Source organism: Pseudoalteromonas sp. BZA4, assembly GCF_040104395.1.
In the GTDB taxonomy this organism is placed as follows: Bacteria; Pseudomonadota; Gammaproteobacteria; order Enterobacterales; family Alteromonadaceae; genus Pseudoalteromonas.
Map to the genome: position 1 here is coordinate 57,672 of NZ_JBECOT010000006.1, position 57,671 is coordinate 115,342.

A 57,671-nucleotide genomic window follows, 5' to 3' on the forward strand; every position below is an offset into this window, starting at 1 on the left:
GGCATGAGCGAAACCGCTAAAATAAAAACAGCGCCAAATATATCGTCAATCTGGATCATTCCAGTTATTGCCTTATTAATCGGCGCATGGATGTTGTACCAGTATCAAGCAAATAAAGGCACCACCATCTTCATCAAAATGCCTCATGCAGAAGGTATTGTAGCCGGTAAAACAGAAATAAAAGTACGTAGCGTGAAAATTGGCCAAATCGACCATGTTCGTTTATCAGATAAACAAAATAGCGTTATCGCACGGGCGCAAATCGATAAACATTACGACGATTTACTCACAGATGATGCGAAAATTTGGGTTGTAAAACCACGGATTGACGATACCGGCATAAGCGGCATGAGTACCCTACTCTCTGGTGTGTATTTAGAATTTGCACCGGGTGAAAGTAAAAAGCTGGCCGAAAGATTTGAGCTACAAGATGAACCGGCTCTAATTGGTAAAGATGTAAAAGGTGGGCGCTTCACCCTATTAAGTTATAACGCAGAAGTGCTTGATGTGAGTACCGGTATTTACTTTAAAGATTACAAAATTGGCCAAATAGAAACCGCCACCTTTGATTGGAAGAATCAAGCGATGAAATATGGCATTTTTATCAATGAGCCATACCAAAACTTGATCACCTTAAACTCTATTTTCTGGGTAAACTCAGGCATCGAAATAGACCTCTCTGCAGATGGTATTAATGTTAATACAGGCTCCTTAAGTAAATTGCTCAAAGGCGGTATTTCTGTTGGTATTCCTGAGCAACAAGCGCCCGGTGAAGTTGCCAGTAACGGCCATAGCTTTTCTTTAAGTAATAGCTACAAAGCCGCCTTAGAAGAACGCTTTTACGATTTTGACTACTACTTAATCGACTTTGAGCAATCAATTCGCGGCTTACGCGCTGGCGCTCCTGTAGAATACCGAGGTATGCGTATCGGTAGTGTGGTTGAAGCACCTGCAAGTGTCATAATAGATGGTAAGCCCGCACACTTTAGAACCGATAATACCGCAGTACCTGCGCTGATAAAAATTGAATATGGGCGCCTTTACCACGACAGTGCAGCAGCACGCGAGTTTTGGTACTCGAGTTTAGATGGTTGGATCAAAAATGGTCTTCGTGCTTCTTTAAAGCCGGGTAACTTACTCACTGGCGCCGTGTACGTTGACTTAGATATTTACGATAATGCAGAGCCTGCCGAATTAAAGACAATAGCCGAGTACACTGTATTCCCGAGTGTATCAAGCGGTATTACAGTCATAGCCGACCAAGTCTCTGATGTATTAAATAAAGTAAATAACCTTAAAATTGAAGATAGCTTGGCACAAATGCAGACCACCTTTGCCGAGTACCAAGCGCTTGCTCATGACATGAGAGAGTTACTAAATAAGCAAGATACACAAGACTTACCGGGTGATATTAATCGCAACTTTGCAGAAATGACTAAGAGCATGCAACAGTTCGATAAAACCATGAAACAATTTGAAAAAACCATGGCAAGTTATGAGCAAGGTTCAACATTCCACCAGCAGTTGCAAACGACTTTATCTGAATTTAAACGTTTAAGTGAAGAGCTACAGCCATTCACACGAGGTTTAAACCAACAACCTAATATGTTGATCTTTGATAAAGAGCTACCAGCAGACCCAACGCCGAGGAAACAATAATGAACTATAAACTCTGTGCTTCAGTGGCATCAGTGCTGTTACTTTCGGCCTGCAGTCAAACGTCATTCTCGACCATTGAGTATTATCAATTTTCGCAGCCAATTACTGCGATGCAACGCTTAGCAGAAAATACGCAAGCTCAGCTCAGAATTAACACCGTACAGCTACGTGGTGCGCTTAATAATCGTGGCATTGCTATGGTTCTCGACAACAACCGAGTCAATGCTGCTAACTACCATTTATGGAGCGAATCACCTGATTTAATGTTAACCGCCAGTGCCCATCAACAGCTTTACACTGACCTTGATAATTGGATGGTAATAAAAGGCTTGCCAGTGATCACCGATTTAGATCAGCAAAGCTTTTATGAATTAGAGTATGAGCTACATCACTTCAACGGCGATGAACAAGGCAATGCCAACATTGCCGGGCTTTGGCGTTTGTACTATACAAACCCTGAATCTGGCCGAAAGTTAAAGGCGGTCAATTATTTTAATGAGCTTACACCACTTCAAGACAGTGATTACGAAGGGCTTGTCGCAACACTTGAGTCAACGTGGCTAAAGGTCAACAAACAGGTTGCAAACGAAGTATCAAAGCTTGCTCTTTAATAAGAGTTTTAGAGGCTGATTGTCATCATTAATGATGACATCGCCTATAAACTCAAAACCAAGTTTCTGTAACACCTTCTGTGAACCAATATTTGTTTGCGAGGTTATTGCAGCAAGCACACCAAGCTCTAATACGTGTTTTTTTGCCATCAATAACCGAGCAGCAGCTGTAATAATACCCTTGCCTTCATATTTAGCTAACAATGCAAATCCTAAATCGGGGATAGCTAACGCATCGCGCTGAAAGAGCCCCACCATTCCAACCGGTGTATCATCAGCTAAACAAACAATATAACTGCCAAAGCCCAATTGCTGGTGGCTATTTATAAACGTTTGTTGAATATAATGCTCAGCTTGTACGGGCGTATTAATATTTTTATTACCAATGTGCTCTAAAAATGTTGCTTGGTTTAAAAGCTCAACGATAAAAGTCGCATCATCAGGCTGCCCGGCACGTAAATATATATCTAACATTTATTAAAACACCTTACTAACGACATCATTGCTAAAATTAAGGCAGTCAAGAACACGCTCTTTTTGTACTTTAGATAACTCGTCTATATCGAAGTAGCCGAACTCTGTGTGCTCATCGCTCAACATTATCTCAGCGTCCTCAGCCATATGAGCACGAAAAATAAACGCATGAGAGTTAAACGCTGTGTGATAATAAACACCACTTAAATAAGCTATTTCTACGTCACAATTAAGTTCTTCTTGGCATTCGCGAAGTAACGCTTGATGAATGGTTTCACCTTTATCTAAAGCGCCGCCAGGTAACCCCCAACTTTTTTGACCGTAATCAGCTTTTAGTAATAACACTTGCCCTTGGTTGTTGGTGATAACCGCATGGCTACTGAGTCTGTAAGTATCTGAAAATGCCATAATCCCTTTGCTCATTTAATAAAAAGTGACGTTATTGATGAGTGTAAAATAATTATCATCGCAATAAAAATTGTTATTGACTAAATTAATATTCAGGATTATTTTTCTTGCGATGTTTTGGGCAAAACAAAAGCAGTATACCCTCTATACTGTCTGGCGCCAGCCAACGCAGGCACTTTCCCTAATGGGTCCATAAAAGTGTGTTCGCGTAAAGCAGTTACTTGAGTCGATAGACTTCTGATTTCTGTAAGCAATCTCGCATTGCTTAACTTTGTGAAAAATATAATGCAAGAACCTTCTGCGTTAAGTTTACTGCCGCCAGTATTGGTGGTGGTTTTGGCCGTATTTTTACGCCGCCCTATTTTATCTTTACTAATTGGATCTTTGTTTGGTTTAGCCATGCTAGGCCCAACCGCTGTGTTAGCCAATTTTGCTGATATTTCATTAAAAGTAATGCAAGACGAAACCATTGCTTGGCTAATTTTAGTCTGTGGTGGGTTTGGTGCATTAATCGCTTTATTAGTGAGAACCGGAGGTGCAAGTGCCTTCGCCGAATTAGCGTTAAAATTTGCAAAAGGCCAGCGCTCATCGTTGGTGATGACCTTTGTGCTAGGTGTGATTATTTTTATTGATGATTACTTAAATGCATTAACCGTCGGTGAAACCATGAAGCGTATCACCGATAAGTTTAAAATTAGCCGTGAAATGCTCGCTTATGTTGTTGACTCAACTGCTGCGCCTATCTGTGTGCTTGTACCACTCTCTACATGGGCCGTTTTTTTTGGCGGCTTGTTAGTTGATAATAATGTTGCACCAGAAGGCCAAGGTATTGCCGTCTACATTCAAGCAATCCCTTATATGTTATACGCTTGGTTTGCAGTCATTGTGGTATTACTGGTTAGCTTAAATGTGATCCCTGCTTTTGGTCTGATGAAAAAAGCACAACTACGTGCCATGAATAATCAAATCGAAATCTCGAATAGCCAATACACAGATATTCAAACAGCAGATGAATACGCAGTGAAAGCAGCGGAAGAAAACTTTGAAACAGCAGCATCAAACGGCAAACTCTATAACTTTTTAGTGCCGATAGTTTTACTTGTTGCGTTTACTGTTTACTTTGACATTGACGTATATAAAGGGTTGCTTGCAACCTTTGCCGTTGTTTTACCTTTTTACATGTTACAAAAGTTAATGACATTGTCAGAACTCGTTGAGCGTATGCTCGATGGTTTTAAAAGTATGATCCCCGCTATTGGGACTGTGGTTGCTGCATTTATATTTAAAGATGTGTGTGACCAATTAATGCTTCCGCAATATGTCATTAATACATTAAGCCCTTATATGACAGCACAGTACTTACCTGCCGTGGTGTTTTTAGCAATGGCAGTCCTTGCTTTTGCAACGGGTTCAAGCTGGGGTATTTTCGCAGTAACGATTCCTATAGTAATGCCACTGGCTTACGCAATTGATGCCAATATTCCTTTAGTGATTGGTGCTTTGTTGTCGGCGTCATCGTTTGGTAGTCAAGCCTGCTTTTATTCTGACTCCACGGTACTTGCTGCACAAGGCTCAGGGTGTGATTTAGTCAGCCATGCTATCACGCAACTGCCTTATACCTTACTTGCTGCAACAGCTGCATTTATAGGATTTTTGATTATCGCATAAATTAAAAAGCCCAAGCAATTGCTTGGGCTTTTGTTTATCAACTATTAGGTTACTTTTGGAATTTAATGCCTTTGTAATAACCCTCTAAGTTTTCAACTTTTGTTTGGTCTTTCAGATCAGCAAATGGCTTATCTGCAAACTTACTACCACGCATTTGAATATTTAAACGTGCAGCTTCACTATTGAGCATGGTTTTCTTGTAGTAATCTTTAAGATCAGCCAAGGTTACTTTTTCAACTTCTGCGATAAGTTTTTCTTTAGAATCGAAGTTAAAGTTTTCACGGTACCAATCAGAAATAAGCGGTGACATTTCATCACTTAAATTCTTAGGTTGCTCTTTTAAAGACACAAGCGTTGCATTTTTAAGCTGTGCAAATGTTTCTTCTTTCATGTTATCAAGCTCAACAGCGTATTGCTTTTTGAACTCATCAAAACGCGCTTGCATTTCTTTAGGACCTTTAACCGGTGTTTGAATATAAAGACCCAAAGCAGAGTAGTCTTCGATAGGACGTGCTAGTGCACCAACCGCATAAGCTAACTGCTCTTCTGTACGTAACTTATCAAACGCTACGGTTCTAAAGTGGCTTTGTAAAATTTGTGCCTGTGCTTTTTGCTTATAACCTGGGGTTGGGTGAACAACCATATCAATAATTGCTACATCCGCTACATCAATATCTTTTTGCAGTACAATACGTTCACCAGGCTGAGGTAACCAGGCTTTGCTTCTGGCAAACTCAGTCGCTTGATGACCTTTAGGTAGTATAGCGGTTAGCTTACTCGCAATAGATTCAACATCGTTTTGGTTATAGTTACCAAAAGTGAATACGCGTAGATCATTGGCAGCAAGTGTAGATTGTTTAATAGCCGCGAAATCAGCAAGGGTTAGTGTATCTGCCGCTGCAATCAAGGTTTCGGTGTCAAATTTACCACTACGTGTAAGCTTAGAGTACTCACCGAATGCTTGATAGAATGGGAACTGCTTTTGTTGATTGAGTAAATCACGCTTAAAACGATCGATTGCTTGGGCAAAACCTTCTTCAGACACATCTAACGTTAGATTTTCAAGGGCCTGAGCTAAAAGAACATCTTGTTTATCAGTGAAACCACTTAGCGATAACACAAGGCCGTTACTTGGCTGTAGCCCTAAACTCATACCAGCAACAGCTGCTTCTGTGCTTAGTTTGCTTTGTTGTAAGTTATAAAGATCAGCCCAAATTGAGTAAAGAACTTGTGATTTTACATTCACAAGGGCATCCGGCGTATTAATGTAAACTTCAACAAGGCCTTTTGGCTGTTCAGCAAACTGCTGACTTGCTTGACGCCAAACTTTTACACCCTGCTTATCAAATACTAGTTCAGGGTGCGCCTGTTGTTTAAACTCAGCTGTTTTAATTGCAAAGCTTTCAGGTAATAAGCGGTTAACTGTTGGCAATGCTAAAGCGTATTCGCTCGGTTTGCTCCAACTTGCAACTTCTGCTTCGCTGATGTCTTCTATACGATATTTACCATCGTAAAAATGTAGCTGTGAATCTGTTTCTTCTTGCTTTGAAATATACCAAATACGTAGTGTATCTTCGTTTAATTGTGAAAGCACATTTTGCACCGCGTCTGCATCAAACTTAGCATAATAATAAGGTGCATTAATTGCGTTGTTCACAGGGAACTTTTGCATACTATCAGTTAAGTTACTTACATAACCAAACTCATCACCTTTTTCAAGGAATTGAAATTCATTGTTTAACGATGTACGAATTTCATTAAAGTATTTACTATCAACACCCTGCTCTTTAATAAGCGCAATGTACTGCATAACCATAGCGACAATTTCTTCGCGGTTTTGCATGCCAGCATCAGTCAATTCAATATTAACCGTTAAGCTGCCGTAGTTACCATATTGTGTTGGAGCATCAGAAGCAGATAAACGTGACACCCAGCCTTTATCACGCAAGATTTGCGCAGGACTACCTTGCATTTCGTTACTTAAAAGGTATGAAACAAAACGATTTGGTTTAACCGCAAACTGTGAACTGTTATCAGCAATTGTGAACTCTAACTGTAGTTGTTTTACATCTTCATTTGGTGAGTAGTAAACACGCTTTCCGCCAGCAACAGAAAAGTCTAACTTATCAGTCACCGTTGGTTTTTCGATTTTTTTATTTTCAATATCAGCAAAATACTGTTTAGCTTTTGCTTCCATTTCAGCCAGAGGACGATTTGAGATCATCGCCACTTTCATAATGTTCGATGAATAATATTTGTTATAGAAAGCAACGGTTTCTTTATGCAGATTGCTGCCTTCTTTGTCCCCTAAAGTTTCTAGGTTACCAATTAAGAAACGGTTTGCAGGGTGTGAGCCCATCATTTGACGCGCTAGTTTAAATTGGCCAAAAAAGTCCATTTCACGACGCATTGACCACTCTGCGTTTACCGCATTTTTTTCTTTGTCTGTGTATTCAGGGTAAAGCTTTGGCGATTTAAAAAAGTCTGCAAAGCGGTCAAGTGCTTCGTCGTAGGCATCATTGTTCACTTTGAACATGTAGTTTGTGATATCTAACCAGGTGTAAGCGTTATGTGCGCCACCATTTTTGGTCATGAAATCACTGTAACCTTTAGTGTCTGGGTAGCGGTCTGTACCAAGAAACAGCATATGCTCTAGGTAGTGCGCCATGCCCTGTTGCGACATAGGATCGTGTAATAAACCAACGCCTACACTCAAAGCAGCAGCTGATTTTTCAGCACTAGGATCTGAAATTAAAATTACATCAATTTCGTTATCTAGTTTTAATGTTTTGTACTCACGGGTGTCGTTTGGGCTGATAACTAACGAGTCAGGAATAAGGTTAGTATTAGCTGCAGGAGGCGTTGTGGTAGAAGTAGAAGAACAACCAGCTAACACTGCAAAAGCGATTGCACTGAGTCCAATTATTTTTTTCATTATTTTGTATCCATTAGAAATTGAATAAATTTTTATTTATCATGAGTTTTCGAGCGCCGCAATTCAATGCTTTTCAGCTAAGTTACAGCAAAACTTTGTAACACATTGTGAAAATGCAATACTTACGGTTAAGATTAATAGCAATAACTATAACAAAGGATGAGCTATGGAAAAGTGGCTAATTGTAGCAATGTTCACTCAGGTCTTTCTGACTTTTGCAGTCATGTACATTATGGGTAAGCGTCGTTTTCGTGCGGCAAAACAAAAAACCATCGAGATGAAAGACTTCTTAACAATGGAGCTTGAAAAGGCTGGGGATAATGTTCGCGTAGCAGATCGTAACTTTATCAATCAATTCGAAATGCCTGTGCTGTTTTTTATTGCCTGTTTAACAGCTCTGCAAGTCAATGCTGTAGGTACTGTATTTGTTGCCCTTGCTTGGGTTTATGTTGCATTAAGAATTATTCATAGCGTAATACACTTAACTTCAAACACCTTGAAGGCTCGCTATTATAGTTTTGTTGTCAGTAGCTTTATAATGCTAATAATGTGGGTGCTTATTTTAGTTAGAATCTTCTAAAAAACATCAATACAAAGAAATAAGGCGCTTTTTAGCGCCTTATATATACCCAAACCACCTCAAGATTCAGAATTCAGCGTTTCACAGGTGTTTAATATCAAGGCGTTACTTTGCAAGAATGGCAGTCCCTTTTAAGAAGTAACAACGATGAGAGTAAGTGCCAGTGAAGCGCCCAAAGGGTTGGTTTAAAAGCGATTTATACTGCGTTATTGATTTTAACAATAGAACCACTATTACTTGCAATCAATGCCTTGCCTAAATCGCTTTTAATTCCAACTGAAACTCGCATCTTGAGGTGGTTTGGGTATATTGGAATTATTTACGACGACTAAAGCCTGCAAGAGCTAATAAAGATAGTATCCACGCAAGACTCCCGCCTGAGCTACCACCGCCATTGTCTGAAGAGTTATCTTCATTAATTAGCGTGTTCTCTTTTGGTGACAAAGAAGCAGATGAATTCGGATCATCATCAATCACAGTCACGCTGTTAATGTAAAATAAGTTTTCACCACTGAAACCTGATGTTGTATCTGGGCACTGCTCTTCATTAAGATTTACTACTGGGACTTCTCCACAGTGAACTAAAGAGGTGATTTGTTCTAAAACATCCATACTCTGTACAGTTACTTCACCAAAAACAGTAAAGCCACCATTTTGTAAGTCAAGGTTTGCGCTGTTATCTTTTAAATTGAAAAACCACTGACTTGTCGCACTATTAGCATTACCACCAACTTTCGCCATTGCAATGGTACCTTTAACATTCGACAGCACTGGCTCATTGGTAATAGCGTCAGCAGTTTCTATCGCCTCAAAATCAGTATCAAATTTAAAACCACCACCTTGCAATACAAAGTTATCAAATGAGCGATGGATAACCGTACCGTCGTAGCTGCCATCTGCAACATAGTTTAAAAAGTTTTCAACGGTAACAGGTGTATGTTGGTCATAAAGGTGAACAGTAATACTGCCCAGATCTGTCTGCATTTCAACAATAGTAGCATTGGCTGTAAAACAGCTAGCCAATAAAGCAGTTGCAAGTAGATGTTTTTTCATTGTTTATCTTTCCTGATAATTTTTATTATAAAACTGCAAGAAGCTTAAACAAAATAGACAGACGCTTAAATAGCAAACAAAACAGTTACACAAAACGCGCCAAAGCAATTACATCTCAGTTACATTAATTTACACCATGTATTCATTATGGTTATAAAAAATTTAAAGAATAAATCAAAATCGTCTTATCAAATAGGCTCAGTTTGTTAGTATCAGCACGACAACAATGAACACACAGGAATGAACCATGGCGAATGAAGAGAACGCAATATGCGATTTTGGCCTACACCAAGGTGAGCCTTATAGTAAGTTACCCGCTAGTTTTTTAAATTGGATGGTCGGCAATAATCATCAAAAGTCTCATTACGCAGAACAAGAACTACAACGCAGACAACTTGCCGCAACAGGACAACTAAATACAGAAAATAGCGACAAAAGTTTATAAAATACATTTAATTTAAACTTAAGTCGCTTAAACTAAGCGCATAATTAACCTACTGCTCTATTCAGGCAAACAATTATGCGCTTTTTTTTACTAACATCGCTACTGGTTACCCTAACCGCATGTAGCTCCTCTTCTAATAATACTGATTCAGCCCAATATTTAACTCTGCTTCATACTAATGATAACCATGGTCGTTTTTGGCATAACGAACAAGGTGAATATGGCATGGCTGCTCGTAAGACTTTAATTGATCAACTAAAAGCCGAAGCCAAAGCACAAGGTCATGCTGTTTTACTGCTTTCTGGTGGCGATATCAATACGGGTATTCCAGAGTCTGACTTACAACACGCGGAGCCCGATTTTAAAGGTATGTCGTTAATTGGTTATGATGCCATGGCAATTGGTAACCATGAGTTTGATAATCCACTGGCAGTACTTGATCAACAACAAAAATGGTCAAACTTCCCTTTTCTATCAGCAAATATCATCGATAAAACAACCGGTGAAAATCGTTACCAAGGCTATAAAATCTTTGAAAAGAATGGGCTTAAAATTGCTGTAATCGGCTTAACTACCCCAGATACCTCTAAAATCGGTAACCCGCAATATATCGGTGGCCTAGAATTTAAAGACCCTACAGACGTTACTGCAAAGTTAGCTCCAGAAATTGATAAACAGTACAACCCAGATATTACCATCGCTGTTACTCACATGGGTCACTATGTTGATGCTAACTTTGGTATTAATGCACCCGGTGATGTAACTATGGCACGCAACTTACCAAAAGGAATACTTGATATTATTGTTGGCGGTCATTCACAAGAGCCAGTGTGTATGAAAGAAGCCAATGTTGCTGACAAACGCTTTATGCCAGGTAAAGAGTGTAAGCCTGACCAACAAAATGGTACTTGGATCATGCAAGCCCATGAGTGGGGTAAATATGTTGGTAAAGCTGAATTCAAATTAGAAAACGATGAATTAACTTTGCTCAATTACTCACTTATTCCTGTAAATCTTTATATCGATGATGAAAACGGTAATAAAAAGCTAGCGGCTGAGTACATTGAACCAAACAAAAACTTACAAGACATCCTTGCGGTTTATCAGCAAAAAGGCGCAGCACAAATTGCTGGTAAAATAGGTAACGTGGATGCAAAACTTGAAGGTGACCGCAATAAAGTACGCTATGAGCAAGTAAACTTAGCACGCGTTATTATTGCTGCACAAATGCAGTCAGTGGGTGCTGATTTTGGTTTGATAAGCGGTGGCGGTATTCGCGATAGCATTCAAGCAGGCGATGTAAGTTATAAAGATATTTTAAAAGTTCATCCTTTTAAAAACCGTATCACCTATATTGATATGACAGGCCAAGAGCTATTTGACTACTTACAAGTTGTTACTTCTTTCCCACCTGATTCAGGTGCTTACTTACAATACTATAAGCTAAGCTTTAAGCGCGACAATGAAACTTTATCTGATGTTAAAATTGCCGGTAAACCACTTGATATGGCTAAAACTTATCGTATGAGCATTAACAGCTATAATGCCTCTGGTGGTGATGGTTACCCTACTCTTACCAATAAAAAAGGCTTTGTGAGTACAGATGATACAGATGCACAGGCATTAAAACGTTTCTTTGAGCAAAATAGTCCTGTTAAAGCGTCTGATTACGCTCCTAAATAAAGACTAGTTAAATAGAAAAAGGGAAGTCAGTGACTTCCCTTTTTACTTTTAAACTAGATTACTTCCCAATGACTTCAATATCGGCAATCTCAATCGCTTTCAATCCATAATGATGTAATCGAGAACGAGAGCCTTCACCATGGGCCTTAGGTGGATAATAGGTTTCTTTTATCTCAGGCTGCTCTTGCCAAACTTCATCAAGTGCTGCCCGAATTTCACTTAATGTTTTTTCTAAACTATTGGTAAAGTTTGGGCGCTTACGTATTGTGTGACCAAGCTCTACTAACCGGTAAAAATACTTGTTTGCTAAAGTCAGTAATTCTTCTGGTACATCTTTATTTTGATTAAGCACTACATCAGGATGTTCAATACAAAACTCAACCAATGCAAGGTAAAAGCACAGCGGTTTATTAGCAAGCGCCACTGTTTTATCAACAGCACAGCTAGCAGCGAAAGTCTTATTTTGAAGATCGACTATCAATTTAGGCTTTTCTTCTGCCTGAATTGCAACTTCTGGTTCGTGTTTAGCAATTTGGATTTTAGTGCGTTCACTTATAAATAATAAATAAGTAAATGCAGCTGCAAATAAACACACCAAAATCAACACAGCGATATCATCTTTAGCAAACAAAGACGATGCCACAACGAAGCTAACCGTCAATGATTTTTGTGGTGCATGCAATTGCTTAGTGATTAAATCTGCACGAGCAGGATAATCAGAGTTCCCCTCAATGGAGTAAACCATCACGCCTGAGTCAGCTAATTGTGCATTAAGGCGCGCGATATAATTGAGTACCATATCTTTACTACCTGAATGCTTTAAAAAATCATCAGGTAAATTTAAATGGTTTAAATCAAGGGCAATACGGTTTTCAACTTTTGCTAGAGTCAGGGCATCATTAGTTGTTGTCTTATAAGCTTTTGCTGTAATAAAGCTGGCAAATAGAACCAAGCAACAGCTTATAAATACTCCGCCATAAGCAAGCTTTACTCTAATTGGCAGCATTGCTATCCCCTACTTTCATTGTTTGCTGAGTCGACTCACACTCCCAAAAAGACTCAACATGATTAAAGTAATGAGAATTTTGATTGTGTGCTAATTGGGTTAACTGCGCTTGAACTGCACATAAAAGGTCGGTGTTTTCATCCTGCATTTTTAAATACCAACGACTACCACTTATATTGTCACGTATAGGCGTAATGTAGTTTTTAGAAAAACGTTGCTGGTCACTGTCTTGCCAATAAGAAGAAATTAAATCGACCTTACCACTTGCAAGCAGCTCTCTTAATTCAGTATGCGAACTTGCGTAAGTGATATTAAGGTTTTCTAGGTTGATATCTAATTTTTTAAATAATTGTTTAGGTAAAATGTGTCCAGAGCGGCTCGTTGGGTAATCAAGCAAACCAATACGTTTATCTAAAAAGTAGCTTTTTTCAATGCGTGGCTTTTCTTTACTAGAAATTAAATAAGCAGTGTAGTCAGGAAAGCCAACAACTGCTTGGTAGTTATAGGTTGACTCGGCCATAAAGGCATTAATCAAGTTTTCTTTAGCCAGGATCAAATCTGCAATCCCTTTACCTAAAAACTCAATTGTGTCAGATGTTTTATAACCCCAATAAGAGGTGACCTTGCCGTATTGTTTACTAATGATGTCATCAGCGCACAAAGTTTTAGCGACATCCTCAGCCAATACTTTGCCAGATGAATACACCACCAGCTCGTTAAGGTTAACCTCTGATTTAGTATCACATTGAAAAGACGTTTCAATAAATGCATCTATATCAGATACAGTCGGTTTGCCCTGCAAAATTCCGATATAAAAAAACAAAATAACTGCTAGAAACAAAAATGTAACAATCGACGATTTTTTTATTAGTATTGTTCTTAAATTCAATTTTAATAGCCAACAACGCTCCGTTGTCTCTATTTGAACAATTATTCTTACTTATTACAACAAGTAATTTTACCTGAACACATTAAGCCATTGATAAGTAATATGTATGAACAAGAAATTATGAATCTTATTGAGTCCTTTCTATTTGCTTTTAAATTCAGGAAAATATGGGCCAAGAAATCGTGCTTCATGGCACATTCATTTTTGGACACTGAGTTAATGTTACAAAAAACAATAAAAATGTTGCTGTTATCGACACCAATTATTTCAGCGGTGTTAAGTAACCCGGCTAATGCATGGGGTCAGAATGGTCACCGTATTATTGGTGAAATTGCATCTAAGCATATTACAGACACCACCCAGCAAGCATTAGTTCCTTTACTAGATGGCGAATCTTTACCTCAAATTGCAACGTGGGCTGATGAAATGCGTTCTGCTCCAGAGAAATTCTGGCAAAAGAAGTCTTCGCGCTGGCATTACATTAACTTTAAAGAAGGCGATGCTAAACCTCATTACGAATCACATGCTCAGCATAACAAAGAAACTGTGTCAGACATCTTAGAAGGCATGGAATATTCGATTTCAGTGTTAAAAAACAAAGAAACTTCTCTATCTGAAAAGCAATTTGCATTGCGCTTTTTGGTGCACCTTGTTGGTGATAGCCACCAACCTTTTCATGCTGGCCGAGGAGAAGATCGAGGTGGTAACAATATTTCTGTCACATTCTTCGGACAAGATACCAATTTACATAGCTTGTGGGATACAAAGCTCATAGAAAATGAAAATTTGTCTTACACTGAATTTGCTCAATTTATAGATACAAGAAATCAAGAATTAATAACAGACTATCTTGCCAGTTCACCTAGCGATTGGTTAATCGAATCAAATAACATTGCAAATTCTCTGTATAACGAAAATGAAACAAACGTAAGTTACAGTTACATATATAAAAACTTACCGATTGTTAAAACCCGCCTACAACAGGGTGGTATTAGATTAGCGGGTTTATTAAATACCCTATTTGATAAATCTGCAAAACCGTTAGTAAAGGCACTGAAGATGCCAGCTAAAATCAAACTTTAAACTAACAAACCTCTAACACGGGAAACAACATAATGAAAAAGTTACGCCTTTCGAAATTAACCGGAGCAGTTATATTAGCTCTTGGTGTTTCAACAAGTGCTATGGCTGCAGATACCTCTTCTTCTATGAGAGGTAAAATAACAACACCTTCTGGCGAAGCAGCAGTAAATGTGAAGATAAAGGTTATCCATCAACCGACAGGAACTATCAGTGAGTTAACTACGAACGATAGTGGCACATTTATCGCTAATGGTCTGCGTGTTGGTGGTCCATATACCGTTCTTATCGATTCAGATAAACACAGTGATAGTATGGTAGAGAATATCTACCTTGAGCTAGGTGATACTTATCGCTTACAAGAACAGTTAAACTCATTATCAATGGAAAAGATAGAAGTTTCTGGCTATAAAATTGTTCAACAGTCTGGCGGTTCTAGCAGTGTTTTTGGTGAAGACACAATTAACAACATGCCAAGCTTTAACAAAGATATTAAAGATGTAGCACGATTAAACCCGCTTGCTAACATTAACGGTAGTGGTGAACTAACATTTGCAGGTAATAACCCACGTACAAACAGCTTAACTGTTGATGGTATTGGCCAAAACGATGACTTTGGTCTGAACTATGGTGGCTACCCTACAGCCCAACCTCCAGTTGCTTTAGATGCGATCGAACAAATTTCTGTAGATGTTTCACCTTTTTCTGCATCAAAAGGTAACTTTGGTGGTGGTACAATCAATGCCGTAACCAAATCGGGAACAAACGAATTTAAGTTTTCTGGCTTTTATGAAACATCTACACCTGATATGGCGGGTGATGTAGACAATATTTCTGAAGTTTATGCTGATGGACGCCCTGTATTAGATGAAGATGGCCACAAAACATTTGAGATCAATAAAGTAGAACCAATTCAAACAGAGGAGCGCTTTGGTTTTAATGTAGGCGGTCCATTGATTAAAGATACTCTTTTCTATTTTGTTAACTACAACAGCTGGAAAAGCGAACTTGATTTAGATTATGGTTTTGAAGGATCTGGTGCAACCAACGAATACGATGTAACTGCAGAACAATTAAATAACTTCTTATCTGTATTGGACAATGAATATGGTTTGCAAGACTCTTTAGGTGGCGATCCTGAAGACACAAATGAATCACTACTTGTTAAACTTAGCTGGAACATCAGCGATGCGCACCGCTTAGATTTCACATATCAATGGCAAGATGATCAAGAAGAGCGTAACTTTGGTACTGGCGGGGACACTGTATTACTTGCATCAAGCCGCTATACTTATGCAACTAAATTCAATAATTTCTCGACAAAACTTTACTCAGATTGGAGCGATGTTTTCTCATCAGAGATTGGTATCGCGTATAAAGATGTTAGTTCAAACAGCTTAACAAATTCGAATATTGGTAGTGTAAAAGTTGAAGAGTACTATCGTGGTCCAGCTTATGAGTTTGGTACAAACCAATACCGCCATGCAAATGAGTCTTCAACTGAGAACCTAACATTAACATTTGATGGTACTTATCTTCTTGATGAGCATGAGCTTAACTTTGGTATTCAGTATGAATCATTAAATCTGTATAACCTATTCGCTGCAAATTCGTTAGGTTCGTGGGAGTTTGATAGTGTAGCTGGTTTTGCAAACCGTGAAGTAGGTAACTATAATGGTACTTACGACTTTTCTTACGCAAACGCCTATACAAACAATTCCGCAGACACAGCATACGATGCAACACGTAGCCAATTAGCAATCTACCTAGAAGATACTTTTTACATTGGTGATGATTTAGAAGTTAATGCAGGTATTCGTTATGAGCGTTTAGCATCAGATGACAAACCAACTCTAAATGAAAATTTCTTAGAGACATATGGCTTTTCAAACCAAGAAAACCTTGATGGCGTTGATATCATCTTACCACGTGTCGGTTTTAAATATTACGCAACAGAAAACCTAACAATCAGCGGTGGTGTTGGTCGCTTCCAAGGCGGTATTCCTAACGTTTGGTATAATAATTCGTACCAAAAAGACGGTATTACACTTGTTGATGCACCTCAATCAGTTATTAACGATTACTACGCTAATAACTCTGCAGATATCACATCTGTTCCAAGTGCAATCCAAGATTCACTGGTAAAAGGAGCAGGTAGCACGAACTACATTGACCCTGACTTCAAATTACCTTCAAGCATCCGTAGTCAAATTGGTTTCGAATATGACTTTGATTCTGAATTACTAGGTAATGGTTTCAAATGGCAAGCTGAAATTGCTTACCATAAGAAAGAAAACGAAGCAATTTGGCACAACACGGCAATTGTCCCTGTTGGTGTTGCAGCAGATGGCGAGCGTTTAATCCAAGAAAGCATCTATTCAGGTGATTTAGCTGATAACTTCGATATCATGTTAACAAATTCATCTGATGATGGCCGTTCAGTAATCTTCTCGACAGCTCTTGCAAAAGAGTGGGATAACGGTTTATACATCTCAGCAAGCTATGCACACCAAGATATTACTGAAGCATCTTCTGGTTCATCTTCACAAGCACAAAGCAACTATCAGCACAGTGTTACAAAAAATCGTAACCAAGACTTAGCACAGCGTGGTGCCTATGAAGTAGAACATAGCTTCAAAGTGAATATCAGTTACCATACTGAATTCTTTAAAGGCTATAACACTAAGTTTGACCTTTATTTTGAGCGTCGTTCAGGCCGCCCTTACAGCCATACAATGGCTTCGTATCAAGATGGTGCGCTAGGTGATTCGCGTGACTTCTACTCAAGCTCAGCTTATTTAGCTTATATTCCAACTGGGGCCGATGATCCAAATGTAAACTGGGATGAATCGCAACTTACCTGGGGTGAACTTGAAGCACTACTTGATAGAGCTGGCATCTCTGAGCGCGGTGAAATATTAGACCGAAATACAGGTACTATGCCGTGGGTTACAACAATGGATATCAGCGTCAAACAAGAAATTCCTGGTTTCGCTGAGGGACATAGCGGTGAAGTTTATTTCATGATTGATAACTTTGCTAACTTACTTAATAGTGACTGGGGTATTGAAAAACGCCTAAGCTATCAAGACCAATCGGTTTATGACTTCGGCGGTTTAGACGACCAAGGTCGCTATATAATTCATGAAGCGTACAATGGTGCCGATGTAAGAAATTATACGCAAATCGAGCAAGGTGCTTCTGCATGGCAAGCTAAAATTGGTATTAGTTATAAATTCTAATCTATAATTTTTAAACCCGCCTAAAAGCGGGTTTTTTTATATCTGTAATAAAAATGACACACTTTGATTCTAAAAAGGTAGGATATTTACGATGAGTAAGTATCATTATTTAACAACGGGAAACCTCATGAAATCAACATTTAATAAAAGTACTTTGGCAATCGCTATTGCGACTTGCTTGACCTTTAGTCATGCAGCAATTGCTAATGAAACATCATCTTCTATCAAGGGCCAAGTTACGGGCCCTAATGGCACCCCTGCTGCTGGTACACAAATAACAATAATCCATATACCTTCAGGGTCAGTTAAAAAAACGACCGTAACAAATGAGGGTAATTTTTCTAGTAAAGGTCTTCGCGTAGGTGGTCCTTATAAAATTATCGTCGATTCTGATCTATATGAAGATCGACAACTAGATGATATCTATTTAACTCTTGGCCAAGATTACCCTGTTACTGTTAGTTTACAAACACGACAAATGGAACAAATAGTTGTATCTGGCGCGCCGATCAGTGCACAATCTGGGAGCACTGGCCCTGCAAGTCACTTTTCACTTGAAGATCTAGAATCACGTCCAGCAATAAACCGTGACTTGAAAGATATTATTCGTGCAGACCCTCGTATTTTTATTGATGAAACAAATGCAAACTCGATCAATTGTGGAGGCGGTAACCCGCGCTTCAATAGCCTAACAGTTGACGGGGTTCGCATGAATGATAACTTCGGTTTAAACTCTAGCGGCTACCCAACTGAGCGCATGCCTTTTTCATTCGACTCAATAGATCAGGTAGCGGTTGAGCTTGCACCATTTGACGTACAATACGGTGGGTTTACTTCATGTAATATAAATGCAGTAACAAAATCAGGTACCAATGAGGTTCATGGTGGTTTGTTTTACGACTACACCAACGACTCAATGTCAGGGGATTCTATTGAAGGTAAAGACCTTGATACAGGGAACTACACTGAAAAACGTTATGGTTTTAATGTTGGCCTTCCTTTAATTGAAGATACGCTATTCTTTTTTACCTCTTATGAGAAGCTAGAAGGCGCACAAATATTTGACTATATTCCTTTTGCTGACAACCGTATTGATCAAACAACTATCGATCGTATTACACAAATCTCAAAAGATAATTACAACTACGACCCAGGTAGCATGATTCCGAGTCTACCTGTCGAAGACGAAAAGATTTTAGTAAAGCTTGATTGGAATATTAATGATGCCCACCGTGCAAGCCTAGTATATAACTATAATGACGGTTTTTCTCTTGCTCAATCTGATGCAGATTCTAACGAAATAGCTCTTTCAAACCACTTCTATGAGCGTGGCGCTAAATTAGAATCTTATGTCGCATCTCTGTACTCTGATTGGACAGATAACTTTTCAACAGAAGTAAGAGTGGGTTATTCGAAACTCGATAACCGCCAACAATCATTAGATGCAGCATCTGGTTTCGGTGAATTCCGAATCGATACCGGTGATATTGATGTTTATATCGGCCCGGATGATTCGCGCCAATCAAATATCCTAAATTATGACAACCTGTCACTAAAATTAGGTGGGACATACTATTTAGAAGATCACGAACTTTCATTTGGTTATGAGCGTGAAGAACTAGATGTATACAACTTATTTGTTCAGCATAGTGAAGGTGAATATCGTTTTGGTTCAATAGAGGATTTTGAAAATGGTATAGCACGTATTTATTACGGCAACGCTTCATCACAAAACCCAGACGATGCAGCAGGCGAATTTGCTTATGCTTTGAACACCGTATACTTTCAAGATAAGTTTGAGCTAATAGACTACGATATTACTATTACAGCGGGCTTACGCTATGACTGGTATACAAGTAGTGATAAACCTACCCATAACCAAAACTTTGAAGACAGATATGGTTTTTCAAATAGCCAAAACCTAGATGGCATTGACCTTCTTCAACCTCGTTTAGGCATCAACTGGATTTATAACGATCAATTAGAGTTACGTGGTGGACTTGGTCTATATTCTGGTGGTAATCCAAATGTTTGGGTTTCAAACAGCTACTCTAATGACGGTGTAAGAAATATTCAGATCGATCAAAAAGATTTACAAATTCTTGGTGATGATGCCATAGCATTTAATGGCAGCGGTATGCCTGGTTATGACATTCCTCAATCGCTGTACGACGAAGTTGGACAAGGTGGTGCAGATGCAAGCGTAAATGTAACAGACCCTGACTTTGAAATTCCGTCAGAATGGAAGTTCTCTTTGGGTGGTACTTACATTACAAGTAATGATTATGTCTTCAATGTTGATTATCTTTATACCGATAAACAAGACTCAGCGATTATTCGTAACATTGCAAATGTGCAAACAGATACTGCACCAGATGGTCGCCCAGTATACAATGATGTTTTACACCCGCGCACATCTGACTTTATGCTAACTAACGTAAAAGGCAGTGATGCTTATTCGCATGTACTTTCTTTATCTATGAATAAAGCTTTTGATAACGGTATTGATTTAGCACTATCTTATGCTTATACCGTGGCAAAAGATGTTAGTCCAATGACAAGCTCTGTAGCATTCTCTAATTATCACCAGATAGCAGTTGCTGATTCAGAGAATCCTGGAGTTACAACTTCTAATTATGAAATACCTCACCGCTTTACATTATCTTTAGGTTACAGCCATGAGGTCTTTGATGGCTATGAAACTAAGTTCAACCTATTTGGTCAAGCACAACAGACTAATCCGTACTCTTACACGTTCGACCGTGATTCTAAGGGCTTAGGCTACAATGATGCTAGTCGTCAACTATTATATGTCCCTGAAGTAGATGATCCGTCAGTGGTTTATGGACCTGGCTTCGATCAAACAGCTTTTAACAACTGGATTGAGAGTGAGGGGCTTGAGCGTGGAGAGATTCAAGAACGTAATAACATCGACGGTGACTGGTGGGTTACATTTGATCTAAAAGTTGAACAAGAGTTTATGGGCTTCACACCAGATCAAAAAGGTACTGCTTATTTTGTAATAAAGAACATTGGTAATTTAATTAACGATGATTGGGGTATTCTAAAGTCAGGTAGTTCTTTGCAAAGTGCTGTAACAGCTGAGCTTGTTGATGGTCAGTATGTTTATAATTCTTTCAATGACCCTGCAGGTGCAAGTGTACAAACAGAGCCTTCTTTGTGGGAAATGCGTTTAGGTGTACGTTACACATTCTAATAACGAATTAACCTTGTTATAAATCAAAAGCCCGCCCCTACTGGCGGGCTTTTTACGTTTTTAGAAAGTTACTAGTTGCAGCTATTTTACATCGCGTCCTTGTATCTGAAACCTAGTGCCAAAACCTAGAGCCTAATACCTGATAAAATTTCAGTAGGACGGGCTTTAGCCGGGAAAAATAGTAGTTACGAGCTTTAAGAGGAAAGGAAGCAAGTTGCTAGGTAGCAGATTTTACTCGCGTCTGATGGCTGAAAGCTTTCTAAAAATGCAGGCCAATGAGACCTGCATAGATATTTTTATTTAAGCTGCGTAAACCGCAAGTGGATGTGTTGTGTTAATAGAAACATGCACTGCATCACCTGGGCGTACCATCACTTCATGGCTTACTCGGCTTGTTACTACAGTATCACATGCCAGTTTAACAGCACATAAACGGCTACCACCTTCGTAACGAACCCAAGTCACTTTTCCATTGCTAGTAGCTGCATTTTGAATAAGGTGAATATCATCAGGGCGAAGTAATACATCAACCTTCGCAGTATCATGATCAACTTTAATCGCTGGTGCATTACCTAAATCAGTGGTGGCAATATCACCTTCACAATTACCGGCAATGAAACTTGCTTCACCTAAGAAGCGCGCTACAAAGCGATTGCTTGGTAAGCTAAAACAGCTTTCAGGAGTATCGATTTGTTGGATAATGCCTTCTTTAAGTACGCCAACACGGTCACCGACAGATAAGGCTTCTTCTTGGTCATGGGTTACCCAAATAGCAGGTACACCTGCATCTTTTAATGCATTACGGATATCCCAACGAAGGGTATCTTTTAAAGCGGCATCTAGGTTTGATAACGGCTCGTCAAGCAATACAAAGTCTGGTTCGTGAGCAAGTGTACGTGCAAGTGCTACACGCTGCTTTTGACCACCCGATAAGGTAGCGGGCTTTTTATCACGAAATGCTTCAAGACCCAGTAACTTAATCCAATGATCAGCTTTTGACGTATCGGTTAATCTAAAGCAAATATTTTGCTGCACTGTTAAATGCGGAAATAACGCAAAGTCTTGAAATACCATCCCTACTTTACGCTTTTCTGGTGGAACTTTTAATTTGGGTGTTGCACGCCATGAGCCTAAATTAATTTCGCCTTCGCTGATAGGAATAAGCCCAGCTAACGCTTGTAAAATTGTACTTTTACCACAGCCAGTTGGACCAACTAGCATGAGGATCTCACTTTCCCCAAGTGATAAGTTAAGTTCACTTACCACACGATTGCTACCATAATCGATAGACAGCTTACTAACTGATAGCATTAAACTGATCCTTAATGTTCTAATTGACTGCGCTTTTCGCCTGAGAGCATTATAGCTAAGCCACATGCTGATATCACTACCAACAATAGGCCAGGAATGGCTGCGCGACCGAAATAACCTGCTTCATAAACTCGCCATAAATAGGTTGATAGTGTTTCGAAGCCTGTTGGGCCAAGTAACAAGGTCGCTTCAAGCTCTCGCATTGATTCTAAAAATACCAAGGCTGCACCAGCAATGATACCGCGTAGTGTTAAAGGCAAGGTAATACGCATAAATGCTTCACGAGGGCTGGCACCTAATACACGTGCCGATTTGATTAAACTCGAGTCTAAGTGTTCTGTACTGGTACGCACAGAGCCAACTGCCAGCGGTAAAAAGCGTAGCACGTAAGCTATCACTAATAATGCTAGAGTTTGGTATAAAAGCGGTAATTGCAAGCCACCATAAACAAGCGCCGTTCCCATTACGATACCTGGAATACCAAATCCGAAATAAGTGACTCGTTCCATAATGCGCCCTACTTTACCGCTTAAGGCAGCATGCGCTACAGGCACAGCAACAACAACAGCAACAATAGCCGCAATACCAGATGCATAAGCAGAATTCCACGCAATGCTGAAATCAAAATCAGCAATTCCATCACGGGCAAGCCAAAGGGTAAAAATGGCTAACGGCAAACAAATCGCCAATAATAAAACTGGTAGAAAAGTCACTAGCATTGCAAACTTTTGACCGTTTGATGGAAATAACATTAGCGGTCTACCGTGGCGCTCAGAAGCTGTTTTAATTTGTGATTCGATGAACAGCAAAAAGCCTACTATCACCATTAATTGTAGCGATAACATCGCTGCACGACTTAACCCAAAGGCGTTATATTCAACATAGATTACTCTGGTAAAGGTATCTAAGCGCATCATCGCCGGTGTACCAAAATCTGATAGAGTATAAAGTGCAACAAGTAATGAGCCCGCTGCTATACCGTTTATTACACGCGGTAATATAACTTTAAACACACTCATCGGCATCGACATACCTAAAGTGCGAGCAGCGTTTACCATGCTGGCATCTAGACTAAGTAAAGACGAACGTGTTGTTAGCATTACAAATGGAAACGTGTACAGCGTCATTACAATAGCGGCACCCGTTAAGCCATACATAGGCGGGGTTTCAAAGCCTAACAGCTGATTAATTTCACCACCGGGGCCAAATGCTGCATATAAAGTAAACGCGCCAATATAACTTGGAATAGCAAGTGGAGCTGCAAACAAAACAAGCCAAAGCTTTTTAAAAGGAAGTTGAACATAGGCACTAATAAACGCCAGAGGCACGCCAATTAAAATAGAGCCTATAACAGTTAACACCATAAGTGATAAAGTGTTACCCAGAATTTTTAAATTGTGACTATCAAAAACAGCCGTCGCATCACTGGCTAAAGTGATCAGAATATAAACTGGCACTAACGCCAAAAGCGCTGCAAGCAGCGCCATGGGATAAGAAGCAGGTATGCGCATTATAAAACACCGCTGCTGCGCATAAGGTCGAGTGTTGGCCTTAAATCTGCCAATTGAGTTAAATCGATTTTCGGCGGCGACACATCCGTTAAGGCTGGTAATCCAGCTGGCTGGTCAATACCTTGAATCAATGGAATTTCGTAGGCTTCACGTGCTAAGTAACTTTGTACTTCAGAACTTAGTAAGTAGCGCATAAAGTTCATTGCGTTCGGGTTGTCTGTCAGCGATAACACACCTGATGCATTAACTAAGCAACCGGCATCTTGATTGGTGAATGCAAGATCAAGGTTTGCATCTGGTTTACCTGACTTAAGGCGTAAGGTGTAATAATGGTTTGCAAAACCAATATCCACTTCACCACGTTCAACGGCCATCACTACACCAAGCTCGCCGGCATAGGTTTTCGAACGTTTTTGAACTTTCTTAAGCCATTTAGCGGTTTTATCTTCACCTTCAAGAATACGCATTGCCGTGACAAATGATTGGAAAGAAGCATAAGCAGGTGCCCAACCAATTGATAAATCGCTATCAGCAATGGCCATTATGCTATCTGGGATCTGATCTTTTGATAAACGCTTAGTGTTGTAAGGTAATGTACGAATACGACCTGTCACTGGTGCCCAGCCCGGATAGCGGAACTGCGGTTGTAATTGCGCTTCTAAGTCACTTGGTAGCGGTTTAGCTAAACCTGCGTCTGTTACTAAGCCAATCGCGCCTGAGTCAACGGCCCAAAATAAATCAGCACGTTTAACACCCGCATTCGCTTCAGCCACAATCATGTTGGCAAGTGCAGCAGTTGGGCCACGGCGAATTGATAAATTAAGTTTTGGGTTTTTCTTTTGGATTGATTGCAGTACGTTTTCGTACAAACCACCTTCACCACGGCCTAAATATAAGGTTAAGTCACCCTCTAGGGCGGGTAAGTCTTTCACTGAAATTGGGCTTGCAGCAGAGGCTGCAAAGGCACGAGAAAGAGGTAGCGGCATTGCGCCCACCACCCCAAACGCAGCCAGGCCTTGAATAAAGGTCCTACGCTTCACTAAAATACATCCTTACGTGCTTTTTCGGCTTCTTCTAGTAACACCTTAGCGCGATCTAGTTTTTCTTGCATATCAACAACCACTGCACGTACTTGGTCAACAGACCCTTTATCAGAAATAGCTTTAGGCAGGGTTACGTTAAAATCTTTTTCGAGAACTTCTACTAACTTCGCATCTTTTTCGATAAGTGTACCTTCAACACCTTCGAATAAGTGAAGGTAAGTATCGTGTACGATTTGCGTCGCTTCATCGCTTAAACGTTCTGCGTATTTTGCAACAACACGGTCTAATTTATGTTTGATCTCATCGATAGTAGCGCTTTGAGTCATTGTTTCAGAAGCAGTTGCTTTTACAGCTTTTAATAAGCCTTTTTGCTGGAAGTCGGCAGCAAGTTTAACAGCTCCAAGACCCTGCCACAAGGCAGCATTTAAGGCCTTTTGGTGCTCTCGAACTTCGCTTGCTGGTTTTTTGTCATCAATGGCCATTTTGATACCATAAATGCCTTGCCAGATTGATGCATAAACCGGTACATAATTCGTTTCAATCGCACTGTGAATCTTTACTGATTCCCAGTATTCAATTAAATCATCGCTTTTAACTGCTTTTGCGCCTTTTGTTTCATAATCGGTAACCATGGTGTCAACTTTACCGATCATCCACTCAACGTCTTCTGAGTAATCTTTTAAATTTTCTTTTAGATGATTAACGTGCTCACCAATTGGGCCATTTGCCAATACAGGTTGGGCAATAAAAGTAGATGCTAATACTAGGCTAAGACCTAGTGTTTTAACGGTGTTTAACGCTAATTTCATAGGGGGACATCCAAGTTTCTAATTGTAAATGATAGCCATTATCATATACGTATCGATTGTCTAAATCAATTGCTATAAAGCCTTGATTACAGAATTACACATTTTTATTTAAGTGATTGGAAAGCTTACTAAGAGTGTTCATAAATTGTTTAAGTTCTTGGCTATCTAAGTCACTCACTAAACTTGCTTGCCACTCATTTGCTAATGGCACAATTTGCTCATGCAAACGGTTCCCCTCAACGGATAGTGATAAAAAACTTGCGCGTTTATCCTTAGGGTTTTCTTTGGCTATTATAAGGTTTCTGGTCAATAGCGACTTTACTGCACGAGACACCGTTGATTTATCCATTTGTGCCATATCACATAATTCTTTGGCAGTACGCTCGCCATATTGGGCCAAATTCGCAATTATACGCCATTGTGGCACGGTTAAATCGAACTGCTGTTGATATAGCTCACTAAACTGCTCACTCATTTGCATTGCAATATTGGTTAATGAATAAGGTAAGAACTGTTTTAAATCGAGCGTTGTTTGATTATCTGTCGTCATGGCTTCACTACTGTCAAAAAATATTTACACAAGTAAATTCAGTGTAGTTTGAATTTAGTCTCACATGAGAGTATCTTACCTAAAACCTTTCAGGAGTCTAGTGATGAATAACGAATTACAATATATGACAGGCTTTGGTAATGAATTTGAAACCGAAGCATTACCCGGTGCATTACCTATCGGTCAATTCAGCCCGCAAAAAGTTAAATACGATTTATATGCTGAGCAGTTCAGCACAACGGCATTTACAGCGCCCCGTGCTGATAACCGTCGTACTTGGTTTTACCGCATTCGCCCGTCAGTAATACAAGGTGATTACACGCCAATTGATAATGGCCTTATTCGTACAGCTCCTATCACCGAAGTGCCAACACCACCGACAATGCTACGTTGGGACCCAATTGAAATTCCAGCACAGCCAACTGATTTTATAGATGGTTTAGTCACTATGGCTGCCAACGGTAGTGCCAATGCACAAACAGGTATTGGTATTCATATTTATGTCGCTAATAAATCAATGAAACAGCGTTACTTTTATAATGCTGATGGTGAAATGTTATTTGTGCCGCAACAAGGTGAGCTATTACTTAGAACTGAGTGCGGGCAACTAACCGTTCGTGCAGGAGAAATTGCCGTAATTCCTCGTGGCATTAAGTTCGCAGTTGATTTACTTACTGATACAGCACGTGGTTATATTTGTGAAAACTATGGCCATGCCTATATTTTACCAGAGCGCGGCCCAGTGGGTGCCAATGGTTATGCTAATGACCGTGACTTCCACTACCCTGTAGCGGCTTTTGAAGATGTAGAAGGTGATTTCGAACTCGTTGCTAAATTCAATGGCAATATTTTCCGTTGTGATATTGGCCACTCGCCATTAGATGTGGTTGCTTGGACGGGTAACAGTGCACCTTACAAGTATGACCTTGCTCGATTCAATGTTATGAATACAGTAAGTTACGATCACCCAGATCCATCAATCTTTACTGTATTAACATCACCATCGGGTACAGAAGGTGTCGCTAATATCGATTTTGCTATCTTCCCTCCACGTTGGATGGTGGCTGAGAACACATTCCGCCCACCTTATTACCACCGTAATATTATGAGTGAGTTTATGGGCTTAATCGAAGGTGTGTACGATGCCAAAGAACATGGCTTTGTACCAGGTGGTTCTAGCTTACATAACTGTATGTCGCCACATGGTCCAGAAGCCGATGTATTCGAAAAAGCATCAAATGCTGAGCTTGAACCACAACGCTACGAAAACACTTTGGCATTTATGTTCGAATCGCGTTACGTTATTTCACCAACTAAATATGCCCTTGAAGGTAAAGAGCGTCAGCCTAACTACACAGATTGTTGGCGCACGATTAAAAAACATTTCACAGGTAAACAGGACGTATAATGAAACTTTATAGCTATTTTCGTTCATCAGCTGCATACCGAGTTCGCATTGCGCTTAATTTAAAGAACATTGATCACGAGTTGGTGACGGTTAATTTATTAAAATCAGAACAACAAAGCGACGAGTACCTAGCTAAAAACCCACAAGGGTTATTGCCTGCACTTGAAACTGAGCAGGGTGTACTTGCGCAATCGCTGGCTATTTTAGAGTGGTTAGAAGAAACTCATCCAGAAACGCCTCTTTTAACGGGTGATGCATGGCAAAAAGCTCAGATCCGTAATTTATGTTATGCCGTAGCGTGCGATATTCACCCTATCGATAATTTGCGTGTATTAAAGTACTTGGCTAACGATCTTGGTGTTGATGAAGAAGCAAAAACGACCTGGTATAAGCATTGGGTAGAAGTTGGCTTTGAGAGTATCGAAAAGCTACTTGATGAAGCGAATACTTTTTGTGTGGGCAACAAACCAACGCTTGCTGATGTGTGCTTAGTGCCGCAAGTATTTAATGCCTTGCGCTTTAAGGTTGATATGACCAAGTACCCTAAAATTGCTGCTGTATATGAGCAATGTAATAAGCTTGATGCCTTTATTGATGCTGCACCACAAAATCAGCCAGATGCAATTTAGGCTTTAAGATTTGTAGTTAAAAAGGCCCGAACGCTTCGGGCCTTTGTCATTAAGCTAGTTATTAATTGAACGTTCAAGGTTAGGTGACAGGATTTTATGCCCTAGATTAGGCTCAGCATGCTGCAAAATGCTGTTAGAGACAGCAGCAGGTTCTGCCTCACTCATCCAGTAGTTTTCAGGGATCGTTTCATACACATTAATTCGAGGAGCAATAATCTCCCATGGTTCGCCTTCACTATTGTACCAACCATTTTCATCTAATAAGTAATAGTCTCTTTCTTTAACGTATAAACGTTCGCCAGCAACTCCTGGCTGAGACTTAAGAACCTCCCATTCTCTTGTACGACAAGGTTTTGATAGATCATCGCTGCAAGAAAAAACTCCAAAATAGTTGATTGTTACATTTCTCATTTCTTGCATCCAACCTACATTTACTCCTTGTAATGTATAGTCAGATTCAGTTCCTTCTAGGTAGTCTATTCTTCTGCTATCAGATTCAGTTAACTGAAAACCAAACACATTAAAGCCGTTATTACTGTTACCTGCATAATAAAACTCAAGCTTTCCATCAGACCAATTATCTTTTGTCCATTGGTTAACCATGCCCTGCCAAAATGTAGATGGTTCATTTTTAACATCGACTAATGCAGCTGCATCTGTATCAACTTTGAATCCATACATTACTTCGGTTGCTTTAATTTCTCCATCAGCACTGTAAGCAATATTTAATAATTGTAGATCACCATTTAATTGGTCAATGATTGTACTTGTTTGATAGCTATTATCTGCAAATGTAACTTTTAAAACCCCATCATTTACATCCCATTCAATTGTGTCATTTGAATCTTGCAATTTACCCATATTATCTGACGCTAATTGATAAGGATCCAAAATGAAATTCATGTTTTGCGCATTATAATGCTGAATAGCCCAAGTACCTGCCATATCATCTTCACTAAATACAAGTTCAGTGTTTGCTGAGGCCTTACGCATTGGAACATCAAATTCACTTGTCACAGTATATTGTTCTGTTGCGATTGTACTTTCGCCCAGGTTAACCGGCGTCATTATTGCCGATTCAGTTGTGTTCATTCTATAACTATCAATAGACTGGCCTTCTACGATACGTTTTAGTGTCGTCGTTTGAGGTGTAAATATAACTTCAACTTGATATACCCCTGCGTTAATCAACTCATCTACTTGTGCTTGCGTAAGACCTGCGTTACCTAATTCAACAGATAAGTAACTAACAAAACCTTCACCGCCAGTATATTCCAGAGAAATAACACCTTCATCTAACGTCCAGTTATAATCAAGTGCGCCACTTCTATGCACGTATTTACCAGTTCCACCTTCCTCAAAAGTATATTGTTGACCTCCCCTTGATAAAAAACCTGCTGCTGTAGGGTAAGTTCTTACATAGTATGAAGGGAGCGATGTTGCATCAACAGGAGGTGTTAATTCTGGGTCCGCAATAATTTTGGCAACTTCGTTTTCGATTGCACCAGGGTCAGCTTGCTCCACTGTTGTAACAAACTCGTTATAAGCATCAGGGTCTTGTACTAAATCAATCAGATTTTCCGTTCCTTCAGGAAGCTCAATGTCATTTTCAGATGCATATTTAACAACAGCAGCTGCCTCAATCAGTACGTCGGGGTCAACACCTTTTTCAACAAGAGTAAAACTGTCTAGATCTTCTGGTGGATTATCCCCATTTGCTGCTGTAATTAGGGCAACTAAAGCAGTAGAAACAGCACTTAAGCTAACATTATTTGCTTGTTCAGTATTAGAGACCGTATCCATTTTATTTATAGAAGGAGTTTCTTCTTGCGTACTAAGACCTAAAGTTGGAACAAAAGCACTATATTCAAGACTAGAATTAACCGCTGAAATTGCGTTTACTCTACTAAATAAGTTTGTTTCATCATCATCTGCAGTAAATGTAAATGAGAAGTCACCATTTGAATCAGTAGTTTGCTGATAAGACTGTCCAAGAAATAATGCATTTACAGTCGAGTTTACAAATTTTTCGCTAGCAACTGAGCCAGATAAAACATAACTATTATCAATGCTAGAGATTAAAAAGGTTTCTTCTATTTCACTACTATCACCATTATCGTCAGTAACAGTGACTTTAAACATCAATTCAGTATCTTCTGATACACTTGGTACATCAAAAGAAACTTCTTCGTTGGAGCTGTTATCTAAGGTAACTACCGGTCCTGCAGTTTGCTCCCAATTATAACTTTCGATGACACCATCATCATCTGTTGCATTTACCGCTAAAGTAGCTGTTGATTTTTCTTGTGCGGAACCGAAATCAGCAGATAAAACAGGAGCTACATTATTCAACATCTCTAACGTTATAGATTTTGAGATCGACTGACCTGCAGAATCAGTTACTGTTAAAGTAAATACAGCTTCAGCATCACTATCAAGTGAAGGTGCACTAACATTAATTGATGCGGTAGTTTCGCCGGTTAGTGTAACAGCTGGTCCTGAATCTTGAGTCCACGCGTAAGTGAGGCCTGAATTGTCATCACTTACGGTTGCAGTAAGAACAATATTCTCCTGCTCTTTTACAGTCGCTTCACTACTTAGCTCAATTACTGGGGGAGAATCATTACTAACCTGCTCTTCAACTTTATCATCGGAGTCAGAGCCACAGCCAGAAAGGATAAGTGCGATGCTAGTACTAAAATAGTTGTTTTGAATTTGAAGTTTTTCATTTAACTCCCTTTATATATGAATGTAAGATGAATGGAGTTTTAATATAGCAAAAAATTAGTAGTTTTCCAGCTCGTATTAGAATTAACTAACTGGAAAACTTGAGGAAGGAATTAGGGGGTGTAGCGATACTTATCTAAGTGCTGAGTTGATCACACTCACATGGTTAATTAAATCGAGCCCTAAGTCGGTTAAGTAGCCACCATCAGGACTATCAGTGATACCTTTATCATAAAGACGTTTTGCTGCATCTTTAATTGAGCTTTCGGCATCGGAATGAATTTTAATTCCCTGCATTTGAGAGTTGCGAGGAAATTTTGCAAGCAGGGTTAGTTCGTCGATCATATTTTTATCAAATTGCATGTGTTCACCTTTTTATTATTTATTCCTTGTCATAAGCTTAGTGTAGTTATACAGATCTGCCCAACAGGAGGCGTATTTTGTTAAAGAAAATTTTACTGTTAAGTACTTTGTTTACTTTAGGGTTTCTTAACCAAGCGCTAGCAAAGGAAAAACCACTAATCGTGCTTGATGGTCAAGAGGCATTAAACAATCAAAAAGTGTGTTGGTATGAAAATAAACGCTATACCGAAGGTGCGTATATTGCCGTTGGCGATATTAGGTTAATTTGCACTGCTAAACAGCCTAATTTTTCAAACAGTGATTTGGCTTGGCTCAGACTAAATGCTAATGGCGAGATTATTTACCCTAAACAAGCGAAAACGATTCGCGTCAATTAGCTTAAAACGCACAGATAGGTTACTATTGCGCGGTTGCAAATAACCTAAGATTTATCATGGACAATCAACCAAATAATCCGTTACATGGCGTTAAATTAGCCGACATCGTTACTAAACTTGAAGAAAAACTTGGTTGGCAAGGTATGGCAGCTCACGTAGACGTACGCTGCTTTCAAAATGACCCAAGTGTGAAGTCGAGCCTTAAATTTTTACGAAAGACCCCTTGGGCACGAGAAAAAGTAGAGCAGTTATATATTGATACATTTATCAATAATGACAAAGCTGATGATGGCACTTTCCAATGGAAAAGCATCAAAAAGTAACCACTTATTCTTCAGCAGCTACAATCACCGAAAGCGATTTCGGTGATATCTCTACTTCTAGTTTATCTGCGGTTTTCACTTCACCATCAATAACATAGCTCAACCCTTTTTCTGCTCGTACTGTCACTCGTTTAGCATTTGTGTGATGACTGTTAATGGCAAAACTAGTTTGCGTAATGCTCGAGAACACTAACTCCGCAATACTTAAAGTACTCGCTTTAGAATCGGCACTAGGTGTTAGCCAATTAACATCGAGTAAACCATCTTGATGATCTGGCTGCCCTGCAGATTGAGCAAGTAAAGTAGTAAATGGCGCTGCGTTAGCGATGATTAAACTGGTGGTATTGATTGTTTGCTCATCGTTATTATCAAGAGTAACAACGTAGTCTTGAGCTTCATGCTCACCTAATGCTTGCCAAAATCCTTGTAAATACGCTAATTGCCCAGACTCATTTTTAGCATCACGATGGGCTTTTTCAATCATCTTTTGCTCAAAACCAATCCCTGCTAGTAATAACATACGCTCACCATTACATACAGCGGTATCTATCCGACTCGCCTGCCCTTCAATTATTAGTTCACACGCCTGCTCTACCGGAATAAGCTTCGATTGTATACCCATCAACACATGAGCGAGGGCATTGGCAGTACCTAAAGGAATAATACCCAGTTTACACTCTGTATTAACAAGTACACTTGCCACCTCTGTTACTGTGCCATCGCCACCGCAGGCGATGACTACATCAGGGTTCAATTCAAGTGCTTCTTTGGCTAACTCAGTACCATTTACCTGTTCTGACGTGGTGTAAACAGTTAAATCGTAATACTCAGACAAACGAGATGTAATTTGCTTACGTTTAGCTTCCCACAGTTTTGTTCCAGAAACAGGATTAGCAATGAGCACAGCTTTATTTTTGATTAGTAAGTCACCTCTACGATGGCGACGCACAAGATGACGCAACTGGCGCTTGTTTAAATTTGCAGTTTCTCGTGTCTCTTTAATTTGTGCGAGTACTTGGTGAACATCAGCATCTTTATTTTGACTAAGTAAGTAAGCTGCCATTACAAATACTGAGCGACCACGCCCTAAGGCGCAATGTACTACGACACGTCTATCTGCTTTTACTTGATGGTCAATCCAATTAATCGCTTGGTGTAATTGCGCGCGTGTTGGCACGCTATGATCAAGTACAGGGATATTTAAATAACGAATATTCTCTTGCGTAGAAGACCATTCAAGGCCATCAAACTCACAAGTTACATCTAAAATAGCTGTAATACCCATTTCTTTCATGGTGTCTATATCTGAAGGAAATAAACGACAAGCTAAAAATAAATGCTCATTAATTTGTTGTAATGGTGGCACTTTGTCGTGTTTTCTAGACCAAGCATTGTAAAGTTGTGCACCCAATAAAAATGGAATAAAAGCCCAACGAATATAGATAGGAATAACGCCATTTTCACGTTTTCTAAAAATACGTGCAATATTAAAAAAATATGCGCCACTAACCAAAAGTAACGACAAAGCCGTCCAATAAAAAAACAGCGCAAAGTAAACAGTTTCTACCCGAATAGCCGCAATTATAAATACAATCGCTAAAGCTAAGTAACTAAATGCTGCCCACATAATCACTCCTTGTCATTCTAATTGCATACTACGTTGCAAGTTTCACTCCAGTAAAAGCCGTTAAATTACCCCTACTGGCTATTTAAAATCAGTAACTTAGCATTTATAAAAAGCTTACCATTTTAGTTTAGGACATTTTTTCATAATTTTATGAATAACTTACAATAATTTACATAGAACCAATTGCATAGATTTGCCAAGTACTCTTTCCCTGCTAGTCTAAGTTAAAAGCCATGCCTAATAATCACAGGTTTTTAGTAGAGCTTTCATTAAAAATTTAAATCAACCCGAGCCTAATTCGTTATGAAATACGATGACCAAACGCTACTTAATTTACTTGCAGCAGAATATGTTTTAGGCACTTTACATGGCCATGCCAGAGATAGATTTAGCCGCTTAATGCGAACCTCTCCTCAAGCACGATACGCAACCTCATTATGGCAAAGACATATAAAAAACCTAGAAAACGCGGTTGAATCTAACCCACCGGATCAGCAAGTATGGGATAAAATAACAAAACGGATTGACCCACTTTTATTACCAACACAGAAGAAAGCAAAAGACCCTAACTATGGAATTTTTAAGGCTTGGGCTGCTATTGCAACCGCGGTCTGTATTGTGTTGATATTAATTACTTGGCAACCGCAAGAGTCGTTTAGTGATAAAATCAATCACTCGGTAACGTTTTATGACTCAGCAAATAATCCAGTTTGGAATTTAGAAATAAGCGATCACAGTATTTTACTTAAAGCTGCTAGCGGCATGAGTTTACAAACTGATTATGATTACCAGTTGTGGATCCGTTTAAAAGACTACCCGAGCGCCATCCCTATTGCTTTATTACCAAAAACAGATAGCAAAGAAATTGCCCGAAATGCAATATTTAAACCACAAGATATCACTTTACTTGCGATAAGCCGTGAGCCAATTGGCGGCTCACAATCAGGTAGCCCAAGTGAAATTATTTATACAGCCTTACTCGATGCGAACTAATCATACACAGACTAGAAACAATATATAAATACGAGCAAAGTCTGTATTTCTAAGATAGATAACCTAGTCGATAAACCTTTGTACTTGCTATAGTGACAGCCTCTTTTTATATCCGCTTTAAAAAATAGGCGGTAATTCGAGTATTAGACTCGTCTCCTTGTATTATCTTAGGAATAAAAATGAAAAAGTCGTTGTTGGTTACGCTATTTCTATTAATTTTTAGCTCTATCTGTCACGCCCACCAGCAAAGCACCGCTTATCTTAATTTAGAACAACAAACGAGTAATAAGCTATCACTAACCGGCTCTTGGCAAGCCTCGTTGAATGATCTTGATAAAGCGCTCAACTTCGATAAAAATCAAGATAATGTAATTACATGGCATGAAATTACATCACAGCAGCAAGCAGTATTAGACTATCTAAATAGCCATTTTAATGTGTTACAACAAAATCAAAGCTGCAAGGTCACGGTTGATGGTGCACTTAGTATAGATAACCACTTTAATCAGTCGTATATCCATGTGCCACTACAAGTTGATTGTCCATCTGATAGTTCTATAACAGTTAATTACACAGCCCTATTTGATATAGATGAGCATCATCAAGCAATTGCCGCCATTGCTAAATCAAGCCGCGTATTTGAACAAAATACGGCAAAACAAGTTATCAACTTTAAAAAGCAAAGCTTCACCACAACGTTTATTGAATATGTACATCAAGGCATATTACATATTTGGATGGGCACAGATCACATCTCGTTCTTAATTGCCCTATTGCTGGGCGGTGTGTTAGTTCGTAAGCAAGGCGAGTGGCAACGTGTCGAGTCTAAAAAACAAATTCTAATTGATACAGCTTGGATAATCACCGCTTTTACACTTGCTCACTCAATTACCCTCACAGCGACTGCTATGAATATCATATCGCCAAACACCCGATGGGTAGAATTAGGTATCGCGCTTTCAGTATTATTTGCTGCAATAAATAATATTTGGCCAATGATTGTGCGCTTAGGCTGGATCACATTCTGTTTTGGTCTATTACACGGTATGGGTTTTGCGAGTGTTTTAGGTGAGCTTGGTTTATCAAATGAATACCAGCTAATGAGTATTTTAGCCTTTAATTTAGGGGTTGAGATTGGTCAACTGGTTATTTTAGCAATCTGTTTACCACTGCTAATGCTACTTAGAAATAACACTTGGTACAAAAAAGCTATTATGCCAGCAGGCTCTGTGGTAATTGCAATTATGGCAATCCAATGGTCTATAGAGCGCTTTTAATAAGTGCTTTATTCAAATGGTAACAATAAGGTTTTCATTGTTGGACGTAGCGCTTTAAGTAACTCATGAATATCTAAATCTGGGTTGAGCATTTTACGCAGTAACAGGCCACCCATTACTGAAAACATCACTTCAATACGGGCATTCACTTCTTCAAGTGCTGTGCCTTGTAATGGCCCTCTTTCACCCACTAATAATTCACGCATAGAATCACGAGCGTGGCTATCTGACTCTCTTAATAAGTTAGCCACTTTTTCGTTACGAGCAGCTTCGGCGAGCATTTCTAAATCAAGCGCACCTTGATTCAAATCGGTATGGCGCTCAACGCCTCTGCCTAGACCATCTAGTAAAACAGTGACACGATCGCCGGGTTTATCAGCAAACTCTTTAAAGATTGAGAACATTTCTTCCATATCACGCTCAACAATCGATTCTATAATCGCTTCTTTACTGGCGAAGTAATTGTAGATGTGGCCAGCACTCATACCCGCGGTTTTAGAAATTTCGGCCATTCCCGCGCCATGATAACCCTTACGTCGAAAACAATCCGCTGCGGCACAAAGCACTTGATTACGTCTTGCCTCAGCAAGCGCAGGGTCATTGTGTCTTTTCGTTTTTTGCGTCATGGTTTCTCCAAGCTTTACTGACTAGGGTTAACTTTAATTTAAACAAGGTTTACAGGATCTTAATCTTTGAGGAGAGTCAAAACAACTAAGAACCTGCAAAACCTTAAATAAATTATGCTTTTGCTGATTTATCGCACAGATTTTTGTGCATTCCAGCCGCCACCCAGTGCTTTATACAAATTAATTTGGCTCGCCAGATACGCTTGCTTACCCAAAATTAACTGTTGTCCTGCACTGTACCAATTTCGTTGTGCATCCAATACTTGCAAGTAGCTGTCGGCGCCTTTTTGAAAACGTGCATCCGATAAAGTAAAAGATAGCTCATTACTTTGATACAAGTCATTCAGGGCATCTAGCTGATGCATATAACCTTCACGGTCAGCAAGGGCATCAGATACTTCTTTAAATGCCTGTTGAATGGTTTGCTCGTAACTGGTTATAGCCATTTCTTGTTGAGCTTTTGCAACATCGAGATTAGCTTGATTACGACCCATGTTAAAAATAGGCAAGTTTACCGAAGGCACAAAGCTCCAAGTACCTGAGCCCGAATCAAAAAGATTACTCAAGTCAGCTGAAGCTGTCCCCGCATTCGCTGTTAAACTGATGCTTGGATAAAATGCCGCTTTTGCCACACCAATGTTTGCATTGGCAGCCAATAAATCATGCTCTGCAGCTTTGATATCAGGTCGCTGAGTCAATAGCTCAGACGGTAACCCTACTGGCACATCAGGCAAATTAAGTACATCATCTATACTTTCACTTGGTAATAAATCTGCAGTGACGGTTTTACCTACTAGAAAATCGAGGGCATTTTTATCACGCTTTAGTAAACGCTGATAGTTTGCAATATCGACTTTAGCGGTTGCTACTGTGCTTTCAAGTTGCGATAGCGTTAACTGAGAAGCAGCACCTAGAGCAAATGTCTTACGAGTTAGCTCTAAAGACTCCTGCTGAGACTTCAAAGTCTCGTTTGCAAGTGCCAAAAGCTCTTTATCCGTCGCATAGTTAAGCCATGCATTTACTAATTCGGAGATCAAACTAATTCGCACACTAGTCAAACTGTATTCAGCCGAATATAGGTTTTGTAATGCTTGCTCTGATTGGTTACGTACTTTGCCCCAAAGATCAATCTCATAAGCGGTTAGGCCTACAGTTGCTGTATAGTTTTCAGAGATAGTTGCTTGATCAGTACCAGATAAATCTGCCGGAAGACGCTGACGGGTACCCGATGCATTGAGATCAATGCTTGGGTAAAGCGCTGAATCTTCAATCTGATACATTGCTCTAACCTGCTGCACATTCAGTGCAGCAGTTTTTATGTCTTTGTTGTTTTCAAGTGTGAGCGCAATCAACTGTTGAAGTTGCGCATTACTGAAAAATGACTGCCAATTGAGCGCATTTATATCGCCCGCTGTACCTTGGATATCATAGTTTTGAGCAACGGGTAATTCACGTTGCTCCATATCTGGCGCCATATTACAGGCAGATAACATAAGTGCAGCAACAGACACTGAGATAAGTTTAGCTTTCATTATGCCTGCTCCTCATTAGTTGATTTTGTTTTGCCTGGGAATACTCTGCGCACCAGTACAAAGAACAGCGGCACAAAAATTACCACAATGGTCGATGACGCAAGAGTACCACCAATAACAGCAATACCTAGTGCGTTTTGTGCACCTGAGCCTGCACTTGATGCAATTGCCAATGGTAGTACACCACACACAAATGCCATTGATGTCATAAAGATTGGGCGTAAACGTAGACGAATAGCTGCTACCGCGGCATCGACAAGTTTCATACCTTCATCCATTTTATGAATAGCAAACTCTACAATTAAGATGGCATTTTTTGATGCCAGACCTATGGTGGTTAAGAGACCCACTTGGAGATAAATATCGTTTGATAAATTAAATACAAATGACGCAATCGATGCACCAAATACACCAAGCGGTACAATTAGCATAACTGCAGCAGGAACTGACCAGCTCTCATATAACGCCGCTAAACATAGGAATACAACCAACAATGAAAGTGCATAAAGTAATGGCGCTTGACCACCACTTAAACGTTCTTCATATGAAATACCTGTCCATTCGAACGATACACCCGGTGGTAACTTCTTAACCATTTTCTCAACTTCAGCCATCGCTTGACCAGTACTGTAGCCCGGTGCAGCCGCACCTTGGATTTCCATCGCTGAAAAGCCGTTATAACGCTCAAGACGTGGTGAGCCATAAGTCCAATAAGAATGAGCAAAGGCAGTAAATGGCACCATGTCACCATTGGCGTTACGTACATACCACTCATCTAAGTCTTCTGGCACCATGCGTGATTCAGGCGTACCTTGTAAGTACACTTTTTTCACACGACCACGGTCAATAAAGTCATTTACATAGCTACTACCCCAAGCCGTTGATAACGTATTATTGATATCTGCTTGAGTAAGACCTAATGCTTCGGCTTTCGCTAAATCAATATCAAGCTCTAGCTCAGGTTTATCTTCTTGACCATTCGGGCGCACACCTGATAACACCGGGTTTTGTGCAGCCATACCTAAAAACATGTTACGTGCTTCAAGTAGTTTTTCGTGACCTAGACCAACCCTATCTTGTAAGAACAAGGTGAAACCGTTTGCAGTACCAAGCTCAACAACCGCAGGAGGTGGGAAAGCAAATACGAACGCTTCTTTAATCGTTGAGAAGTATCCCATGGCTTTACCCGCAACCGCACCGACGGTTAGATCAGGACGCTGACGTTCATCCCAGTGTTTTAAACCCACAAAGCCGATTGCCGCGTTTTGACCAGAACCTGCAAAGCTGAAACCTGTTACCGTAAAGATAGACTTAACCGCTTCTGATTGCTCTTCTAAGAAGTGATGTTCCATCTTTTCAACAACTTTTAAAGTTTGCTCTGTTGTTGCACCGGCAGGTAAGCTTACTTGGTTAAACAAAATACCTTGGTCTTCATCTGGTAAGAATGCCGATGGTAATTGTGAGAAAATAAACACCATGCCACCCACGATTAAACCGTAAATAAGTAAATAGCGTTTACTGTGCTTGATCATGCGAGACACAAAACCTTGTGTACCCGAGTTCGTTCTGTCAAAACCACGGTTAAAGCCAAGGAAGAAACGACCAAATAAAGATTTATCGTTATGTACATGACTTGGTTTAAGCATTGTCGCACACAAAGCAGGTGTTAAAATCAATGCAACAAGTACTGATAAACTCATCGCAGTTACCAAGGTAATTGAGAACTGGCGATAAATAACCCCTGTTGAGCCAGGGAAGAACGCCATAGGCACGAATACTGCCGACAGCACCATCGCAATACCAACAAGGGCACCTTTGATTTCATCCATTGATTTACGTGTTGCCTCAAGAGGAGATAAGTTCTCTTCGGTCATTACACGTTCAACGTTTTCAACCACGACGATTGCATCATCTACAAGTAGACCAATGGCAAGTACCATCGCAAACATGGTTAAGGTATTAATTGAGAAGCCAAACACTTGCAAGATAGCAAACGTACCTAGCAATACAACAGGTACTGCAATAGTCGGAATAAGTGTTGCTCTGAAGTTCTGTAAGAATAAGTACATGACCAAGAACACCAGTACAACAGCTTCGATTAGAGTGCTGACAACTTTTTCAATCGAAAGTGAGACGAATGGCGTCGTATCGTAAGGAACAACCGTTGTTAAACCTTCAGGGAAGAAAGGCTCAAGTTCAGCAAGGGCCGCTTTTACGCCATCAGCTGTATCAAGTGCATTAGCACCACTGGCAAGCTTAACACCTAAACCTGATGCCGGTTTGCCGTTAAAACGCGCAACAACACCGTAGTTTTCACCACCTAATTCAACATCAGCAACATCACTTAAACGAACAACTGAACCATCAGCATTGGTTTTTACAAAAATATTTCTAAATTGCTCAGGTGTTTGTAAGCGGCTTTGTGCAGTTACCGTTGCATTTAATTGTTGGCCACTTACTGCTGGCAACGCACCTAATTGACCTGCTGAAACTTGTGCATTTTGAGCACTGATTGCAGCACTAATATCAGCAGGAGTTAATGAGTACTTCAGTAATTTAGCTGGGTCTAACCAAATACGCATTGCATATTGAGAGCCAAACAGCTGCACTTCACCGACACCGTTTACACGAGAAATAATATCAAGCACGTTTGATGAAACATAATCACCGATATCGATGTTGTTCATACTGCCGTCTTCAGATACAAAGCCTACAACCATTAAGAAGTTACGAGCCGATTTTGCAACCGAGACACCTTGACGTTGTACTTCTTCTGGTAATAACGGTGTTGCAAGCGACAATTTGTTTTGTACTTGAACCTGTGCGATATCCGGGTCTGTATCTGCACTAAAGGTTAAGGTTAACGTCGCTGAGCCGTTAGACTCTGAGGTTGACGACATGTAGAGCAAGCCATCTAGCCCTTTCATTTTTTGTTCAATAACCTGTGTAACCGTATCTTCTAGAGTACGGGCCGACGCACCAGGGTATGTGGCTTGAATACTAATTGCAGGTGGTGCAATTGATGGATACTGCGCAACCGGCAAACTTCTAATTGCTAAGATACCTGCCAGCATCACAACGATAGCAAGTACCCATGCAAATATGGGCCGATCAATAAAAAATCGTGACATTAAGTTTCTCCGTTACTGGCTGTTAGCTGCTGATTCTGCAGGCATTGCATTGACTGGTGCACCTGGGCGGATTTTCTGTAAACCTTCAACAATTAACTTATCGCCATTGTTTAGGCCGTCTGTCACTAACCAATTTGAGCCAACAGTACGATCAGTTTTAAGCACACGTGCTTCTACGGTATTGTCTTTGCTTACAACCATGGCAGTAGGCTCACCTTTTGTGTTTCTGCTTACGCCACGTTGGGGTGCTAAAATCGCATCACTTTTCACACCTTCAACAATCACTGCACGAACATACATACCTGGCAGCAGTAATTTTTCAGGGTTAGGAAATTCAGCACGTAAGGTTACTGAGCCTGTGCTTGGATCAACAGTCACTTCAGAGAATTGCAATGTACCTTTATGTTGATAAGTACTGCCGTCTTCCATCTTTAATTCAACTTTTGAATGCAAAGCGGCATCTTTATCAAGATCACCTGCAGCAATGGCTTTTTTCAAACGTGTTAGTTCACTGCTTGACTGGGTTAAATCAACATAGATTGGGTCTAATTGAGTAATGGTTGCTAATGCAGTTGCTTGATTTGCACTCACAAGGGCACCGGCAGTGACATCTGATTTACCAATTTGGCCACTAATTGGCGCTAACACTTTGCTATAGTTTAAATTGATTTCAGCGGTTTTAAGCTGCGCTTGAGCTGTCAGTAAGTCAGCTTTTGCACCTTTGTATGCTGCATCAGCTTCGTCGTAATCTTGTTGGCTTACTGCTTTGATGCTCAATAGCTCTTTATAGCGTTCTGCTTTTGCTTTGGCATTTGCAATACTTGCTTGAGCTTTAGTAATAGCGGCTTTACTAGTTGCTACTTCAGCTTCAAATGTAGATGGGTCAATCTGATATAAAGCTTGGCCTTTTTCAACCTCAGCACCTTCAACAAACATACGAGACTGAATAATACCGTTAACCTGCGGACGAATTTGCGCAATACGTGAAGCAGCCACACGACCTGGCAATTCTTTAGTTAGTGTAAGTGGTTTACTTTGCATCTCAATAACGCCAACAGGAACAGCTTGAGCTGCCTGCGTTTGCCCTTGAGCCGATTCTGATTGGCCGCAGCCTGATAATAAAACAGCACCAGCCAAAGCTGACACTGCAAAAAATGGAATGCGAGAGCGCTGCATGTGTAGTTCCTTAGTTTAGAGTGAACGATCATTCTAAACTAAAAAAGGCACAGATCAACCATCTTTAAAGAACTTTACATTAAATAAAATGCTTGCTTTAACGCATGAATTTTGTGCAATAAATAAATTGCTAATTGAATTATTACGAACGTAACTGACAAAGTTGTTTTAAAACTATTAGTTATGCGAATTGAAGTTATATCAATTCGCAGATTATTCGCCTAAACACATGCCCATTGCGCGGGCACTTGTTATTAAAGAATGTTCTAGAGGGATGACGCGATATTCAGAAGTTGCCTCTTTTAAACTGATTGGTTTAATTTCACCGTCTTTAATGACAGGAATAAAACCAAACTGACCTTGCTTTACTAGCTCGAATGCTTGCACCCCAAACTCTGCTGCAAGCACCCTATCAAACGCATTAGGTGTGCCTCCACGTTGAATATGCCCTAATACGGTTACTCTTACATCAAGATCAAGCGCCACACGTATTTGTGAAGCAAGCTGCTCAGCAATGCCACCAAGCACTGGGTTTTCGTAACCAAGTTCATTTGATTGTTTACTAACAACACCACCAGCAACAGGCTTTGCTCCTTCTGAAATGACAATGTTGGCAAATCCATGGCCTTTATCAAATCGTGATGTTAGTTTGGCTTTAATCGCTTCAATATCGTAAGGAATTTCTGGAATAAGTGCGACTTCTGCGCCAGCTGCAATAGCAGAGTGCAAACAAATCCAACCGGCATCGCGCCCCATTACTTCAGTCACAATCACTCGGTTATGACTTTGCGCTGTTGGTATTAAACGATCAATGGCTTCGGTGGCGGTATCGACAGCAGTCTGAAAACCAATTGTGTAATCAGTGCCATATAAGTCATTATCAATAGTTTTTGGCACGCCTACGATATTTAAGCCATGTTCAAATAAGTGCTGAGATACCCTATGTGAACCATCACCACCAATATTTATAACGGCATCAAAACCAAGATGCTTAATAATACTGATTAACTCATCAGAGCGGTCTATAAACACTTGTTCACCCGCTATTTCAGCAGGAAATGCGGTAGGATTCCCTTTATTAACAGTTTCGAGAATTGTTCCACCACGAACATGAATACCCGCCACAACTTCACTAGTTAAGTGTATAATATCATTTGGCTGTTCAAGCACACCACAATATGCTCTTCGGCTACCATACACCTGCCAATTGCCATCATGTTCGGCTGCTTTAACCACCGCTCTGATCACCCCATTGAGCCCAGGGCAATCACCCCCACTTGTTAATAGCAGTAATTTTTTCATTGTGTTACCAACTTCGTTCACTGATTAATTACAGATTAGCTTATATGTTGAAGTTTCGCGTATGACTTACATCAACTAAAACTTGGTTTTTTATGCGTAGAAAAAAGCGCAACAAATAGCACTAGTAATACATACTTAGGCAGACTAGTCAGTAAAGTGGTGTTATCAATATTTGCAGAAAAGGTGTTAACAGCAAAATATAAATGCAGCGCTAAAAATGGTGTCAGCAATATAAAGTATGAATACGCTTTATCTTTAAGGTACAGGGACTTACTAATGAGTAAAAATACTAAGAGTAACGCTAATAAAGGAAGACCTAAAGTAACGATATCAACCATTGATAAAGCAAAGTTAGGTGACAAGTCATAAAGGGCTGAAAGTACTTCGGTTGGAATTGCAATAGCTGAACCATAGCCAATAACTGGTATAGATAAATAGGCAAATAAACAGCCAAAAATAAATAAAAGTAGTACGTTATATTTCATAACCCCATTCCATGGTTTGTTCATTATTAGCCTTACGCTAACTAATAATGAACAAATAATCCACTACTTTTTCAGTACCTTACATCGTTAAAATGTCTTAACTTTAAAGGCTAGGTTTTCTACCGCACAGCCTGTACTACTAGTGTTTACACGGTAATAATGAGTATTGTCAGTGGCATTTAAATCCAATAAAAACTCATCATGCTGAGCGACTGCTTGTTGTTCTTGAGTTAAACACATAGCTTGTACAAGCGAACGTAATTTAGCATCTGAAAATATAGTGCCGAAACGCTGCATCGGCAGTGGCGGAATTTTAATACTAGGAAGTGCATTATCAACTGTTCGTTTAGCGAGATTAAAACCATCCTTTGTTACATCAATAACTGCACCAGCAGGCCAATAACTGATTGCTCCGTTGTTTTTAGCGTCAGATTTAACATGCACGACACCGCTTTTACCAATCACCGTCATTAGTGCGGTTTCACCAGCTCGAATTGATACAAGGGCGGTGGTCTCATCAATGCCAAAGCCATGCTGTTGCCCGGTATCTGCTAGTAATCTTGCCAAACGCATTGTTCTGTTGCGCTCGCTAAAGTGTGTATCAAGAACACCATAAGTAAAGCTGCCAAGTCCACCTTGTTTTTCATAGGTAAGACTATCAGCCGAAATCTTATCACCGCATTCATTTTCACAGCGCTCACTCGGCGCAGACACCGCAAACGAGCCTTCTCTCATTGCCGCTAAACTTGTACCATTTGAAATCATCGGCACTGTGCCGTAGGCATTTTTACCACCACTTTGCACCGCTGTACCTGCGCTTGTGCCAACAAGTAATGGTCTTTGTAAAATTGCGTGAGTCCAAGGATATTGCTTACCGTTATCATCAAACAGTACTTTTCTGGTTAAACTCTGATCGCCACCGTTAAACATAATCCCCGTGGCATTTTCAATTAGCTCAACTAAATGATCGACCCCTTTATCACAAAGCGCTTTTTCGGCCTTAATTCGATCAGGGTAAATTGTCTCACGATTAAAAACGCCCATAGAGTCAGTGCGTAAAGAATCCAAACTCTCACATTGCTTACTGGTAATCGCTTTTGCTAAGGCGGGGGTTAGAGGTAACCAGCTTGATTCTACACCAGTAAAGTCTAATAGCCCTTCATAAAAGTCAGCTGATTCATATGGGTCTCTGCTTGAAGCCGTAACCGCTAAAATTGTTGGTGATTCGGTGGTTGTTTTTAATGATGCAGCAACAAAATCTAAAATATCATTGGCTGCACGATCGTTATTATCGCTTGTACTAACCTGCTCTTTTTGGCGGGTAGAATCTGTATTTAATACAGCGACTTCAAGTGAGTCTATGACAAAGTTGTATTCAAAATCAGTGAGTTCGTTTAATAACTTGTTATCTAAATCACGCCATGCCCATAAAATATCACTTTTAGTGATCACACCTGACTTTTCACGTGCAATCTGTGCTAATACCTTAAGCGTTTGCTGACGATTTTTTTTATTCTTGGTTGGCCAATTTGTCTTTATTGCAAATAAAGCATCATTATTTAATCGATATTGATTAGTTTGTTTACCACTAATCTGTTTATTAGAAAGACAATTTTTAGGGCTCATACTTGAGCAGGTGGTCAAAGATCCGCCGACTAAGACCAACGTTTGCTGTTGATCATTTGCATAGACTTTGCTGCCAAATGATGCGAAAAACAAACCAAATACCAAAGAAAAAGCTGAAGTTTGATATTTAGTCTTTTGCTCCTTAAGGATGTTCATATTGTTACACTCTTGTAAAAAAATATTAGAAAATTGCTTGCGCAGCTTTTTGTTGCTTGCTATAAAAAAAAGGAACATTTAAAAACGCGAGTAAGCTAGCACTGTATAGCTAGCTTTGTCAAAAGACCTTACGGATTGGAATTATGTTGAAAAACGCATTATCGCTTTGCACATATTTCTACTCACCACACTACCTTTCGGAGTGGTTTGACGAGTAGCCACACCTCACTTCCTGTGAGGGGCTAGTTGTGTCTATAACCCACTGCCCTGTCTAAAAATTATAACAATTATTCAAAACGTCACGGTTTTGCCGTGTGTTTTTTAAGACAAAGGTAAATCAATATGTTTCGTCAGTTATCAATTGCTGTAGCAATCAGTGCTGTGCTGTGCCCAGTACAAACTGTGTATGCTCAAAACGACCAACAATCAGAAAAAATTGAACGAGTAGAAGTAACAGGATCACGAATTAAAGGGGTTGATTTAGAAGGAACCATACCGCTTACAGTGCTTGACCAAGATGCTATCAAGCGCTCAGGAGCGAACACTATTCATGAATTATTAAAAGATTTATCCGTTTTTAAAGGCGGATCCGGTACCTTTTCAACATCAGAAAGTGGTGGTACATCAACCTCAACGCCAGCGGGTCAATCCGCTGCAAGCTTAAGAGGTATGGGCCCCTCAGCTACATTAACACTCATTAATGGCCGCCGTGTAGCACCTAGCTCGTTCGCAGCAGGCACTGAAAACTTTGTTGATGTAAACTCAATTCCGCTTGCTGCAATCGAGCGCATTGATATTTTAGCCACTGGCGCATCAGCAATTTATGGTGCTGATGCTGTCGCTGGTGTTATTAACTATATTCTCAAAGATGACTATCAAGGAGCTGAAGTAAACACTTCTTACACCAATAGTTTTGACAGTCATGACGAAGCTAAGAAGCAACTTAACTTAGTCTACGGAACCAATATCGGTGAAAGTAACTTAACGATATTTGCTGATATTTACGACCGCAATGCCTTTAAAGCGACCGACAGAAGTTATACCGCAACACCTAATCTAGTGAATGGTTACTCATATTTACCGAAACTTGAGAACTCACCAAACATTTATTATTACAGCAGCCGAGATGGCAATGAACTACCAGCGCCAAACTGTAAAACCGAGCTTGTCACGACTGAGTATGGTGAGCAAATTTGTGCTTACTATGCTAACCAAGATGATTACCTAGAAACCCCATTTGAAAGCCTTTCAACTGGCTTTATGTTTAACAGCCGCTTAGGTGATTTAGATTGGCATACCGATTTCTTCTATAGTCAAACTAAATCAAAAGCCTATTCATCACCTGCACCAATCAATCAAATAAACGACGATGATGGTCCGTATATCATAGAAGATGCGCTATTCATTTATGATAACGCTGATGGCAGTAACGACTTAATGGACCAGCTTTATATTGATCCATTTACCACTCAAGCGGGTCGAGAAGTGTATGGCTTTGCATTTGATGCACGTTTTAATTCACCGCGTACAGTTGAAGTTGAAACTAAAAACTTTCGCTTAGTCAGCAGCCTAGCTGGTTACATTGGGGACTGGAGTTGGGAGTCAGGTGTAACATTTTCTCGTTCTAAGTCAGAGCAAGAAGCGATTGATGGAATTTACAACCGCTACCAATTTCATGCTGCAATCACTGGTGAATTATGCTCCGACGGTTCAACGGCTACATACGATGGAACACAGCTCAATTGTTCGCAAGGTCAGTTAATGCCATTCTACAACCCTTTTATACAGGGTGATGCTAATAATGATGCGGTGCTTGAGCTTGCAAAAGCAAACCCTAGTAGAAGTGGTGAAAGTACAGTTTACGGATGGGATTTAAACTTTAATGGCGACTTATTTACATTTAATGAGTTACCCATTTATGCTGCATTTGGTATTGAGGCTCGCCGAGAAGAGTTAAAAGATATTCCGTCATTAGACTCTCAAGCGCGTGCTGAAAATGGTTATTTAGTTGATGTTTTTGGTTTTGGCTCGAGCTTATCAGAAGCAGACCGTACGCAATACGCTGCATTTGTAGAGTTGAATATGCCAGTTACTGAGCAGCTAGAACTGCAAGTTGCTGGTCGTTACGATCATTACGATGACTTTGGTGGAACGTTTAACCCTAAAGTGGGTTTAAGCTACCGCCCTTCAGATTCTCTAATTATTAGGAGCTCTTGGTCAACGTCATTTAGAGCACCTTCATTAACTCAAGCTGGCGTAAAATTACGTACCACACAATCAAGCTTTGATTGCGGCGCAAATCAGGCAGTTGCAGACTTATACTGTATGGGTGATGGTACAGAAGTCAGTGTTAACAGCCTTGAACTTGGGAATCAAGCACTCAAAGCCGAGGAATCTGAAGCGCTCAGCATTGGCTTTGCATGGAGTCCATCTGTAAATACCAATCTAACTGTCGATTATTGGCATTTTGATCATGAACAAGTTATCGATACCAATATGACTGCCGTGCTAGATAGAGCAATTACGGATGCTTCTCTTCGTCACTGTGGCTTAGTACCACAAGGGCAACAAGGTATTTCGTACGAGCAGCAGCTGTGTGAAGTAACCGATAATGCTGGCCTTAATATCGAAAGTAATGGCGCTAATCTTTCAGAGATCCTAACAAACTACATTAGTGAGTTTAATCCGCGAGAAGATGAGCTATTCCTGCCACTTTTTAGAGACCATGTTATTCCACTGGAAAATACTGGCACACAAACCTTAGCGGGAATTGACTTTAAGTTCGATCATCGTTTTCTTTTTGCTAAAGGTAATTTAACACTCGCTTTCGATGGTACACACTATTTAGAGTTTGAGCGAAACAAACCTGGTTCAGATGCAATCGAAAAGTTAATCGGCACTTATCGCTACCCTGAAAATGTAGGCAGATTCTCTATCGATTGGGATGCCGAGAGTTATTACATAAATCTAGGTGCCAACTATACCAGTAGCTATGAGGATGATATTGAAGGGCTACGTGGCCGTGAAATAGATGAGCTAGCAGAACTTGGCGAACTTAATGATGAGTTAAAACGCGATGTTGATGACTGGCTAGTATGGGATTTATCTGCCGGGTATTTTATCAATGATGCAATATCAATCCGTGCTCGTATCGATAATATCTTCGATAAAGAACCGCCTAAACTATATGGTTCAAGCCGAGGTTTTGATTCTATAAACCATAATGCTTATGGCAGTCGCTATACGTTAAGTTTGAGCTATCGCTTTTAGCAAGGTATGGGCGGCTTAATAGTCGCCCACACTTTTGAGCTTACGTTATCTTAAACTAACGACTCTCAGTATTAATCTTTGTTAGCAAGGGCTACAATACCTTGCTTATCTTATAAACGTCGAAAGACCTTTAAGTGACTTTATGAAAAACAAACAGTTTGCGATGCCAGATGCGAGCATCATTTTGTTGTGCGTCGCAGTTATCGCCTATTTTGCCAGCCTATTTATAACACCCGGTGTGTTTAATGCCGAAAAAGATAGCCATAGCGTTGAATTATCACAATATCAAACAGCCTCAGATCATACGCCGCCAGCATTTTTTGCAGAAGGTGGTGAAATTGGCCTAGCTAATGTCTTATTTGAAGGGTTAGTGTCAGGTGATAAGTATGGCGCAGCGATTGGTGTAATGGCGTTTATTTTAATCACTGGCGGTGCGTTTGGGATTATCTTAAAAACCGGTGCGATCAATAACGGCATAATGGCACTGATCAATAAAACACAACATATTGAGTGGGTATTCATTCCCCTCTTGTTCGTACTTTTCTCTTTAGGGGGTGCGGTTTTCGGCATGGGTGAAGAAGCCATCGCCTTTTGTATTGTGTTATTCCCGATTATGAAACAACTTGGTTATGACGCAAAAGTAACGGTATTAACAACCTATGTTGCTACACAAATTGGCTTTGCTACCTCATGGATGAATCCATTTAGCATTGCCATAGCTCAATCAATTGCTGAAATTCCCGTTTTTTCTGGCGCAGGGTTCAGAATGGTTGCTTGGCTTGTTTTTACTTCATTTGGCCTTGTATTCACCATTCGCTATGCCAATTCTATCAGAGCAACTAAACAACAATCTAACCAACACAAAGACAGTGCAATAAATTTAGATAACGCAGATAAACTAATCTTACTTACTTTTATTGCTGGCATTGTTTGGGTTATTTGGGGCGTGATGGCTCGGCAGTATTATATTCCTGAATTAGCAGCGCAATTCTTTTGCCTAGGTATTGCTTGTGCTGTAATCGCCAGCCTATTCAAAAAACAAACTGCCAATGAAAGTGCAAATGCATTTAAAGAAGGTGCCCAAGAGCTCCTACCTGCAGCACTTTTAGTGGCACTTGCAAAAGGCGTTATTTTAATACTTGGCGGTAGCGATTTAACGTCGCCTTCAACCCTTAATACCTTGCTGTACTATAGTGCCACCAGCATCTCAGTTGTGCCCGATTATATTGCGGCTTGGGGCATGCTATTATTTCAAAGTGTATTTAACTTCTTTGTTTCGTCAGGTTCAGGACAAGCAGCCATAACAATGCCGCTAATGTCGCCGCTCGGTGATTTGTTAAATATCTCACGTCAAATTGTAGTGTTGGCATTTCAGTTGGGTGATGGTTTAACGAATATTTTTATTCCTACTTCTGCTAGTCTCATTGGCTGTTTAGGTATTGTTAAGTTAGATTGGAGTGAATGGGCACGTTTTATTTGGCGCTTCACTTTAGCTTTGTTTGGCCTTGCCAGTGGTTTTATTTTTCTCGCACACTTTATTAACTATCAGTAAAAGATTTAATTATGTTAACACTTATAAAAGGCGCAGACGTTTTCGCCCCCTCACCTTTAGGCATTCAAGATGTTCTTATTGCTGGCACAAAAATAGTTGATATACAGCCTGAAATAACTATCGATACCTATCAGGGGATTACCACGGTCGATGGCACTCATTGTATTTTGGCCCCGGGGTTTATAGATTCACTCGTTCATATAACTGGCGGAGGCGGCGAAGCTGGCTTTGCAAGTAGAACACCAGAAATGAACCTGACTGATGCAACACTGCATGGTACAACAACCGTTATTGCAGCTCTTGGCACTGACTCAAGTAGCCGAACTCATAGTAATTTGATTGCTAAAGCAAAAGAGCTGAAAGAGCTTGGGCTCAACGTTTTTTGTCATTCGGGCTCATATCATTTACCTGCGAAAACACTGACAGGCGCTATCACCAGCGATTTAATGTACATAGATGAGTTTATTGGCGTGGGAGAAGTTGCTATATCTGATCATCGTAGCAGCCAACCCACAGTGCAACAGCTTGCAGAACTGGCTGCAGAGGCAAAAGTGGCCGGCATGTTAAGTGGTAAAAAAGGCACTGTCAGCATTCATGTTGGCCCTGTTGACACACATTTATCGTTATTGCATGAGGTTGATAAGCTAACCGATATTTCGCTGGCACAATTTTACCCAACTCACATGAATCGTAATATCGACTTACTTAATGCTGGGGTAGAGTTTTGTAAAGCCGGTGGCACTATCGATTTTACTACAAGTACAACCGAGTATGACCTTGCTCATGGTGAATACTCTGCCGCACACGCACTAGCTTACTGCCTAGAGAATAAAGTCGACCCAACAAAACTAACCATGAGCTCAGATGGCCATGCAAGCCTCCCTATTTTTGACAAAAGCTTTAACCTGCTTGGCCTTGAAGTAGGCAAAGAGTCCACATTGCATGGCTCGTTTGTAGAAGCAGTGCAAAAATATAATGTTTCGATTGAACACGCTTTAATGGCTGTTACATCAAACCCTGCGCAGATACTGGGTATAAATAAAGGTGTAATTAAGCAAAATGCAGATGCCGACCTTGTGTTACTTGATAAAACAACGCTTGCGCCAACAGAATGCTGGTCAAAGGGTGTTCATATGGTGAGTAGAGGCAAAGCCCTTGTGAAGGGCGCCTTTGAGTAAGGCCGCATCGGCGGCCTTAAACACTATGCTAAACATGTTCAGAAATGCGAGTAACGAGTAGTTGCTCGACTTTCACTCCTTCAACATCGACCACTTCAAACTTATAGCCACCGTAATTAATAAACTCTGCACGTTTAGGCAGGCGTTTCATGGTGTAGATCAAAAACCCTGCGACTGTTTCGTAATGAGACTGTTCAGGGAACTCTTCAATTTCAAGGACCTTAGCAAGCTCAACCACAGGTGTTAAACCATCGACCAGCCAAGATGAATTATCACGTTGAATAATTAACTCTTCACCCTGGTGGCTAATTAAGTCGCCCATAAATCCTTTCATTAAATCTTTAACAGTAACAATACCTACCATTAGCGCGTACTCATTAACCACTACGGCAAACGGCTCTGCCGCTTTTTTGAAAGTATTTAGCGCCTCTGAAAGACTCAATGTTTCTGGCAGATAAAAAATATCTTGGCTTATTAATTCATTATCGATTTCGGCAGTTTGCCCTTTTAGCACCTTGCGTAAGATATCTTTTGATTCAACCGAGCCAATTAATTTATCTAAACTACCATCACACACTAAAAAGTGATTATGAGGGTGCTCAATAATTTTCGTTGCAACTTCTTGAGCATCAGCTTTTACATCAAAAAACACAATTTGATCGCGAGGAGTCATCACACTCGATAAAAAACGTGCTTCTAAATCAAATACATTGCCAATTAGCTCATATTCTTGTTGCTGTAAGCTGCCGTACTCTGCCCCTGCATCCATCATCGCAACGATGTCTTCTGTGGTGACAATATCTTCTCGTTCAGCGGGTACTTTAAACGCGCGTAAAACCAAATTAGTTATACCATTAAAGAAAACAACAAAAGGAGTTAACGCAAAGGTCACCCAGCGCATAATGGACACCACGTTTACCGCAACCGCCTCTGGCATAATCATGGCTAACCGTTTAGGTAATAAGTCAGCAAATAAAATAAACAAAGAGGTAATACTCAAAAACGAAATTAAAAAGCTGATTTGACTCAATAACGGGCCTTGATAAATCATGCCTAAGATTTGTTCTATGTAAGGAGATAATGCTTGCTCACCAACAATACCACCTAAAATGGCAATTGCGTTGAGGGCAATTTGTATCATGGCAAAAAATGCCCCAGGTTGCTCTTGCAAGCTAAGCACTGCTTGGGCTTTTTTGTTGCCTTCGTCCACCATCACTCGTAATTTGATCTTACGAGATGCCGCAATCGCAATTTCACTCATTGCAAACAATGCACTGATCAAAATTAAAATCATGATAATGAGTAAATCACTCATTGTAGCTCCTAATAATTAAGCGCATTCAGAGTGTTGAATGCAAACAACTTTTTGCTCGTTTAGGCTACATAGAGTTTGGCGAGAATGGACAAAAAGCAGCTGATTATAGCCACTTTGTAGTAATCAACAAGTGCTATTTTTAATCGTTTGCAGCAAAGCCTTTATTTAATTTTTCAAGAGTCACAGGATTGATATTTTTATTGCAGGCAAAGTATAACTGAGGTGTGCCAACGGGCAGTTTAAATATCGGTTTTAAATCTTCAAGGGTGCTGTCGTTATCGCGCTCATATTTAAATTGCTCATCACTAAGGATAACTAAATCGATACTTGAGCGTCTGCTTTTCAGTACATCGTAAATGTTGTCAAAACTATCAAGTAAGATCAGCTGATTACGCTCATCAAAGCCGTTTTCTTTTAGGTAAATGTGTGAATAGTTATTTTTTAATACTGCAATTCGGTATTTCTTAGCTTCATCTATGTTAGCTATAGTTACTTCCTCAGATTTAAACGAATAAAATGACGCCGAAAAGCCACCAATTTTCGCTACCCAAGTAAACTTATCTTCGCGTGCCGGAAGCCTTGCCATAGAAAAGATGCAGGTATTGCTATCACGCAATGCAGCGTTATATGAAATTGACCAAGAATTTACTGACAGCTTATAATCTACGCCACTTTTTTCTAAACCTGATTTAACTTTATCAACCACCGTGCCAGTTAATACGCCATTTTCATCTAGGTATTGAAAATTAGGAAAGTTTTCGGTCACCACAGTGATCGCTGCAAAACAAGGTTGCAGAAAAAGCAGCAATGACAGGGTTAGAATTGTGCGCATGATGAGCGATACCAAATAAATTATAATTATTTTTTATAATAATATAGCTCGAAGTTGCAGATATTGAAATGTTATTTAGTAAAAAGGAATGAGCGGAAACAGGGTGTTTCCGCTCTAGAGTCAATTACTTATTCATTGCATTAATTAAGAATGCTGAGATTTTAGCGCCTTCTCTTAGCGTTGTTTCAGAACTTGTTTGACCAATTAATGAACTGTCCGTAAATGGTGCAATTTCCATCATGTCAGCACCAGTAATTGGGAACTCGTCAGCCAATGCAACTAGAATGTCTAATGCATGCTGAGGTGTTAAACCACCGGCTTCTGGTGTTCCTGTCGCTGAAGCAAAGCTTTCATCAAGTGCATCAATATCAAAGCTCACGTAAAGCTCATCAACATTATCTGCTTTAAGCTGTGCAATTACTTCTTTAGCAACTGCTTTAGCGCCACGTTCAATGATTTCATGTGCCCAATGTTGTTTAACACCAAACGTGTCTTCCCAATGTTGCTTAGGCTTACCACTAGAGCGGATACCAAATTGAATTAAGTTGCGTGGAGCTGGTAAGTACTCAAGAATATGTGTACACCATGAACCAAAGCATAAATCGATACCTAAACGTTCTACTAATAAGTCTGTATGAGCATCAAAATGAATGATTGCAGTGCGTTTACCCGCATCACGCTTTGCTTTTAAGTAAGCTTTTGTCAGCGGGTAGCTAATTGAATGGTCACCACCGATACCAAAAATCCCCTTATCTGGGTAATTGGCATAAAAGCCGTCACAGACATCTTCAGTGATAGACAAAGGCGATACATGATATTCGCTTTTTTCATCAGCATATAACGCTTTTTGACAGTTTGTAATGGTTGCATCGTTAAGGTATTTATCATGAAGTAAATGTGGGATCACACGAACATCACCTAAATCAAAGGCGCGCGCTTGTGGTTGTTGATCAATCAAGGTAGAGCGTAAAAATAATGGACCCCAGTTAGCACCACGTAAAATACCACCTCCACAGTCAGAGCTAATACCTAAAATTACCGCTTTGTGCTCAGACTCTGCCAGTGTTTCAAGTGACTCTTTCCAAAGCACATCAACATTATCTGTTTGGCCGTATAATTTAGTACGCAGCGCATCTTTACGTTCTTTTGCTGTATTAACTGTAAATACGCCATCGCCAGGAGGACAAAGACACTGACTTAGTTTTTCGTGGAAGGCTTTTTGTGTGTTACTCATCTCTACTCCGCTGATCTTTATCTGCATATTCATGCGTAATTAAAAAAGTTACGCAATTAAGTTTGTGTATAGTCTGGATTTTTGAGACTCAACAATCACTTGCTCAACCAAACCTATAACTCACTGATATTAAATGGTTATAATTTTAATGCAGATGAATTTAAACTGCTCTAGTCAAATAAGAGCGCTGTATTTTGGCAGGTATAACATGCGCGAAAAGAAAGTCAAATTTTGCGGCAACCTAGGTGATTGCCGCTATAGATTTATATTCAAACGAAGTGAATACTCATTATTCATAGCCTCTTGGCTTCTTGGTTTTGATTACTGCAATGTAAGCATGCCAGCTGGCATAGCTCAATAAAGGCATAATAACGATAAACCCAGCAGTGCCTGTAATAAAGCCGACAAACACTAAACACAAGATCAAGCCAGCCCAAACAACCATAGCACCAAAATTGGTTTTAACCGCGTTCATCGAAGAAATTACCGCAGTCATAATATCAACACGGCGTTCCATCATAATTTGCGGGGTAAATGCTGAAATCGCAAATACAGTGACCAGTAAAATACCACCAACAATACTACCTAGCGTTAAAAACGCAGATAACTGCTCAAAACTCGGGTTAACAACGTTCGGGTACAATGCATGAATAAGTGCAGCTAAGCGCATCCAAACAATCATAATTACCATTAATAACACCGCAAAGCCCCATTCACCTGCTGGGTTCCTAAACATCGATTTAAGGCTGTGCATTAAAGTGGGTTTGTGTCCTTTTTCAAGCTCCCATGCAACATCGTAAAGTCCGGCAGCAAAAGCAGGGCCAATTAATGCAAAGCCAACGACTGCAGGCAATATAACTAAGTGCGTATCAAACTGATAAACAAAATACATGATAGTCGCAGGTATCAAGGTAAATACTAATCCGTAGACTAGACTCAGTATGGGCGCATTAGCGATATCTTTAAATGCAAGTGCTAACCAATGAAAAGGTGCACCAATTGAAATTTTCGAGCTTTCTAAACAGCGTGCAAACTCATGGTGTTTACTCATAGAAGATGAAGCAGGCATAATATATCCTCTTTTATCGTTACTTCTTTAGGTTTAGGTTATCTGTGCAATTCTTGCAACATTGGTGATCTAATAGGACATCTGTCCTGTACTTTAAACACATATGATTAAAGTATTACGCTTTAGACAAAAATAAGGTTTAATAATGGAAAAGGTATTTCACTTAGGGCTTACTCGTCAGGACTTAAACGGCGCAACCCTTGCGATTGTCCCTGGCGATCCTGACCGCTCAGCACGCATTTCAACACTTCTCGATAACCCTGAATGCTTAGCGAAGACCCGTGAATTTCATGTATACCGAGGTGAGCTAAACGGGCACAGCGTTGTAGTTTGTTCTACCGGTATTGGCGGCCCATCTACATCAATTGCTGTTGAAGAGCTTGCTCAGCTAGGTATTGATACCTTTTTGCGTATTGGCACGACCGGTGCAATTCAGCCACACATTAACGAAGGCGACATTTTAATTAGCCAAGCTTCAGTTCGTTTAGATGGTGCTAGCCAGCATTTCGCACCACTAAGCTACCCTGCTGTGTCTGACTTCTTTGCAACACAAGCGATGGTAAATGCATGTGATAAGCTAGGAATTAATTTCCACATTGGTATTACTGCATCGAGTGATACTTTCTACCCGGGTCAAGAACGTTACGATACTTATTCTGGCTATGTTCCTCGCTCATTCCAAGGCAGCTGTGAAGAGTGGCAAAAACTAGGCGTGATGAATTATGAAATGGAATCAGCAACACTATTTACTATGTGTGCTGCCCTTGGCTTACGCGCAGCCTGTGTTGCAGGGGTATTAGTAAATCGTACTAAACAAGAAATTCCGAATGTTGACCACGGCGAGATTGAGAAAAAATCAGTCGCCGTCGTCATTGAAGCTGCAAAACTATTGCTAAACTAGTTTAGCAACACAGTGCTCAAATGCTGGTGGGTTTGCGAAGCTTGCCAGCACACTTTTAGCCACCTCATATTGATTTTCTGCCCCTTGTGTTTCTAACAAGGTGATTGACTTAACTGTTTTATCATCAAAGGTTAAGCCCGCAAGATAAAACTGACTCAATGCACTTTGTAATGGCGAAAGGCTTGGGCTATAGGCAGCATTTTCAGCATAACTTCCGTAAAAGTCACCTTCATCAAAAGTCGTTAATTTAACCGCACTAAAGTTACCTGTGTAAGGTACGTATGCATTGATTGCCAATTGAATAAGTTTAGCATCATCAATCGAAAGATCAGTAAACTGTTTCTCGCTTTGCTTATTAGAAAATAAACAGGCTTCATTGCCTAGGTCT

47 protein-coding genes (2 of these 47 cut by a window edge) are annotated in these 57,671 nt (G+C 40.0%); 20 read left to right on the top strand and 27 right to left on the bottom strand.

The genetic code is table 11. The annotated features are described in order from the left end of the window. The 3 genes in view from ABMY41_RS04240 to ABMY41_RS04250 are tightly spaced (each overlapping or abutting the next) and all read left to right on the top strand, a layout consistent with a single transcriptional unit that may run on beyond the window. Positions 1-7: the 3' end of a PqiA/YebS family transporter subunit gene (locus ABMY41_RS04240; RefSeq protein WP_349274199.1), read on the top strand. Its footprint begins 1,232 nt before the window's first position; the window shows 7 of its 1,239 coding nt (coding positions 1,233-1,239); its start codon lies off the left edge, out of view; the stop codon is at positions 5-7. Then, on the top strand, positions 4-1,659 hold the full coding sequence (pqiB, locus tag ABMY41_RS04245) for an intermembrane transport protein PqiB (protein ID WP_349274200.1): 1,656 nt from the start codon (positions 4-6) through the stop codon (positions 1,657-1,659). Before ABMY41_RS04240 ends, pqiB begins: the two co-directional genes overlap by 4 nt. Further along, a complete protein-coding gene (locus tag ABMY41_RS04250) occupies positions 1,659-2,270 on the top strand; it encodes a PqiC family protein (RefSeq protein WP_130167506.1) in 612 nt (203 codons plus the stop codon). Before pqiB ends, ABMY41_RS04250 begins: the two co-directional genes overlap by 1 nt. Here the strand turns inward: ABMY41_RS04250 and ABMY41_RS04255 are convergent. The 3 genes from ABMY41_RS04255 to ABMY41_RS04265 all read right to left on the bottom strand — a co-directional run bounded on the left by ABMY41_RS04255 (position 2,253) and on the right by ABMY41_RS04265 (position 3,553). After that, complete coding sequence (locus tag ABMY41_RS04255) at positions 2,253-2,744, bottom strand: GNAT family N-acetyltransferase (protein ID WP_175080620.1); 492 nt, start codon at positions 2,742-2,744, stop codon at positions 2,253-2,255. The two genes, ABMY41_RS04250 and ABMY41_RS04255, sit on opposite strands and share 18 nt — an antisense overlap. Before the next feature lie 3 nt (positions 2,745-2,747). Next, a complete protein-coding gene (locus ABMY41_RS04260; protein WP_252950203.1) occupies positions 2,748-3,152 on the bottom strand; it encodes an NUDIX domain-containing protein in 405 nt (134 codons plus the stop codon). Positions 3,153-3,250: 98 nt separating this feature from the next. Further along, positions 3,251-3,553: a hypothetical protein gene (locus tag ABMY41_RS04265; RefSeq protein WP_349274235.1), complete on the bottom strand. Its 303-nt coding sequence runs from the start codon at positions 3,551-3,553 to the stop codon at positions 3,251-3,253. On the opposite strand from ABMY41_RS04265, the gene ABMY41_RS04270 reads away from it, so the two are divergent. Further along, positions 3,438-4,820, top strand: a complete 1,383-nt coding sequence (locus ABMY41_RS04270; protein WP_349274203.1) for a Na+/H+ antiporter NhaC family protein — start codon at positions 3,438-3,440, stop codon at positions 4,818-4,820. The two genes, ABMY41_RS04265 and ABMY41_RS04270, sit on opposite strands and share 116 nt — an antisense overlap. Positions 4,821-4,869: 49 nt before the next feature. Here ABMY41_RS04270 and ABMY41_RS04275 read toward each other — a convergent pair whose 3' ends face one another. After that, positions 4,870-7,755, bottom strand: coding sequence for an insulinase family protein (locus tag ABMY41_RS04275; RefSeq protein WP_349274204.1), 2,886 nt, complete (start codon positions 7,753-7,755; stop codon positions 4,870-4,872). 166 nt (positions 7,756-7,921) lie between these two features. On the opposite strand from ABMY41_RS04275, the gene ABMY41_RS04280 reads away from it, so the two are divergent. After that, a complete protein-coding gene (locus ABMY41_RS04280) occupies positions 7,922-8,335 on the top strand; it encodes an MAPEG family protein (RefSeq protein ID WP_175080616.1) in 414 nt (137 codons plus the stop codon). Positions 8,336-8,650: 315 nt separating this feature from the next. On the opposite strand, the gene ABMY41_RS04285 is transcribed toward ABMY41_RS04280, so the two are convergent. After that, complete coding sequence (locus tag ABMY41_RS04285) at positions 8,651-9,388, bottom strand: peptidylprolyl isomerase (protein ID WP_349274206.1); 738 nt, start codon at positions 9,386-9,388, stop codon at positions 8,651-8,653. A gap of 247 nt (positions 9,389-9,635) precedes the next feature. Here ABMY41_RS04285 and ABMY41_RS04290 point away from each other — a divergent pair, with 247 nt between their 5' ends. Together ABMY41_RS04290 and ushA are read left to right on the top strand one after the other, a co-directional pair. After that, positions 9,636-9,833 carry a hypothetical protein gene (locus ABMY41_RS04290; RefSeq protein ID WP_054563072.1) on the top strand — a complete coding sequence of 66 codons (198 nt, stop codon included), beginning with the start codon at positions 9,636-9,638 and terminating at the stop codon, positions 9,831-9,833. Positions 9,834-9,908: 75 nt separating this feature from the next. Then, positions 9,909-11,516 (top strand): bifunctional UDP-sugar hydrolase/5'-nucleotidase UshA, encoded by a 1,608-nt coding sequence (gene ushA / locus ABMY41_RS04295; protein ID WP_349274208.1) that lies wholly within the window; start codon positions 9,909-9,911, stop codon positions 11,514-11,516. A 58-nt stretch (positions 11,517-11,574) separates the two neighbouring features. Here ushA and ABMY41_RS04300 read toward each other — a convergent pair whose 3' ends face one another. Further along, a complete protein-coding gene (locus ABMY41_RS04300) occupies positions 11,575-12,522 on the bottom strand; it encodes a hypothetical protein (RefSeq protein ID WP_349274209.1) in 948 nt (315 codons plus the stop codon). Beyond that, positions 12,509-13,411, bottom strand: coding sequence for a hypothetical protein (locus ABMY41_RS04305; RefSeq protein WP_287243586.1), 903 nt, complete (start codon positions 13,409-13,411; stop codon positions 12,509-12,511). The genes ABMY41_RS04300 and ABMY41_RS04305 overlap by 14 nt, the downstream gene beginning before the upstream one ends. 219 nt (positions 13,412-13,630) lie before the next feature. Between ABMY41_RS04305 and ABMY41_RS04310 the strand changes: the two genes are divergently transcribed. The 3 genes from ABMY41_RS04310 (at position 13,631) to ABMY41_RS04320 (ending at position 20,950) form a co-directional block, all read left to right on the top strand. Continuing rightward, positions 13,631-14,494 (top strand): S1/P1 nuclease, encoded by an 864-nt coding sequence (locus ABMY41_RS04310; RefSeq protein ID WP_287243597.1) that lies wholly within the window; start codon positions 13,631-13,633, stop codon positions 14,492-14,494. A gap of 32 nt (positions 14,495-14,526) precedes the next feature. Next, the gene (locus ABMY41_RS04315) at positions 14,527-17,733 is read left to right on the top strand and encodes a TonB-dependent receptor (RefSeq protein WP_349274211.1); all 3,207 of its coding nucleotides are present in this window, start codon (positions 14,527-14,529) and stop codon (positions 17,731-17,733) included. 127 nt (positions 17,734-17,860) lie between these two features. Beyond that, positions 17,861-20,950, top strand: coding sequence for a TonB-dependent receptor (locus ABMY41_RS04320; protein WP_287243588.1), 3,090 nt, complete (start codon positions 17,861-17,863; stop codon positions 20,948-20,950). A gap of 300 nt (positions 20,951-21,250) precedes the next feature. Here the strand turns inward: ABMY41_RS04320 and ABMY41_RS04325 are convergent, their stop codons facing one another. The 5 genes from ABMY41_RS04325 to ABMY41_RS04345 form a co-directional block, all read right to left on the bottom strand. Further along, the gene (locus ABMY41_RS04325; protein WP_349274213.1) at positions 21,251-22,261 is read right to left on the bottom strand and encodes an ABC transporter ATP-binding protein; all 1,011 of its coding nucleotides are present in this window, start codon (positions 22,259-22,261) and stop codon (positions 21,251-21,253) included. A gap of 11 nt (positions 22,262-22,272) precedes the next feature. After that, positions 22,273-23,772: an iron ABC transporter permease gene (locus ABMY41_RS04330; RefSeq protein WP_289096202.1), complete on the bottom strand. Its 1,500-nt coding sequence runs from the start codon at positions 23,770-23,772 to the stop codon at positions 22,273-22,275. Further along, a complete protein-coding gene (locus tag ABMY41_RS04335; protein ID WP_349274214.1) occupies positions 23,772-24,812 on the bottom strand; it encodes an extracellular solute-binding protein in 1,041 nt (346 codons plus the stop codon). The genes ABMY41_RS04330 and ABMY41_RS04335 overlap by 1 nt, the downstream gene beginning before the upstream one ends. Beyond that, a complete protein-coding gene (locus ABMY41_RS04340; RefSeq protein WP_349274215.1) occupies positions 24,812-25,624 on the bottom strand; it encodes a hypothetical protein in 813 nt (270 codons plus the stop codon). The genes ABMY41_RS04335 and ABMY41_RS04340 overlap by 1 nt, the downstream gene beginning before the upstream one ends. Before the next feature lie 94 nt (positions 25,625-25,718). Then, positions 25,719-26,174, bottom strand: coding sequence for a MarR family winged helix-turn-helix transcriptional regulator (locus ABMY41_RS04345; protein WP_287243594.1), 456 nt, complete (start codon positions 26,172-26,174; stop codon positions 25,719-25,721). A 103-nt stretch (positions 26,175-26,277) separates the two neighbouring features. Between ABMY41_RS04345 and hmgA the strand changes: the two genes are divergently transcribed. Together hmgA and maiA are read left to right on the top strand one after the other, a co-directional pair. Continuing rightward, the gene (hmgA, locus tag ABMY41_RS04350) at positions 26,278-27,582 is read left to right on the top strand and encodes a homogentisate 1,2-dioxygenase (protein WP_349274216.1); all 1,305 of its coding nucleotides are present in this window, start codon (positions 26,278-26,280) and stop codon (positions 27,580-27,582) included. Continuing rightward, positions 27,582-28,211 (top strand): maleylacetoacetate isomerase, encoded by a 630-nt coding sequence (gene maiA, locus ABMY41_RS04355; protein ID WP_063530108.1) that lies wholly within the window; start codon positions 27,582-27,584, stop codon positions 28,209-28,211. Before hmgA ends, maiA begins: the two co-directional genes overlap by 1 nt. 54 nt (positions 28,212-28,265) lie before the next feature. Here maiA and ABMY41_RS04360 read toward each other — a convergent pair whose 3' ends face one another. After that, on the bottom strand, positions 28,266-30,566 hold the full coding sequence (locus ABMY41_RS04360; protein ID WP_349274218.1) for a hypothetical protein: 2,301 nt from the start codon (positions 30,564-30,566) through the stop codon (positions 28,266-28,268). 504 nt (positions 30,567-31,070) lie between these two features. Then, on the bottom strand, positions 31,071-31,301 hold the full coding sequence (locus ABMY41_RS04365; RefSeq protein ID WP_054563059.1) for a TIGR02647 family protein: 231 nt from the start codon (positions 31,299-31,301) through the stop codon (positions 31,071-31,073). 77 nt (positions 31,302-31,378) lie between these two features. Between ABMY41_RS04365 and ABMY41_RS04370 the strand changes: the two genes are divergently transcribed. Beyond that, positions 31,379-31,678, top strand: a complete 300-nt coding sequence (locus ABMY41_RS04370) for a DUF1496 domain-containing protein (protein ID WP_287242555.1) — start codon at positions 31,379-31,381, stop codon at positions 31,676-31,678. Between the two features lie 56 nt (positions 31,679-31,734). Further along, positions 31,735-32,001 (top strand): VF530 family protein, encoded by a 267-nt coding sequence (locus ABMY41_RS04375; protein ID WP_287242558.1) that lies wholly within the window; start codon positions 31,735-31,737, stop codon positions 31,999-32,001. A 4-nt stretch (positions 32,002-32,005) separates the two neighbouring features. On the opposite strand, the gene ABMY41_RS04380 is transcribed toward ABMY41_RS04375, so the two are convergent. Next, on the bottom strand, positions 32,006-33,628 hold the full coding sequence (locus ABMY41_RS04380) for a diacylglycerol kinase family protein (RefSeq protein WP_287242561.1): 1,623 nt from the start codon (positions 33,626-33,628) through the stop codon (positions 32,006-32,008). Between the two features lie 303 nt (positions 33,629-33,931). Between ABMY41_RS04380 and ABMY41_RS04385 the strand changes: the two genes are divergently transcribed. Beyond that, positions 33,932-34,621 carry an anti-sigma factor gene (locus tag ABMY41_RS04385; protein ID WP_251602343.1) on the top strand — a complete coding sequence of 230 codons (690 nt, stop codon included), beginning with the start codon at positions 33,932-33,934 and terminating at the stop codon, positions 34,619-34,621. A 179-nt stretch (positions 34,622-34,800) separates the two neighbouring features. Next, positions 34,801-35,898, top strand: a complete 1,098-nt coding sequence (locus ABMY41_RS04390) for a HupE/UreJ family protein (RefSeq protein ID WP_349274221.1) — start codon at positions 34,801-34,803, stop codon at positions 35,896-35,898. A gap of 8 nt (positions 35,899-35,906) precedes the next feature. Here the strand turns inward: ABMY41_RS04390 and ABMY41_RS04395 are convergent, their stop codons facing one another. The 7 genes from ABMY41_RS04395 to ABMY41_RS04425 form a co-directional block, all read right to left on the bottom strand. Then, on the bottom strand, positions 35,907-36,524 hold the full coding sequence (locus ABMY41_RS04395) for a TetR/AcrR family transcriptional regulator (RefSeq protein WP_058584303.1): 618 nt from the start codon (positions 36,522-36,524) through the stop codon (positions 35,907-35,909). A 128-nt stretch (positions 36,525-36,652) separates the two neighbouring features. Beyond that, a complete protein-coding gene (locus tag ABMY41_RS04400; protein WP_349274222.1) occupies positions 36,653-38,056 on the bottom strand; it encodes an efflux transporter outer membrane subunit in 1,404 nt (467 codons plus the stop codon). Further along, positions 38,056-41,187 carry an efflux RND transporter permease subunit gene (locus ABMY41_RS04405; protein ID WP_054563051.1) on the bottom strand — a complete coding sequence of 1,044 codons (3,132 nt, stop codon included), beginning with the start codon at positions 41,185-41,187 and terminating at the stop codon, positions 38,056-38,058. Before ABMY41_RS04405 ends, ABMY41_RS04400 begins: the two co-directional genes overlap by 1 nt. Before the next feature lie 12 nt (positions 41,188-41,199). Beyond that, positions 41,200-42,363 carry an efflux RND transporter periplasmic adaptor subunit gene (locus tag ABMY41_RS04410; protein WP_063529955.1) on the bottom strand — a complete coding sequence of 388 codons (1,164 nt, stop codon included), beginning with the start codon at positions 42,361-42,363 and terminating at the stop codon, positions 41,200-41,202. Positions 42,364-42,576: 213 nt separating this feature from the next. Next, entirely contained in the window at positions 42,577-43,665 is a 1,089-nt protein-coding gene (locus ABMY41_RS04415; protein WP_349274223.1) for an ATP-dependent 6-phosphofructokinase, read from the bottom strand. Between the two features lie 71 nt (positions 43,666-43,736). Next, positions 43,737-44,150 (bottom strand): hypothetical protein, encoded by a 414-nt coding sequence (locus ABMY41_RS04420; protein ID WP_054563048.1) that lies wholly within the window; start codon positions 44,148-44,150, stop codon positions 43,737-43,739. Between the two features lie 87 nt (positions 44,151-44,237). After that, the gene (locus tag ABMY41_RS04425; protein ID WP_287242577.1) at positions 44,238-45,932 is read right to left on the bottom strand and encodes a cyanophycinase; all 1,695 of its coding nucleotides are present in this window, start codon (positions 45,930-45,932) and stop codon (positions 44,238-44,240) included. Positions 45,933-46,274: 342 nt separating this feature from the next. Between ABMY41_RS04425 and ABMY41_RS04430 the strand changes: the two genes are divergently transcribed. The 3 genes from ABMY41_RS04430 (at position 46,275) to iadA (ending at position 51,932) form a co-directional block, all read left to right on the top strand. After that, positions 46,275-49,202: a TonB-dependent receptor gene (locus ABMY41_RS04430; RefSeq protein WP_349274225.1), complete on the top strand. Its 2,928-nt coding sequence runs from the start codon at positions 46,275-46,277 to the stop codon at positions 49,200-49,202. 142 nt (positions 49,203-49,344) lie between these two features. Further along, positions 49,345-50,754 (top strand): putative basic amino acid antiporter YfcC, encoded by a 1,410-nt coding sequence (gene yfcC, locus ABMY41_RS04435; RefSeq protein ID WP_349274226.1) that lies wholly within the window; start codon positions 49,345-49,347, stop codon positions 50,752-50,754. A gap of 11 nt (positions 50,755-50,765) precedes the next feature. Then, on the top strand, positions 50,766-51,932 hold the full coding sequence (gene iadA, locus ABMY41_RS04440) for a beta-aspartyl-peptidase (protein ID WP_289096232.1): 1,167 nt from the start codon (positions 50,766-50,768) through the stop codon (positions 51,930-51,932). Between the two features lie 28 nt (positions 51,933-51,960). Here iadA and ABMY41_RS04445 read toward each other — a convergent pair whose 3' ends face one another. From ABMY41_RS04445 to ABMY41_RS04460, 4 genes are all read right to left on the bottom strand, one after another. Continuing rightward, on the bottom strand, positions 51,961-53,247 hold the full coding sequence (locus ABMY41_RS04445) for a hemolysin family protein (RefSeq protein WP_175080072.1): 1,287 nt from the start codon (positions 53,245-53,247) through the stop codon (positions 51,961-51,963). Positions 53,248-53,386: 139 nt separating this feature from the next. Further along, positions 53,387-54,079 (bottom strand): transporter substrate-binding domain-containing protein, encoded by a 693-nt coding sequence (locus tag ABMY41_RS04450; protein ID WP_289096234.1) that lies wholly within the window; start codon positions 54,077-54,079, stop codon positions 53,387-53,389. A 124-nt stretch (positions 54,080-54,203) separates the two neighbouring features. Further along, on the bottom strand, positions 54,204-55,313 hold the full coding sequence (locus ABMY41_RS04455) for an arginase family protein (protein ID WP_289096236.1): 1,110 nt from the start codon (positions 55,311-55,313) through the stop codon (positions 54,204-54,206). Between the two features lie 289 nt (positions 55,314-55,602). Then, complete coding sequence (locus tag ABMY41_RS04460) at positions 55,603-56,382, bottom strand: DUF2189 domain-containing protein (RefSeq protein ID WP_054564098.1); 780 nt, start codon at positions 56,380-56,382, stop codon at positions 55,603-55,605. Between the two features lie 145 nt (positions 56,383-56,527). On the opposite strand from ABMY41_RS04460, the gene udp reads away from it, so the two are divergent. Further along, on the top strand, positions 56,528-57,283 hold the full coding sequence (gene udp / locus ABMY41_RS04465) for a uridine phosphorylase (RefSeq protein WP_058584290.1): 756 nt from the start codon (positions 56,528-56,530) through the stop codon (positions 57,281-57,283). Here the strand turns inward: udp and cdd are convergent. Then, positions 57,275-57,671 carry the 3' end of a cytidine deaminase gene (gene cdd, locus ABMY41_RS04470; protein WP_349274227.1) on the bottom strand. It continues 530 nt past the right edge of the window, so the window shows 397 of its 927 coding nt (coding positions 531-927); its start codon lies off the right edge, out of view; its stop codon occupies positions 57,275-57,277. The genes udp and cdd overlap by 9 nt on opposite strands.

What these genes read in the sequence shown, in the direction of transcription:
- pqiB (WP_349274200.1), top strand. Translation starts at nt 4, where the DNA reads ATGAGCGAAACCGCTAAAATAAAAACAGCGCCAAATATATCGTCAATC.
- ABMY41_RS04250 (WP_130167506.1), top strand. Translation starts at nt 1,659, where the DNA reads ATGAACTATAAACTCTGTGCTTCAGTGGCATCAGTGCTGTTACTTTCG.
- ABMY41_RS04255 (WP_175080620.1), bottom strand. Translation starts at nt 2,744, where the DNA reads ATGTTAGATATATATTTACGTGCCGGGCAGCCTGATGATGCGACTTTT.
- ABMY41_RS04260 (WP_252950203.1), bottom strand. Translation starts at nt 3,152, where the DNA reads ATGGCATTTTCAGATACTTACAGACTCAGTAGCCATGCGGTTATCACC.
- ABMY41_RS04270 (WP_349274203.1), top strand. Translation starts at nt 3,438, where the DNA reads ATGCAAGAACCTTCTGCGTTAAGTTTACTGCCGCCAGTATTGGTGGTG.
- ABMY41_RS04265 (WP_349274235.1), bottom strand. Translation starts at nt 3,553, where the DNA reads ATGGCTAAACCAAACAAAGATCCAATTAGTAAAGATAAAATAGGGCGG.
- ABMY41_RS04275 (WP_349274204.1), bottom strand. Translation starts at nt 7,755, where the DNA reads ATGAAAAAAATAATTGGACTCAGTGCAATCGCTTTTGCAGTGTTAGCT.
- ABMY41_RS04280 (WP_175080616.1), top strand. Translation starts at nt 7,922, where the DNA reads ATGGAAAAGTGGCTAATTGTAGCAATGTTCACTCAGGTCTTTCTGACT.
- ABMY41_RS04285 (WP_349274206.1), bottom strand. Translation starts at nt 9,388, where the DNA reads ATGAAAAAACATCTACTTGCAACTGCTTTATTGGCTAGCTGTTTTACA.
- ABMY41_RS04290 (WP_054563072.1), top strand. Translation starts at nt 9,636, where the DNA reads ATGGCGAATGAAGAGAACGCAATATGCGATTTTGGCCTACACCAAGGT.
- ushA (WP_349274208.1), top strand. Translation starts at nt 9,909, where the DNA reads ATGCGCTTTTTTTTACTAACATCGCTACTGGTTACCCTAACCGCATGT.
- ABMY41_RS04300 (WP_349274209.1), bottom strand. Translation starts at nt 12,522, where the DNA reads ATGCTGCCAATTAGAGTAAAGCTTGCTTATGGCGGAGTATTTATAAGC.
- ABMY41_RS04310 (WP_287243597.1), top strand. Translation starts at nt 13,631, where the DNA reads ATGTTACAAAAAACAATAAAAATGTTGCTGTTATCGACACCAATTATT.
- ABMY41_RS04315 (WP_349274211.1), top strand. Translation starts at nt 14,527, where the DNA reads ATGAAAAAGTTACGCCTTTCGAAATTAACCGGAGCAGTTATATTAGCT.
- ABMY41_RS04320 (WP_287243588.1), top strand. Translation starts at nt 17,861, where the DNA reads ATGAAATCAACATTTAATAAAAGTACTTTGGCAATCGCTATTGCGACT.
- ABMY41_RS04325 (WP_349274213.1), bottom strand. Translation starts at nt 22,261, where the DNA reads ATGCTATCAGTTAGTAAGCTGTCTATCGATTATGGTAGCAATCGTGTG.
- ABMY41_RS04330 (WP_289096202.1), bottom strand. Translation starts at nt 23,772, where the DNA reads ATGCGCATACCTGCTTCTTATCCCATGGCGCTGCTTGCAGCGCTTTTG.
- ABMY41_RS04340 (WP_349274215.1), bottom strand. Translation starts at nt 25,624, where the DNA reads ATGAAATTAGCGTTAAACACCGTTAAAACACTAGGTCTTAGCCTAGTA.
- ABMY41_RS04345 (WP_287243594.1), bottom strand. Translation starts at nt 26,174, where the DNA reads ATGACGACAGATAATCAAACAACGCTCGATTTAAAACAGTTCTTACCT.
- hmgA (WP_349274216.1), top strand. Translation starts at nt 26,278, where the DNA reads ATGAATAACGAATTACAATATATGACAGGCTTTGGTAATGAATTTGAA.
- maiA (WP_063530108.1), top strand. Translation starts at nt 27,582, where the DNA reads ATGAAACTTTATAGCTATTTTCGTTCATCAGCTGCATACCGAGTTCGC.
- ABMY41_RS04360 (WP_349274218.1), bottom strand. Translation starts at nt 30,566, where the DNA reads ATGTTGAATAATGTAGCTCCTGTTTTATCTGCTGATTTCGGTTCCGCA.
- ABMY41_RS04365 (WP_054563059.1), bottom strand. Translation starts at nt 31,301, where the DNA reads ATGCAATTTGATAAAAATATGATCGACGAACTAACCCTGCTTGCAAAA.
- ABMY41_RS04375 (WP_287242558.1), top strand. Translation starts at nt 31,735, where the DNA reads ATGGACAATCAACCAAATAATCCGTTACATGGCGTTAAATTAGCCGAC.
- ABMY41_RS04380 (WP_287242561.1), bottom strand. Translation starts at nt 33,628, where the DNA reads ATGTGGGCAGCATTTAGTTACTTAGCTTTAGCGATTGTATTTATAATT.
- ABMY41_RS04385 (WP_251602343.1), top strand. Translation starts at nt 33,932, where the DNA reads ATGAAATACGATGACCAAACGCTACTTAATTTACTTGCAGCAGAATAT.
- ABMY41_RS04390 (WP_349274221.1), top strand. Translation starts at nt 34,801, where the DNA reads ATGAAAAAGTCGTTGTTGGTTACGCTATTTCTATTAATTTTTAGCTCT.
- ABMY41_RS04395 (WP_058584303.1), bottom strand. Translation starts at nt 36,524, where the DNA reads ATGACGCAAAAAACGAAAAGACACAATGACCCTGCGCTTGCTGAGGCA.
- ABMY41_RS04400 (WP_349274222.1), bottom strand. Translation starts at nt 38,056, where the DNA reads ATGAAAGCTAAACTTATCTCAGTGTCTGTTGCTGCACTTATGTTATCT.
- ABMY41_RS04405 (WP_054563051.1), bottom strand. Translation starts at nt 41,187, where the DNA reads ATGTCACGATTTTTTATTGATCGGCCCATATTTGCATGGGTACTTGCT.
- ABMY41_RS04410 (WP_063529955.1), bottom strand. Translation starts at nt 42,363, where the DNA reads ATGCAGCGCTCTCGCATTCCATTTTTTGCAGTGTCAGCTTTGGCTGGT.
- ABMY41_RS04415 (WP_349274223.1), bottom strand. Translation starts at nt 43,665, where the DNA reads ATGAAAAAATTACTGCTATTAACAAGTGGGGGTGATTGCCCTGGGCTC.
- ABMY41_RS04420 (WP_054563048.1), bottom strand. Translation starts at nt 44,150, where the DNA reads ATGAAATATAACGTACTACTTTTATTTATTTTTGGCTGTTTATTTGCC.
- ABMY41_RS04425 (WP_287242577.1), bottom strand. Translation starts at nt 45,932, where the DNA reads ATGAACATCCTTAAGGAGCAAAAGACTAAATATCAAACTTCAGCTTTT.
- ABMY41_RS04430 (WP_349274225.1), top strand. Translation starts at nt 46,275, where the DNA reads ATGTTTCGTCAGTTATCAATTGCTGTAGCAATCAGTGCTGTGCTGTGC.
- yfcC (WP_349274226.1), top strand. Translation starts at nt 49,345, where the DNA reads ATGAAAAACAAACAGTTTGCGATGCCAGATGCGAGCATCATTTTGTTG.
- iadA (WP_289096232.1), top strand. Translation starts at nt 50,766, where the DNA reads ATGTTAACACTTATAAAAGGCGCAGACGTTTTCGCCCCCTCACCTTTA.
- ABMY41_RS04445 (WP_175080072.1), bottom strand. Translation starts at nt 53,247, where the DNA reads ATGAGTGATTTACTCATTATCATGATTTTAATTTTGATCAGTGCATTG.
- ABMY41_RS04450 (WP_289096234.1), bottom strand. Translation starts at nt 54,079, where the DNA reads ATGCGCACAATTCTAACCCTGTCATTGCTGCTTTTTCTGCAACCTTGT.
- ABMY41_RS04455 (WP_289096236.1), bottom strand. Translation starts at nt 55,313, where the DNA reads ATGAGTAACACACAAAAAGCCTTCCACGAAAAACTAAGTCAGTGTCTT.
- ABMY41_RS04460 (WP_054564098.1), bottom strand. Translation starts at nt 56,382, where the DNA reads ATGCCTGCTTCATCTTCTATGAGTAAACACCATGAGTTTGCACGCTGT.
- udp (WP_058584290.1), top strand. Translation starts at nt 56,528, where the DNA reads ATGGAAAAGGTATTTCACTTAGGGCTTACTCGTCAGGACTTAAACGGC.